Source organism: Arthrobacter sp. LAR12-1-1.1, from assembly GCF_040676555.1.
In the GTDB taxonomy this organism is placed as follows: Bacteria; Actinomycetota; Actinomycetes; order Actinomycetales; family Micrococcaceae; genus Arthrobacter.
The window spans coordinates 226,897-284,567 of record NZ_JBEGIG010000045.1 but is presented as its reverse complement, the minus strand read 5'-3'; the positions used below and the strand labels follow the sequence as shown (position 1 = coordinate 284,567).

Annotated in this window: 43 protein-coding genes and 2 pseudogenes (2 of these 45 only partly in view); 26 read left to right on the top strand and 19 right to left on the bottom strand. The window is 61.8% G+C overall.

Annotation, left to right across the window (positions count from 1 at the left end):
* Together MRBLAR12_RS19840 and MRBLAR12_RS19835 are read left to right on the top strand one after the other, a co-directional pair.
* Positions 1-913, top strand: the 3' end of a protein-coding gene (locus MRBLAR12_RS19840; RefSeq protein ID WP_364747874.1) for an ATP-binding protein. 2,495 nt of this gene lie to the left of the window's left edge; 913 of the gene's 3,408 nt are visible here — the last part of the coding sequence; its start codon lies beyond the left edge, outside the window; the stop codon is at positions 911-913.
* Between the two features lie 82 nt (positions 914-995).
* Positions 996-2,234, top strand: coding sequence for a Wadjet anti-phage system protein JetD domain-containing protein (locus MRBLAR12_RS19835; RefSeq protein WP_364747871.1), 1,239 nt, complete (start codon positions 996-998; stop codon positions 2,232-2,234).
* Between the two features lie 5 nt (positions 2,235-2,239).
* On the opposite strand, the gene MRBLAR12_RS19830 is transcribed toward MRBLAR12_RS19835, so the two are convergent.
* Positions 2,240-2,566 carry a type II toxin-antitoxin system PemK/MazF family toxin gene (locus MRBLAR12_RS19830; protein WP_364747869.1) on the bottom strand — a complete coding sequence of 109 codons (327 nt, stop codon included), beginning with the start codon at positions 2,564-2,566 and terminating at the stop codon, positions 2,240-2,242.
* Positions 2,563-2,766 carry an antitoxin MazE family protein gene (locus MRBLAR12_RS19825; RefSeq protein WP_091564276.1) on the bottom strand — a complete coding sequence of 68 codons (204 nt, stop codon included), beginning with the start codon at positions 2,764-2,766 and terminating at the stop codon, positions 2,563-2,565. Before MRBLAR12_RS19825 ends, MRBLAR12_RS19830 begins: the two co-directional genes overlap by 4 nt.
* Positions 2,767-3,044: 278 nt before the next feature.
* On the opposite strand from MRBLAR12_RS19825, the gene MRBLAR12_RS19820 reads away from it, so the two are divergent.
* Entirely contained in the window at positions 3,045-4,310 is a 1,266-nt protein-coding gene (locus tag MRBLAR12_RS19820; RefSeq protein WP_364747866.1) for a flavin-containing monooxygenase, read from the top strand.
* A gap of 22 nt (positions 4,311-4,332) precedes the next feature.
* On the opposite strand, the gene MRBLAR12_RS19815 is transcribed toward MRBLAR12_RS19820, so the two are convergent.
* Positions 4,333-4,464: a hypothetical protein gene (locus MRBLAR12_RS19815; protein ID WP_364747864.1), complete on the bottom strand. Its 132-nt coding sequence runs from the start codon at positions 4,462-4,464 to the stop codon at positions 4,333-4,335.
* A gap of 887 nt (positions 4,465-5,351) precedes the next feature.
* Here MRBLAR12_RS19815 and MRBLAR12_RS19810 point away from each other — a divergent pair.
* Positions 5,352-6,140, top strand: coding sequence for a GntR family transcriptional regulator (locus MRBLAR12_RS19810; protein WP_364747861.1), 789 nt, complete (start codon positions 5,352-5,354; stop codon positions 6,138-6,140).
* Positions 6,141-6,173: 33 nt separating this feature from the next.
* Here the strand turns inward: MRBLAR12_RS19810 and MRBLAR12_RS19805 are convergent, their stop codons facing one another.
* From MRBLAR12_RS19805 to MRBLAR12_RS19795, 3 genes are all read right to left on the bottom strand, one after another.
* Positions 6,174-7,436, bottom strand: coding sequence for a S8 family serine peptidase (locus MRBLAR12_RS19805; protein WP_364747859.1), 1,263 nt, complete (start codon positions 7,434-7,436; stop codon positions 6,174-6,176).
* Between the two features lie 161 nt (positions 7,437-7,597).
* Positions 7,598-8,563, bottom strand: coding sequence for a nucleoside hydrolase (locus MRBLAR12_RS19800; protein ID WP_364747857.1), 966 nt, complete (start codon positions 8,561-8,563; stop codon positions 7,598-7,600).
* Between the two features lie 46 nt (positions 8,564-8,609).
* A complete protein-coding gene (locus tag MRBLAR12_RS19795) occupies positions 8,610-10,046 on the bottom strand; it encodes an MFS transporter (RefSeq protein WP_364747855.1) in 1,437 nt (478 codons plus the stop codon).
* 139 nt (positions 10,047-10,185) lie between these two features.
* Between MRBLAR12_RS19795 and MRBLAR12_RS19790 the strand changes: the two genes are divergently transcribed.
* From MRBLAR12_RS19790 to MRBLAR12_RS19780, 3 genes are all read left to right on the top strand, one after another.
* Positions 10,186-11,058 (top strand): ribokinase, encoded by an 873-nt coding sequence (locus tag MRBLAR12_RS19790; RefSeq protein ID WP_364747853.1) that lies wholly within the window; start codon positions 10,186-10,188, stop codon positions 11,056-11,058.
* 104 nt (positions 11,059-11,162) lie between these two features.
* Entirely contained in the window at positions 11,163-11,549 is a 387-nt protein-coding gene (locus MRBLAR12_RS19785; RefSeq protein WP_364747851.1) for a GNAT family N-acetyltransferase, read from the top strand.
* Between the two features lie 49 nt (positions 11,550-11,598).
* A complete protein-coding gene (locus MRBLAR12_RS19780) occupies positions 11,599-12,633 on the top strand; it encodes an NAD(P)-binding domain-containing protein (protein ID WP_364747849.1) in 1,035 nt (344 codons plus the stop codon).
* Between the two features lie 21 nt (positions 12,634-12,654).
* On the opposite strand, the gene MRBLAR12_RS19775 is transcribed toward MRBLAR12_RS19780, so the two are convergent.
* Positions 12,655-13,422, bottom strand: a complete 768-nt coding sequence (locus tag MRBLAR12_RS19775) for a hypothetical protein (protein WP_364747847.1) — start codon at positions 13,420-13,422, stop codon at positions 12,655-12,657.
* 124 nt (positions 13,423-13,546) lie between these two features.
* On the opposite strand from MRBLAR12_RS19775, the pseudogene MRBLAR12_RS19770 reads away from it, so the two are divergent.
* The 6 genes and pseudogenes from MRBLAR12_RS19770 to MRBLAR12_RS19745 all read left to right on the top strand — a co-directional run.
* Positions 13,547-14,008: pseudogene (locus MRBLAR12_RS19770) on the top strand (alkaline phosphatase D family protein); the annotation flags it as partial.
* 779 nt (positions 14,009-14,787) lie between these two features.
* On the top strand, positions 14,788-17,478 hold the full coding sequence (locus MRBLAR12_RS19765) for a DNA methyltransferase (protein ID WP_364747845.1): 2,691 nt from the start codon (positions 14,788-14,790) through the stop codon (positions 17,476-17,478).
* A gap of 8 nt (positions 17,479-17,486) precedes the next feature.
* The gene (locus tag MRBLAR12_RS19760; RefSeq protein ID WP_364747843.1) at positions 17,487-19,451 is read left to right on the top strand and encodes a DEAD/DEAH box helicase; all 1,965 of its coding nucleotides are present in this window, start codon (positions 17,487-17,489) and stop codon (positions 19,449-19,451) included.
* Positions 19,448-20,641, top strand: a complete 1,194-nt coding sequence (locus tag MRBLAR12_RS19755; RefSeq protein WP_364747841.1) for a GIY-YIG nuclease family protein — start codon at positions 19,448-19,450, stop codon at positions 20,639-20,641. Before MRBLAR12_RS19760 ends, MRBLAR12_RS19755 begins: the two co-directional genes overlap by 4 nt.
* A gap of 586 nt (positions 20,642-21,227) precedes the next feature.
* Entirely contained in the window at positions 21,228-21,557 is a 330-nt protein-coding gene (locus MRBLAR12_RS19750; protein WP_364747839.1) for a hypothetical protein, read from the top strand.
* Positions 21,558-21,662: 105 nt separating this feature from the next.
* Positions 21,663-21,941 carry a hypothetical protein gene (locus MRBLAR12_RS19745; RefSeq protein WP_364747837.1) on the top strand — a complete coding sequence of 93 codons (279 nt, stop codon included), beginning with the start codon at positions 21,663-21,665 and terminating at the stop codon, positions 21,939-21,941.
* Positions 21,942-22,052: 111 nt separating this feature from the next.
* Here the strand turns inward: MRBLAR12_RS19745 and MRBLAR12_RS19740 are convergent, their stop codons facing one another.
* Together MRBLAR12_RS19740 and MRBLAR12_RS19735 are read right to left on the bottom strand one after the other, a co-directional pair.
* Positions 22,053-22,574 (bottom strand): hypothetical protein, encoded by a 522-nt coding sequence (locus MRBLAR12_RS19740; RefSeq protein ID WP_364747835.1) that lies wholly within the window; start codon positions 22,572-22,574, stop codon positions 22,053-22,055.
* The gene (locus tag MRBLAR12_RS19735) at positions 22,571-22,780 is read right to left on the bottom strand and encodes a hypothetical protein (RefSeq protein ID WP_364747833.1); all 210 of its coding nucleotides are present in this window, start codon (positions 22,778-22,780) and stop codon (positions 22,571-22,573) included. The genes MRBLAR12_RS19740 and MRBLAR12_RS19735 overlap by 4 nt, the downstream gene beginning before the upstream one ends.
* A 768-nt stretch (positions 22,781-23,548) precedes the next feature.
* Between MRBLAR12_RS19735 and MRBLAR12_RS19730 the strand changes: the two are divergent.
* A pseudogene (locus MRBLAR12_RS19730) lies at positions 23,549-23,677 on the top strand (rhomboid family intramembrane serine protease); the annotation flags it as partial.
* Positions 23,678-23,818: 141 nt separating this feature from the next.
* Here the strand turns inward: MRBLAR12_RS19730 and greA are convergent.
* Complete coding sequence (gene greA, locus MRBLAR12_RS19725) at positions 23,819-24,313, bottom strand: transcription elongation factor GreA (protein ID WP_091250802.1); 495 nt, start codon at positions 24,311-24,313, stop codon at positions 23,819-23,821.
* 642 nt (positions 24,314-24,955) lie between these two features.
* Between greA and MRBLAR12_RS19720 the strand changes: the two genes are divergently transcribed.
* The 4 genes from MRBLAR12_RS19720 to MRBLAR12_RS19705 all read left to right on the top strand — a co-directional run bounded on the left by MRBLAR12_RS19720 (position 24,956) and on the right by MRBLAR12_RS19705 (position 32,157).
* Positions 24,956-25,606, top strand: a complete 651-nt coding sequence (locus tag MRBLAR12_RS19720; protein WP_364747831.1) for a helicase associated domain-containing protein — start codon at positions 24,956-24,958, stop codon at positions 25,604-25,606.
* Between the two features lie 327 nt (positions 25,607-25,933).
* Entirely contained in the window at positions 25,934-27,142 is a 1,209-nt protein-coding gene (locus MRBLAR12_RS19715) for a DUF6361 family protein (RefSeq protein ID WP_364747829.1), read from the top strand.
* The gene (locus MRBLAR12_RS19710) at positions 27,135-29,015 is read left to right on the top strand and encodes a phospholipase D family protein (protein ID WP_364747827.1); all 1,881 of its coding nucleotides are present in this window, start codon (positions 27,135-27,137) and stop codon (positions 29,013-29,015) included. Before MRBLAR12_RS19715 ends, MRBLAR12_RS19710 begins: the two co-directional genes overlap by 8 nt.
* Positions 29,005-32,157: a helicase C-terminal domain-containing protein gene (locus MRBLAR12_RS19705; RefSeq protein ID WP_364747826.1), complete on the top strand. Its 3,153-nt coding sequence runs from the start codon at positions 29,005-29,007 to the stop codon at positions 32,155-32,157. Before MRBLAR12_RS19710 ends, MRBLAR12_RS19705 begins: the two co-directional genes overlap by 11 nt.
* A 657-nt stretch (positions 32,158-32,814) precedes the next feature.
* Here MRBLAR12_RS19705 and MRBLAR12_RS19700 read toward each other — a convergent pair.
* Positions 32,815-33,732, bottom strand: coding sequence for a DUF3427 domain-containing protein (locus MRBLAR12_RS19700; RefSeq protein WP_364747824.1), 918 nt, complete (start codon positions 33,730-33,732; stop codon positions 32,815-32,817).
* The gene (locus MRBLAR12_RS19695; RefSeq protein ID WP_364747822.1) at positions 33,729-34,655 is read right to left on the bottom strand and encodes a DEAD/DEAH box helicase; all 927 of its coding nucleotides are present in this window, start codon (positions 34,653-34,655) and stop codon (positions 33,729-33,731) included. Before MRBLAR12_RS19695 ends, MRBLAR12_RS19700 begins: the two co-directional genes overlap by 4 nt.
* A 521-nt stretch (positions 34,656-35,176) precedes the next feature.
* Here MRBLAR12_RS19695 and MRBLAR12_RS19690 point away from each other — a divergent pair.
* From MRBLAR12_RS19690 to MRBLAR12_RS19675, 4 genes are read left to right on the top strand one after another with little or no spacing between them, the layout of a single operon-like run.
* Positions 35,177-36,895, top strand: coding sequence for a hypothetical protein (locus tag MRBLAR12_RS19690; protein ID WP_364747820.1), 1,719 nt, complete (start codon positions 35,177-35,179; stop codon positions 36,893-36,895).
* Entirely contained in the window at positions 36,892-37,761 is an 870-nt protein-coding gene (locus MRBLAR12_RS19685; protein ID WP_364747818.1) for a hypothetical protein, read from the top strand. Before MRBLAR12_RS19690 ends, MRBLAR12_RS19685 begins: the two co-directional genes overlap by 4 nt.
* Complete coding sequence (locus MRBLAR12_RS19680; protein WP_364747816.1) at positions 37,758-38,522, top strand: DUF6339 family protein; 765 nt, start codon at positions 37,758-37,760, stop codon at positions 38,520-38,522. The genes MRBLAR12_RS19685 and MRBLAR12_RS19680 overlap by 4 nt, the downstream gene beginning before the upstream one ends.
* The gene (locus MRBLAR12_RS19675; protein WP_364747815.1) at positions 38,512-40,065 is read left to right on the top strand and encodes a DNA cytosine methyltransferase; all 1,554 of its coding nucleotides are present in this window, start codon (positions 38,512-38,514) and stop codon (positions 40,063-40,065) included. The genes MRBLAR12_RS19680 and MRBLAR12_RS19675 overlap by 11 nt, the downstream gene beginning before the upstream one ends.
* Here the strand turns inward: MRBLAR12_RS19675 and MRBLAR12_RS19670 are convergent.
* The 4 genes from MRBLAR12_RS19670 to MRBLAR12_RS19655 are packed head-to-tail and all read right to left on the bottom strand — an operon-like array spanning position 40,055 to position 47,457.
* Positions 40,055-42,133: an AIPR family protein gene (locus tag MRBLAR12_RS19670; RefSeq protein WP_364747813.1), complete on the bottom strand. Its 2,079-nt coding sequence runs from the start codon at positions 42,131-42,133 to the stop codon at positions 40,055-40,057. The two genes, MRBLAR12_RS19675 and MRBLAR12_RS19670, sit on opposite strands and share 11 nt — an antisense overlap.
* 1 nt (position 42,134) lies before the next feature.
* Complete coding sequence (locus tag MRBLAR12_RS19665; RefSeq protein WP_364747811.1) at positions 42,135-43,118, bottom strand: PD-(D/E)XK motif protein; 984 nt, start codon at positions 43,116-43,118, stop codon at positions 42,135-42,137.
* Entirely contained in the window at positions 43,115-46,000 is a 2,886-nt protein-coding gene (locus MRBLAR12_RS19660; protein ID WP_364747809.1) for a Z1 domain-containing protein, read from the bottom strand. Before MRBLAR12_RS19660 ends, MRBLAR12_RS19665 begins: the two co-directional genes overlap by 4 nt.
* Complete coding sequence (locus MRBLAR12_RS19655; protein ID WP_364747807.1) at positions 46,000-47,457, bottom strand: ATP-binding protein; 1,458 nt, start codon at positions 47,455-47,457, stop codon at positions 46,000-46,002. Before MRBLAR12_RS19655 ends, MRBLAR12_RS19660 begins: the two co-directional genes overlap by 1 nt.
* A gap of 223 nt (positions 47,458-47,680) precedes the next feature.
* On the opposite strand from MRBLAR12_RS19655, the gene MRBLAR12_RS19650 reads away from it, so the two are divergent.
* Entirely contained in the window at positions 47,681-49,255 is a 1,575-nt protein-coding gene (locus MRBLAR12_RS19650; protein ID WP_364747805.1) for an SIR2 family protein, read from the top strand.
* 538 nt (positions 49,256-49,793) lie between these two features.
* Here the strand turns inward: MRBLAR12_RS19650 and MRBLAR12_RS19645 are convergent.
* From MRBLAR12_RS19645 to MRBLAR12_RS19635, 3 genes are all read right to left on the bottom strand, one after another.
* Positions 49,794-51,065: a PD-(D/E)XK nuclease family protein gene (locus MRBLAR12_RS19645; RefSeq protein WP_364747803.1), complete on the bottom strand. Its 1,272-nt coding sequence runs from the start codon at positions 51,063-51,065 to the stop codon at positions 49,794-49,796.
* 89 nt (positions 51,066-51,154) lie between these two features.
* On the bottom strand, positions 51,155-51,823 hold the full coding sequence (locus tag MRBLAR12_RS19640) for a hypothetical protein (RefSeq protein ID WP_414645542.1): 669 nt from the start codon (positions 51,821-51,823) through the stop codon (positions 51,155-51,157).
* A gap of 94 nt (positions 51,824-51,917) precedes the next feature.
* A complete protein-coding gene (locus MRBLAR12_RS19635; protein WP_364747800.1) occupies positions 51,918-52,589 on the bottom strand; it encodes an NUDIX hydrolase in 672 nt (223 codons plus the stop codon).
* A gap of 93 nt (positions 52,590-52,682) precedes the next feature.
* Here MRBLAR12_RS19635 and MRBLAR12_RS19630 point away from each other — a divergent pair, with 93 nt between their 5' ends.
* The 3 genes in view from MRBLAR12_RS19630 to MRBLAR12_RS19620 are tightly spaced (at most 40 nt apart) and all read left to right on the top strand, a layout consistent with a single transcriptional unit that may run on beyond the window.
* Positions 52,683-53,645, top strand: a complete 963-nt coding sequence (locus MRBLAR12_RS19630; RefSeq protein ID WP_364747799.1) for an ARPP-1 family domain-containing protein — start codon at positions 52,683-52,685, stop codon at positions 53,643-53,645.
* The gene (locus tag MRBLAR12_RS19625) at positions 53,642-55,162 is read left to right on the top strand and encodes an ADP-ribosylglycohydrolase family protein (RefSeq protein WP_364747797.1); all 1,521 of its coding nucleotides are present in this window, start codon (positions 53,642-53,644) and stop codon (positions 55,160-55,162) included. Before MRBLAR12_RS19630 ends, MRBLAR12_RS19625 begins: the two co-directional genes overlap by 4 nt.
* 40 nt (positions 55,163-55,202) lie before the next feature.
* Positions 55,203-57,671 carry the 5' portion of a sigma-70 family RNA polymerase sigma factor gene (locus tag MRBLAR12_RS19620; protein ID WP_364747795.1) on the top strand. Its footprint extends 66 nt past the window's final position, so the window shows 2,469 of its 2,535 coding nt (coding positions 1-2,469); the start codon lies at positions 55,203-55,205; the stop codon falls past the right edge of the window.

The window sequence follows — 57,671 nt, the reverse complement described above, 5'->3', positions numbered from 1 at the left end:
CCCCAACGAGACCACGGACATCGACGCCGCGCTCGAGGCCGCCGCGGACTTCAACCGGCTGCTGGAGCAACTGGTCAGCAATGACCTCCCCCGGTTCGAGGCGCACTTCAAGGAATCGCTGAACCTGAACACCATCCACGAGGTGGTGGCGTTCAACGCATTCCTGGACAGCCGGCGGCAGGACATTGTGAACCGGATCGGCGAGATCAACCAGTCGCTGGCCGGGATCGAATACAACTCGGGCCGACACATCCAGCTGGAGCATCAGAACACGTCCGACCAGGATGTGCGCGAGTTTGGAGTTGACCTGCGGAACTGCTCGGAGGGGACCATCGGCGACGAGGACCAGTACTCGGAGCAGAAGTATCTGCAGGTGGAGCGGCTGATCGAGCGCTTCCGGGGCCGCGAGGGCCTGACGAATTTGGATGAACGGTGGACCGCGAAGGTCACGGACGTCCGGAACTGGTTCACCTTCTCCGCGTCCGAAAAGTGGACCGAGAACGGCGAGGAGTTTGAGCACTTCACGGATTCCGGCGGCAAGTCCGGCGGCCAGAAGGAGAAGCTGGCCTACACGATCCTCGCCGCGGCCCTGGCGTTCCAGTTCGGGCTGGCTTCCGGCACGGGGAACGGGGCTGGGGGCGCGTCCAAGGATGTGGGCAGCGGCCGCAGTTTCCGGTTTGTGGTGATCGACGAGGCGTTCGGGCGCGGGTCGGATGAGTCCGCGCGGTACGGCCTGCAGCTGTTCCAGCGCATGAAGCTGCAGCTGCTGATCGTCACCCCGTTGCAGAAGATCCACGTCATCGAGCCCTTTGTCTCGCACGTGGGGTTCGTGGCGAACACCACCGGCGATGACTCGCAGCTGCGCAACATGACCATCCAGGAATACCGGGACGAACGGGACCGGCGTGCCTAAGCGGCGTCCCGAGGGCCCCGAACCGAGCTTGCGGGGTTTGGGAAGGGACCTCCGCGCTGATGGGCCGAAGAAGTGGACCAGCGTGGCTGACCTGAGCGGGCTGTCACTGAAGGCGTGGAACACCGGCGCACTGTTGCGCGAACTGCTCGAACCCACCGGAGTCTACCCGCGCCGTCGTTCGCTGAAACGCCCGACGGCGGGAGAGTTGCTCAGCGACTACGCTGCGGCCCGAAGCTGGGCGGCTGAGCTGTCCAACACAGCGGGCGCCTACCGTCTGGAAACGGTCGACGTCGGCCGGAACACTATCGGTTCCAACCGGCTTCCGGCGGCGGCGGTTTTCGATACGGCCGAGGATGAGATCGCCTTTGCCGGCAAGACACGCGATGCGGCCCGGTTTCGCGAACTTGTGGCCGGGCTGTCGGAGCTGGACCCATCAGCCGGAGCGGCATTGCGGAGCTGGGCACTGAAACGCCCGCTGCAGCTTCTGGACCTGCGCGAGTCGGCGCTGACCGCCGCGCGAGTGGCGCTGTGGCTGCGGGACAATGCGTCGCCGGGGATTTATCTGAGGCAGCTGGGCCTGCCCGGGGTGCATACGAAGTTCATCGAGGCGCACCGAAGGGTCATCGACGAGATGGCCACCCTGCTGCGGGCGGGGTCCGCGGATCCGCAGCCGGACCCGGTAAACGTTGAGCCGTTGGTGGCGGAGGCGGCTGACGTCGCGGATACTGCCTTGGTCGGTTCCATGGCTCGCACACCGGCCGCGCGCTTCGCAATGCGCCATGGCTTCCTGCATCCGCCGGAGCTCGTCCGGTTCCGCCTTCTTGATCCCGCAATGAAAGTTCTGGGCGGCGCCCGGGACATCACGGTGACGGCCGAGGCATTCAGCACACTGCAATTGCCGGTGCACACCGTGATCGCAACAGAGAACCAGGTCAATTTCCTCGCGCTGCCCGATCGGCCGGGTACGCTGGCCCTCTACGGTGGCGGGTACGGCTTTTCGTCCCTGCGTGATGCGGCCTGGCTGCGGGACTGTGAGGTCCTGTATTGGGGCGACCTGGATACGCATGGTTTCCGGATCCTGGACCAGTTGCGCGCAGTGCATCCCCACGTGGCCAGCGTGCTGATGGACAAGGAGACGTTGCTGGCCCACCGGGATGCCTGGGGCAGGGAGCCGTCGCCGTCGCGGGCAGCCCTGACCCGGCTGACCGCTGAAGAAGCCGTGCTCTATGAGGCGCTTGGGAATGACAGCTACGGACCAGGCGTCCGCCTCGAACAGGAGCTCATCCGCTGGGACTGGGCGCTCGAACGCCTCTATGGCTGAACCAGTCAACGCCCCAGCCCAAGGAAGACCGCAAGGGACTGCTCAACGGCAACCATGGTCTTGGAATCTATTCGGCCTATCCGCTGCCCGAGGTTGGCACGCCGCACTGTTGTGGGCTTGTCCACCATGATCTGGCTGAGTTGCTTCAAGCCGGTGAGCTGTCCGGGGTCAACGGCGAGCCTCAGCAGCGGAGCATCCGTCAGGTGAGTCGTTAGCGGCAAAAGGGTGACCGACTCCGAGGCTGCAAACAGGTCATCCTGGATTATGAGTGCTGGCCTGGGTTTCTGCGCATATGTTCCCCCCGAAACCGTCCACAGTTCACCGCGATTCACTCCGGCCAGTCTTCCGCAATCTGTTCGATGAAGTCTTGGTCGTCGCTGGCATGGTCGGAGGCCGCGACCGCCAGCGCTTGGCGCCGGGCCTCACGCCTAAACTCCTCTGTCCGCGTATCCGGAACCCACATCTGAATCTGCCGGAAGCCTCGCTCCCGCATGGCGGCTCGGTGCCGTGCTACACGATCCCTGACGCTCATACGTCAATGTTACATGTAACACTCCCAGGGGGCTTGATGCCGTCGGTGGCGGCGCATGTTGGCGACGGTTGCCGCCGGCGGTGCGGGCCGACGCCGTCAGCCGGGACCTGTACGCGGCGACGCTGCGGGCATATCCTGCCAACAAACCCAGCCCTGCACCTTTACTACGGGAGTAGAACCATGGAGACCCCGACGGCGACCGACGAGGAGAGCGCGTCCGCCCACGTCGCAAGCGTGCCGCCGAAGACGCCCAGGGCCATAGCCCCCAGGAAGTAGCCATGCCCGCCGCCCTCGAAGGGCCAGACAACATGGTCGACACGTTAGTGATCGGGGCCGGGCAGGCCGGGCTGGCCACCAGCTACTGGCTCACCCAATTCGGCGTGGAGCACCAGGTCCTGGAGCGGCGGGATGCCCTGGGTGGCGCATGGCAAGACTGGTGGGACTCGTTCTACCTGAACACGCCCAACTTCTCGTTCGTGCTGCCCGGGCTGACGTACGACGGTCCCGATCCGGATGCCTTCCTCGCCCGCGACGCCGTCATTGACCTGTTCCGCGACTACGCTCAGCGGATCGCCGCGCCCGTGCTGCTGGGCACGGAGGCCACCCGGATCGCCAGGGCAGGCGGTCACTTCAGCGTAGAGACCGCCAGCGGGCGCTTCACGGCACAGAACGTGGTCCTGGCGAACGGTGCCTTCCAGCACCCGCGCATCCCAGCCGCGTCCGCCGGAATCCCGGGGCATGTGCACCAGCTCCACAGCCACGACTACCGCAACCCGCAGCAGCTGCCCGATGGTGCCGTGCTGGTGGTGGGCACCGGGCAGTCCGGCGGCCAGATCACCGAGGACCTGCTGGCCGCCGGCCGTGAAGTTCATTTGTCAGTCTCCTCATGCCCGGAGGCGCCGCGCAGGTACCGCGGCCAGGACACCTTTTACTGGATCCTGCAGATCAACCTGCACGGCCCCACCTACGGCATTAACGGACTCCAGGTGGAGCAGCTCCCCTCCCCCGCCGCCCGCTTCATGTGCAACCCGCTGATCTCCGGCAACGATGGCGGCCACAGCATCCATCTGCGGGAACTGGGCCGCCGCGGCGTGCGGCTGCAGGGCCGCTTTGAGACAGCGGACGACGGCGTACTCGTCTTCAGCGACGACCTCCCCGGACGTCTGGCGATGGTGGAGGCCGGGTTCGGCCAGCGCCTGAAACTGATGGCGGACGCCTACATCGAGGCGGCAGGCATCGACGCGCCGGCTGCCGAAGTGCCCCAGGACGATCTCTGGCTTCCCGCGGAGTCCGGCGCGCGGCTGGACCTGGACGCGGAGAACGTCATGTCCATCATCTGGGCCACCGGTTACGGCCTGGACTTCAGCTTCCTGGACATCCCGGTGCTGGACCAGTGGAACTATCCCCGGCATTCCCGCGGCGTCACTGAGGTTGCCGGACTGTACGCCGTCGGGCTGCCGTGGCTGACCCGACATGCGTCGGCCACGCTGGCCCTGGTGGGTGACGACGCCCGGTACGTGGCCGAGCACATCGCCGCCCGGTGAAGGCGACGTTCCAGACGGGCGCCTACCCCGTGCAAGGCCCGTCGAAGTCCACCGGCGCGGCGAGGCCGGCCGAGCTGAACCATTCCCTGGCCCATGCCTGGACCGAGGGCATCGCGAGTTGCTCGGCAACGAGCTCCGGCGGCCCGTCGAACACGGACTTCCCTCCTCCAGGAGGTCCCCGGTGCCGCTGCCGGCGAGGAGACCGAAGAGGGCAGGCTGGTCGAGGAAGGGAAGCTTCCCGCCGTCGCCATCGGTCAGCACGCCCCAGCGCGAGGTGAACAGCGAAAACTCCTCCGGACGTCCCCCGTGGTCCGCCACAAGCGGGCAGGCTTCGCCGTCGAGCTGGATCCGCCGGTAGTTGGGCTCCGTTTCGTCGAGGGCCATCAGTTGGACATCGTCCAGCCACGAAAGCCAGACCGCTGTGCACTCTCCCAGCAGCGGATACGGGGCGGCGGCGATGTAGCCGGCCTTGCTCACGTGGGCGGAGTGGCCAACGGCGATGTTGTGGAGCTGCCCCCGGACCAGCGGCAGGACCGCGCTGACAGGCTGATGGTAGCTGGCGAATTTCCGCCGCATCACCTCGGCGCTTGAATTCGAGCCGATGGAGACCACCAGGGAACGGGCCTCCAGCGGCGCCGCGCCGGCTCGCGCGAGGGCTTCATCCAGTCCGGCTGAAAGCTCAAGGGGCCGGAATTCATCGCCGTCCATGACACCCGAGGCCAGGGGCGGGTCCCACGGATACAGCAGCGGATCGAGATGACCGGCGCCGCCGGCCCCGCTCAGTCCCATGGAGGGCTCAGTCCCATGGAGTCAGCCGGATGAAGCCGTCGGCATCCTGCTGGACTAATCAAGGTGGCCCGCTTTCATGGTCGGGACTTCCAGTGTCCCGCACTTTTCGGGGAAACGGACCTTCGGTGATTAAGGAGCCGGCCAGCCCGCGCCGCTTCGGGGCGAGGCCATTCCGGCAAGTGGGCCTTGTCCAACAAACTAGTAGTACTTGTTAGGCTGAGATTCCCGAAAGACCACAAAGCGAGGAATAACGTGCACGAGGACGCCGCCAGGTTCCTGTCCCAGCCGGTGGAGGCCCAGCCCGGCTCGCCGCTCCGGGTTGCCGTGTACTCCCGGATCGCCGAGGCCATCCGCAACAACCTGCTGACGCCCGGCTCGATGCTCCCCACCGAAACGGAGCTCGGCGCGGACATGAAGGTCAGCCGCACCGTGGTCCGCGAAGCGTTGATGCTGCTCGAAGAGGATGGTCTGATCCGGGCCCGCCGCGGCGTCGGCCGATTTGTCGCCGACACCCTCCCCCGCATCGGAATCGAGCGGATCCGCCCGTTCGAGGAAGTCCTCGGCGGCCCCGGGCAGCACATCGAGATCAAACGCATCCAACGGCAGCGGCAGGCCGCGTCCGAGTTCGTGGCCCCGGGCGTGGGCGTGGAGCCCGGCGCCGACTGCTGGTTTTGGGAGTCGGTCCTGATCCGCGACGGTGAAGCCGTCGCCCACCTGCAGGAAAACATCTCGGCGCTGCCGGTAAGCCTGGGCAGCAGTTCCGCTGCCGCCGCGCCGTTCGAGATCGATGACGACGGCGGCAGCACCCTGCTTGCCAGCCTGAACAACCGCTTCGGCCGGGTCCTTGGCCCCGGCGAATGCCAGATCAGCCTGAGCCAGGTGGGGCCCAGCCGGGCCAAGCTGCTGGACTTACGGGCCCCGGATCCGGTCCTCGTGCTGACGCAGTACGTCAGGCACGCGAACCGGCCCTTCTACCTGGCCAAGTGCCTGATCGCGGCACGCGCCGGGCACCTGTCCGTGATGCAGTCCCTCCAGTCCTAGTACTACATTCGCGTCAAAGCCAAGGGCTGTAACCTACCGGACGGCGTTATCCGCGTTCACCCGGCCATGTTCCCAGTAGGTGCCCGTGCCAGGAATCGTGTCGGCGGTTGATTCGACGTTTGCGCGGACTGACGTGTGCGTAGCGCCAGTATGTGAGCTCCAGGCAAGCGCGGCAACGCCGGCGACGATAGGTGAAGCCATTGAGGTACCGCTGCCTACGTCATACCCCTGAGAGCGGCCGTTCTGCGTACCCAGGTAGAAGGGATGGTTCGGGAAGGTCGAATAGACATTGACACCGGGCGCTGCGACATCCACCCACTTGGCGCCGTAGGTTGAGAAGGATGCTTTGGCGTCCGCGTTGTCGGTTGCGGCGACGGCAATAACGTTAGGGTATGCGCCTGGGTAGATCTTGGCCTGAGTACCGGCGTTGCCTGCTGCGGCAACTAGTACCGCACCTGCATTCCATGCGTTATTGACGGCAGTTTCGAGGGTGCGTGAAGAGACTCGCTGTCCAAGGCTCATGTTGATCACCTTGGCACCGTTGCTGACGGCCCAGTTGATACCGTTTGCAATGGCTGATGAAGATCCAGAGCCGCTGTCGTTAAGCACTTTGGCATCCAAGATCGTGCAACCCGGGCACACACCAGCCACACCAATCGTGTTGTTGGCGGTGGCGGCAACAATACCGGCCACGTGCGTGCCGTGGCCGTAATTGTCTTCACCGGTTGCCGTACCACTGAAGTTGGCGCGTGCAACAACCTTTGGTGCGATGTCGGGGTTGTCGCTTGCGACACCTGAATCGACAATGGCGACTCTCGTGCCACTACCTGTCGTGACGTTCCACGCTGCGACGGCGTCGACATCAGCGTCCGCCTTGCCCGCGGCCACAGTTAGCGTGCTGGCGGTGTTGGTAAATGATTGACCATTGTTTTGCAGAGCGTATTGACGAGGGAAATATTCGTCAGCTGTAGCGGCAGTAACGAGCTCGTCCGGCTCGGCGTACTCAACTGCCGGGTTCCGGCTTAGGGCTTCGATGAGTTGAAGTTCTTTGCCAGCCGGTACCTTAATAAGTTGAGCGCCAGTGCTGCCGATACTGGAACCCTCCCTGAGGCCATGCTGGCGTAGTACGCCGGCTGCCGCGCCATTGTCGCGGAATTTAACCATGATTTGCCCCGCGATGTGAGATGACTGGGTCGCCGCGTTGCTCGTGGTCACTGCGTTGCTCGGGGCTGCCAACGTGATTGCGCCACAGCCTATGAATACCGCCGCGAAACTAGCTATAACGATTCTTTTCATAGGGAGTATCCTGCTTCAATCGGCACCGGCTAGATAGTGCCTGTCGGCAAATTACACGTCGGCTCCCCATGAAGGATTGCAATTCCGAGCACCCAGCCAAGCGCGCCGCTGTGCCTGCTCAGGCCAGAGCCGGAACAGGCCCAACAGCCGCCGTCGTACTATCAGGAAAGCGACAGCAGCACCTCCACCAGGTGCGGCGCGAAGTCGCCGTCGAGCTCCAACACCACCCGGCAGCGGGCGCCGGGCTGCTCCGGGTAATCCATGTACCGTCCGCGGAGGTCGCAGATGGTCTGGCCGCGGCCCGGGCCGGAAGTAGTGTCGACGTCGACACTCACCACCGGGGCAACGGCCGCGCTGACGCCGCCCGCCGCGAGGGCCGCGGCCAGGGGGTCGTGCATGGCCGAGCAGGCGCGGCCGAACTGGCTTTCGTAGAAGCGGAAGTAGTAGCCCAGCATGCCGCCGAGTGCCTGCGGGACCGGATGGGCCGCGGCGAGCAGTTCCTGCCGGTGGCTCTCCTCGAGCACATTGGACATGGTGACGTCCAGCGGCACCAGGGTCACGTCCCAGTCGGCGGCGAAAACCTCCGCGGCGGCTTCGGGGTCGTTGGCGATGTTGGCCTCCGCCACGGCGGTGATGTTCCCGGGAGCGAACGCGGCACCGCCCATGATGGTGATGTCCTGCACCAGCGCGGGCAGCTCCGGGTCCAAACGCAACGCTTCGGCAATATTGGTGAGCGGTCCGATGGCAACGATCCGCAGCTGGCCGGGGTGTTCGTGGGCGAGCCGGACCAGCATTTCGGCGGCGGTTCCGGCCGCCAGTTCGGCGTCGGCCGCTTCCAGCGAGACTTCGCCGATCCCGTTGGAGCCGTGGACGTGCGGGGCGCCGCCGTGGAAGGCGCCGGTCTGCGGGTCGTGCGCTCCGAGTGCGACGGGGACGTGGGCGTGCCCGGCGAGCTGGAGCAGGTCCAGGGTGTTCCGGGCGCCGACGGCGGCACTGACGTTGCCGCTGACGGTACCGATCCCCTGGAGGTCCGCGTGCGGCGAGGCGAGCAGGTAGGCCAGGGCGAGGGCATCGTCGATTCCGGTGTCGCAGTCGACGTAGAACGGGTGGCTGGTGGGCGTGGTCATTTTGCTGGGTCTCTCGTTTCGTTGGTAATGAGTGTGAGGCGTTGCGTCAGAGTTTTTCGCCCTTGGGGGCGGCGACGAAGAGGCTGACGATGAAGGCCGCCGTCGTAATGGCCACCGAAATCCAGAGGGCAGTCGCATAGCCGGCGGAGGTGGCCTGGGCGGCGAACGGTGCCACGAGCACCACGCCGAGACTCGCGCCGATGCCGAAGGAGGCGCCGTTGATGCCGGGCAGGGCGGCGGGTGCTTCCTTGGGTGAGAGCAGGACGGAGAGTCCGTTGATGGCGGTGAGGAAGAAGCCGTTGTAGAAGATGCCGAGGGCTGCGATGGCGATCAGGACGGCGACCTGGTTGTCGGAGAAGGCGGCCGCGGCGATGGCGCAGGCCAGGCTCAGCCCGGTCCCGGCCCGGAGGGTTTTGATCCAGCCGCGCCGGTCGGCGAGCCAGCCGGCCAGGGGTGCGGCGAAGACGCCGATCAGCGCGGCGGGGGTCAGGAACAGCAGCGCCGACAGGGAGGCGCTGAGCCCGAAGCCATGCTCGGTATCCTGGCTGAGCAGCACCACCGTGAAGTTGATGATGGCGAAGATGCCAGCAAGGGTCAGGACGGTGGTGGCGATGACGGGCCAGACCTGGCGGGAGCGCAGGTGGTGGACGGCGATGAGCGGGTGGTTCCGCTTCTTCTCGATCATCCAGAAGGCGGCGAAGGAGGCGACGGTTCCGGCGAGCAGGGCCAGTGTGCTGGGGGCGGTCCAGCCGGCGGCCGAGCCGCCGGAGACGAAGTAGGTGACGAAGACTAGGAAGACGGACAGGGATCCCGCGCCCCACCAGTCCATGGCGCCGCGCACTCCCTGGGGACGTCCGCTCGGGACGGTTTTGATGATGCAGGCGGCGGCGATGGCTGTCAGGACGAGGACGACGACGAAGATGGACCGGAAGCCGAGGGTTTCGGCCATGAGGCCGCCGACGTAGCCGTCCGCGCCGCCGACGCCGCCGTTGATGGCGGCGATGATGCCCACGGAGGTGCCGAAGACGCGGGCCTGCAGGTTTTCGCTAAGGACGATGTAGGCGAGGGCGAAGACTGCGCTGGAGACTCCCTGCAGGAACCTGCCGGCGATGAGGAGCGGCAGGTTGGGGGCGGCGATGCAGAGGATGGTTCCCGCGCCCATGATTCCGAGGACCAGGAGCAAGGCGGCGCGGCGGCCGATGAAGTCGCTCCAGCGTCCGATGACGGGCCCGGCGATGGCGCCGGCGAGGAAGAACATGGACTGGACGGGAGCCGCGCTCTCGGGGCCTTGGCCGAAGGAGGCCGCGATCTGCGGCAGCGCCGGGGTGACCATGCTGGCGTTGAGCTGGAAGGACAGCACGCCGAGCAGCAGAGTGGAGATCAGGAGGGCGGCGCGGCGGCCGCCGAGTTTTGTTTGGTCCTCGCCCGTTTGGGTTGCGACGGCGGCTGGCGGCGAAGTGGCAACTGTTGCTGGGGTGTTCACATCAAACTCCTTTGTTCTGCAGGGGGTCCCTGCCCTTGGGATGTGAGTTGTTATACAACCATGTATGACGCACAAGTACAACCATGACGTACACTATTTCCTAATCCAGCCGCCTTGGCTTCACCCGATAGGACTTCCCATGAGCAATCAACTGCCTGCCGTCACCGTCGTCGGCAGCATCAACCTCGACATCATCGCCACCACGGACCGGCTTCCCACCGCCGGCGAGACCCTCGGCGGCGGTGTTCTTCAGCAGCAGCCGGGCGGCAAGGGTGCCAACCAGGCCGTTGCCGCCGCCCGGCTGGGCGGGAGCGCCCGGATGATCGGCGCCGTGGGCGACGACGCCCAGGGCCACCTGATGGTCCAGTCTCTTTCCGGCGCTGGAGTCAATACGGCTGACGTGGCAGTGCTTGACGGCGACGCGACGGGTACGGCGCTGATCGTGGTGGACCGCGACGGCGAAAACCAGATCGTGGTGTGCCCGGGCGCGAATTCCGGGTTTTCGCTGGATGGGGTGGAGTTCTCTGCCGAGGAAACGGTGCTGTGCCAGCTCGAAGTGGGCCTTCCCGTGGTGCTGGAAGCGGCCAGGCGCTCGACTGGATTCTTCGTCCTGAACGCGGCCCCGGCCATGGACCTGCCGGCTGAACTGCTGGAGCGGTGCGACCTGGTGATCGTCAATGAGAGCGAGTACCAACTGATTCCGGCCCTGGCCGACGCGAAGCTTGTCGCCGTGACGTACGGGAAGGACGGGTCGGCGCTGTTGGAGCGCGGGCGGCGGGTTGCGGAGGCGCCGGCCTTGTCGGTACCGGTGGCGAACACAGTCGGTGCCGGAGACGCGTTTTGCGCGGCCCTGGTCCTGGCGATCCGGGCGGGGCATGACTACGCAACGGCGCTGGCGGTGGCGAATGCTGTCGGCGCGGATGCGGTGGGTGATCCCTCTTCCCAGCCTGCGCTGGCTCCGCTGGAGGAGTACATTGCCCGGGCCACTGAAGCCGCGGTTGCTTGCCAGTGAACCTGGATTTCAGGCCAGCACGGCCGGCCGACTATTCAGAGGTCCAGAGAATTACTGGGGAGGCGTACGTCCACGCTGGGCATTTCACCGCCGAGCACCCGTACATGAGCGTGCTGGACAACGTGGAACACCGGGCGGAACATGCCGAGGTGTGGGTGGCCGAAGCCTCGGGCGCGGTGGCCGCGGCGGTGACCCTGACCTTCGCGGGGCAGCCCTACAGCGAGATCGCTCGCGACAACGAGCTGGAGTTCCGGATGCTCGCTGTTGATCCAGCCTTTCAAGGCACTGGGGTCGGACGCGCTGTCGTCCGTCAGGTCATTGCTCATGCGCGGTCATTGCCGGATATCAGCGGGATCAGCATCACGAGTGCGACCTTTATGGAACGGGCCCATGGCCTCTACGAATCCCTGGGCTTCCAGAGGGTTCCGGCCCGCGACTGGTACGTGCCCGGCGAAGATGTGCTCTTGTTTGTGTTCCGGCTGGGGCTGTAGGAAAGCTCGCCACCGCTATCCTGGCGACGGCCCCGCCCCGGAAGCATTCATGCTGCGAGATGACCTCATCGGCCATTTCCGGCACTATGCGGAGCGCATCGACGCTCCCGTCCGAACGGGTGCGGATGTCACGCGTGTCGCGCCCGCGGAGGGCGCCGGCTTCAACGTGGCCACAACCCAGGGCAGCTGGCGGGCCCGGAACGTGGTGCTCGCTACCGGCGGTTACCAGGAGCCGAAAATCCCCGCACTGTCGGCGCAGCTGCCCAGCCACATCCGGCAACTTCACACCGACAGCTACCGCAGCCCGGGCCAACTGCCCGAGGGTGCCGTGCTCATCGTGGGCACCGGCCAGTCCGGCGGCCAGATCGCCGAGGAACTGCTCGCCGTCGGCCGCGAAATCCACCTGGCGGTGTCCACGTGCCCGGAAGCACCGCGCCGGTACCGCGGCCAGGACCTCCTCTATTGGATGATGCAGCTTGCACAATTCGGCCCCGGCTACGGACTGAACGGCCTCACCGTGGGGCAGTTGCCCTCCCCCGCGGCCAGGTTCGCCTGCAACCCTCTGGTGTCCGGCGCCGACGGCGGCCACGACATCCACCTGCGGGACCTCGGCCGGCGCGGTGTCCGGCTGCAGGGCCATTTGGAAGCAGCCGACGACGGCGACGTCGTCTTCAGTGATGACCTTCCGGAACGCCTGGGCCTGGTGGAGGCGGCGTTCTACCAGCGGATGAAGCCGATGTTCGACAGCTATATCGCCGCCACCGGCATGTCGGCACCGGAACCGGAGCCGCCGCGCAAGGACGACTGGCTTCCGTCGGAGCCGGCGCGGCTGAACCTCGAAGCCGCCAACGTCACGTCGGTCCTCTGGGCCACGGGCTACCGGCTGGACTTCAGCATCCTGGACTTCCCGGTGCTGGACGAATGGAACTACCCTCGGCACCACCGCGGCGTCACCGAACACCCGGGCTTGTACGCCGTCGGGCTGCCGTGGCTGACCGGGCACGGCTCGTCCATCGTGGCGGGCGTGGGCCGCGATGCCGAATACATTGCGCAGCACATCGCCGGGAACATCGCGGGCCGGTGAAGGCTACATTCCAGGGGGTGCCTACCCCGCGCAAGGCCCGTCGAAGTCCACGGGAGCGGTGAGGCCGGCCGAGCTGAACCATTCCCTGGCCCATGCCTGGACCGAGGGAATTGCGAGCTGCTCGGCAACAAGCTCCGGCGGCCCGTCGAACACGGACTTCCCCTCCTCCAGGAGGTCCCCGGTGCCACTGCCGGCGAGGAGCCCGAAGAGGGCAGGCTGGTCGAGGAAGGTAAGCTTCCCGCCGTCGCCGTCGGTCAGCACCCCCCAGCGCGAGGTGAACAGCGAAAACTCCTCCGGACGATCCCCAAGGTCCGGCACGAGCGGACAGGCTTCGGCGTCGAGCTGGATCCGCCGGTAGTTGGGCTCCGTGTCGTCGAGGGCCATCAGTTGGACATCGTCCAGCCACGACAGCCAGACCGCTGTGCACTCTCCCAGCAGCGGATACGGGGCGGCGGCGATGTAGCCGGCCTTGCTGACGTGGGCGGAGTGGCCAACGGCGATGTTGTGGAGCTGCCCCCGGACCAGCGGCAGGACCGCGCTGACAGGCTGGTGGTAGTTGGCGAATTTCCGCCGCATCACGTCGGCGCTTGAATTCGAGCCGATGGAGACCACCAGGGAACGGGCTTCCAGCGGTGCCGCACAGGCTTGCGCGAGGGCTTCATCCAGTCCGGCTGAAAGCTCAAGGGGCCGGAATTCGTTTCCGTCCATGACACCCGAGGCCACGGGCGGGTCCCACGGATACAGCAGCGGATCGAGATGGCCGGCGCCGCCGGTCCCGCTCAGTCCCATGGGCTCAGCCGGATGAAGTCGTCGGCATCGTGCTGGGGACTAATCAAGGTGGCCCGCTTTCATGGCTCGGGACTTCCATTGTCCCGCACTTTGGGGGACCGGGGCTTCGGCGATTAGGGAGATCCGGAACCAGGCACCGAAGATCGACGACGTGTCCATGGACGGGTGGGACGGTTACGCCGCGTCGCGCCGCCGCATCACGCAGTGGCTGGGTGGACGCCAACGTCCGCAACGCCGTGGTCCTAACCGGCGATGTGCACTGTACCTGGGCCAACGACGTCAAGGTGGACTACAGGGATCCGGCGTCGCCCGTGGTGGGCTCGGAACTGGTGTGCACGTCCATTACGTCCACGGGCAACGGGCAACGGGCAACGGCTCAGGATGCACGAAGGATCCGGTAATGGCCCGGAACCCGCACCTGAAGTTCTACAACGACAACCGCGGCTACGTGAACACCCGCATCACCAAGGACGCGATGACCGCTGACTTCAGGGTGCTGGACTACGTCACGACGCCGGGTGCGGCCGTCAGCACGAAGGCGTCGTTCGCTATCCGGGACGGGGTGCCGGGGCTGGTCGCAAAGTAGGAACTGTTGGACTTCCGTGGTTGAGGCTGTCGATACCGAGCGTTCCGAACCCGTTGAAACCCCCGGCCGAGTCCGTTCGGCCGGAGGGTTTCGGTGCCTAAAGGGCTCATGGGCCGTTCTCCTTGGGGCTTTCATTCGGAGGAAGCTTTGCCGCGCGGCGTGGCATGCCGTTTATGTAGGCGGGCCGCGCTTACGTACCAAAGCAGGGCGGCTTTCACAGCCGCCCTGCCTTTTGTTTTTGCGACCTTGCGAAATTCGTGGCGGGCTCGTCGCAGCCCGAAGACGCCACGTTTCACGCTCCGTGCGTCTCGCAAACCCAACACGACTCCGGAACTTCCGGGACAACATTCCGAGGCCCGTTCACCGGCGAACTGCCGGTGGACGGGTCTCGTCTCGTCCAGGAGATGTTTGCGAGACACCTTGGTGGGGGTGCGGCTATCGCGCCATGCTTCCCGAAGCGGGCGCATCGCGCGGATATCCTTGGAGCCAGCGGTCCTGCTCGTAGGCAGAAGCCGCAGTGTTCAGAAACCGGCTTCGGGGGCAGGGTTTCCGACTGCCTGCACTCGTTCCGTTCGATGGTGGAATGAGTCAGTGCGGCGGCACAGTCCCGGATAAGATCACGGGGACGTAGTGCGTTCTGCGCTGCCGATGTAAGGAGTAAACGTGCGTGAACCCTGGTCGTCTGCCGACGGTATTTCAGCCTGCCCCAGAGACAAGTGCATAATCGCCAAGAGCCCGGCAGCCCATGATGGGATCACGACCACGAAGGAAACACCTTCATGGTGAAGCTCAACCTGAAAGCCGTGGAGGAACGCGTTGCCCCACTCGGAGGCCGCGAGTCCTACGATCGAGAGTTTATCTTCAGCCTGCTACTGGCCTACGGCAAGCCCCAAGGCAACGTGACCAGGTTGCGCAACGGCTCGCTCAATGTGGCCCCCGATCCGTCCACTGAGGTTGCTCAGAAGAATGTCGTCTACTTCAAGGAGACGACCGGCGACCCCCTAGCCGTCATCGACGAGTTGAAGACTTCACCGATTGTGGTCCGGTACGGCACCCGCTTCGTGATCGTCACCGACTACACGGAACTACTTGCAATCGACACGAAGACTGGCGAGAACCTGATGATTCCGATCCGGGACATCGACCAGCACTTCACCTTCTTCCTCCCCTGGGCGGGCATGGAGAAAGCACAATACGTGGCCGAGGCGCACGCGGACGTCAAGGCTGCCGAGCGGATGGGCAAGCTTTTCGACGAGCTGCTGGCGGCGAACCCCGGAATGCTCGACATTGCGCACGGACGACATGCGCTCAACGTGTTCTTCACGAGGCTCCTGTTTTGCTTCTTCGCCGAAGACACTGGCATCTTCGAGGAAGGTGCCTTCACAAATGCAGTCGGCTCTCACACCCAGCCCGACGGTTCCGACGTCGCCGAATTTCTCATAGACGTTTTCACGGCGCTTGATACCGAGAACCCAGATGTTAAACCCGTGCACCTTGCACGGTTCCCGTACGTCAACGGTCGGCTGTTCACGATGGCACCAGATCATGTGATCCCACAGTTCACGAAAAAGGCCCGCGACTTGCTGATCGAGTCAGGCACGCTAATCTGGCGCGACATCAACCCGGACATTTTCGGCTCGATGTTCCAAGCCATCGTCACCCCGGGCAAGCGCAGCGACCTGGGGCAGCACTACACTTCGGTGCCGAACATCCTCAAAACCATCGAGCCGCTGTTCCTGGATGATTTGAAGGAACAACTCGATGCGGGGTTCGACTCCGTCAAGAAACTTGAAGCACTGCTCCAGAGAATCAGCGCGATCAAGGTCTTCGATCCTGCGTGCGGGTCCGGCAACTTCCTCATCATTGCCTATAAGGAACTGCGTCGTCTGGAACACGCGATCCTGGAGCGGTTGTTTGAGATCGATCCAAAGCACCAGATGCTGTACGCCGAGTCTGAGATTAACATCGAGAACTTCTACGGGTTGGAGATCGACGACTTCGCTGTCGAGGTGGCGATCCTCTCGCTGTGGATCGCCAAGCATCAGATGAACACTGAGTTTAAGGAGAAGTTCAAACTCTCGATCCCGCTGATCCCTCTTAAGGAGGCGGGTCAAGTGTTTGCGGGCAATGCGATCACGACGGACTGGGGGGCGGTCTGCCCGAACGATCGCGTTTCAGAGATTTACGTGCTGGGAAACCCGCCGTATTTGGGCAGTCGCAACCAATCGGCCGAGCAGAAGAAGGATCTTGCGACGGTCACGAAGAACTACAAGAGTCTCGACTACGTAACCGCATGGCTAATCAAGGGTGCCGATTACATCCGTGGCACTGCCACGAAGCTGGCGTTCGTCACGACAAATTCCATCACCCAAGGCGAGCAAGTTGGGATTCTCTGGCCGCAGGTCTTCGGTAATGAGCTTGAGATCGGTTACGCCTACACCTCGTTCAGGTGGTCAAACCACGCCAGAAATGCCGCAGGCGTCACCTGTGTCGTGATCGGACTTCGCAACGTTTCCTCTGAACCCAAGTACATCTTCAGCGACGAGATCCGACTCGATGCCAAACGGATCAACCCTTACCTCGCTGATGGCTCAGACATATGGGTTGGAAGACGCAGCAGCCCGCTATCAGCCTTGCCTAGACTCGGCTTCGGTTCAATGCCGAATGATGGCGGAAACCTGCTCCTCAGCGATGCGGAAAAAGAAGATCTACTTGACGTCGCCCCCCAACTTGCGGCCTTCATTCGTGGATTTAGTGGTTCGGACGAGTTCATCAAAGGAAAAACCAGATGGTGCCTTGTGATCCCCGATAACGCCGTGGAGGAGGCCTCGAAGGTCCCTGCAATCGCACGACGGCTCGATGGCGTCCGAGCGCACCGTGAGAAGAGCACTGAAAAATCCACGAAGGCCATGGCTGCTACGCCAAACCGCTTCTATTTCTGGGCGCATCAGGACGCGGAATCAATCATCGTTCCAGCCACATCGTCAGAGCGACGTGAATACATCCCTATTGGCTACCTAGATTCGGGTACCGTCATCTCGAACTCCGCAAACGCCGCCTTTGGCGTTGAGCCTTGGGTATTTGGTCTGCTGACTTCCAAATCGCATATGGTCTGGATGAAGGCAGTCGGCGGGAAAATGAAAACGGACTATAGATACTCCGGAACGATTATTTACAACAACTTCCCGATCCCACCGCTCACCGATTCAACAAAGGAACAGCTGACCCTTGCGGTACTGCGTGTTCTCGACGTACGTGAGTACCACTGTGAGTGGACGCTTGCGGAGTTGTACGACCCGGACCTTATGCCGGAAGACCTGCGCCAAGCACATACTAAGCTCGACGACTTGGTGGACTCGATTTACTCCAAGCGCGGCTACGAGACTGATGAGCAAAGATTGTCAGACCTCTTCGCGTTGTATGAGGAGATGACAGCAGCAGAATCTGCAAAGGGGAACAAGAAGAAGTGAACAGGCCGATGAACATCGTTGATGTGACCTATGAGCGCACGAAGTCGTCGGTCAACACCGACGACTGGGGCATGCGAGAGATGCAGCAGCGCGTCTTCGCCAAGAGAGATTCCCAGCACCTTCTAGTCAAGGCTCCGCCGGCCTCCGGCAAATCGCGCGCGTTAATGTTTGTGGCGCTCGACAAGCTCTATAACCAGGGCAGGAAGAAGATCATCGTCGCCGTTCCCGAGCGATCAATCGGAGCTTCCTTCTCCTCGACGAAACTCACCGCCAGTGGGTTCTTCGCAGACTGGGAAATCAAAGACGAGCACAACCTTTGTGACCCCGGTTCCTCACAGGGCAAGGTAGGAGCGTTCATCAAGTTCCTTGAAGGCCCCGACGCCACGCTGGTTTGCACGCACGCAACTCTGCGGTTCGCGTTTGAGAAGCTTGCACCGGAAGCGTTCAACGGCGCTGTGCTGGCGATCGATGAGTTCCACCATGTCTCAGCGGACACAGAGTCCAACCGGTTGGGTGCGCTCCTGCGGGACGTCATGAACGGCTCGGACGTGCACATCGTCGCGATGACAGGTTCGTACTTCCGCGGCGACTCAGTGCCGGTGCTGTCTGCGGAGGACGAAGCACAGTTCACGCCGGTCACGTTCAACTACTACGACCAGCTCAACGGCTATGAGCACTTGCACTCGCTCGGTATCGGGCATCACTTCTACCAGGGCCGCTATACCGATGCGATAGGTGAGGTCCTGCACCTGGACAAGAAGACGATCGTTCACATTCCGAACGTCAATTCGGGCGAGTCCACCAAGGACAAGATCGAAGAAGTCGGGTTCATCATCGACGCGATCGGTCACGTCGAGGGCACCGACCCCGATACCGGAATCATCAGCATCCGCCGCGCTGACACTGGTGAGATTCTTCGGGTCGCTGATCTCGTGGACGACACTGATCAAAAGAAGCGTGCCGACACGCTCCACTATCTCTCCCACGTCGCTTCCAAAGAGCGAGATGGAGTGGACATCATCGTCGCCCTGGGCATGGCGAAAGAAGGCTTCGACTGGCCTTTTGCCGAGCACGCCCTGACTGTCGGGTACCGTGCCTCGCTGACCGAGGTCATTCAGATCATCGGCCGCGTCACCCGCGACAGTCCCGGCAAGGAGCATGCCCAGTTCACGAACCTGATCGCTGAGCCCGACGCCACTCAGGGTGAGGTGAAGGTCTCAGTGAACAACATGCTGAAGGCCATTACGGCATCTTTGCTCATGGAGCAGGTACTCGCACAGAACTTCACCTTCAAAACAAAGAAGTTCGACGGTGACGACTCGAAGATCCCCGGTCAGCTCAAGATCAAGGGCTTCAAGGAGCCCTCGACGGAGCGTGTAAAGCAGATCGTCGAGACGGACCTGAATGACCTGAAAGCCACGATCTTGCAAGACGACACCTTCGCACGCGCAGCAGCGGGCTCGATCGACGCAGAAACCGCCAACAAGGTCCTGATCCCGAAGATCATCCGGGAAAAGTACCCGGACCTTACCGATTCGCAGGTCGAGGAGGTGCGGCAGCAGGTCGTCGTGGACTCGGTGGTCAAGAACGGTGAGGTTCGCGAAGTCGGAGACAAACGGTTTATCAAGATGGCCGAGAAGTTCGTCAACATCGACGAGCTCACCATCAACCTCATCGACTCGGTGAACCCCTTCCAGCGCGCCTTCGAGGTCATGTCCAAGTCGGTGACCCCCTCGGTACTCCGGATCATCCAGGACCAGATCACGGCCACCCGCGTCGAGTTCACCGAGGAAGAAGCGCTGGCACTCGTTCCGCGGATCAAGAACTGGGTCAAGGTCAACGGTCGACGACCGGACTCGCGGGCAGAGGACCCGGCCGAGAAACGGTACGCTGACGCGCTGCTGTGGCTCCAGCGGGCCAAGCAGAAGCTCGAAGCCCAAAAGCGCGCGACTGAAATGGTGACGGACGAATGAGCGAGAACGACGACATTTTAGAGGCGGCACCGTCCTCCCTGCAGGACCTCATCGACAACGACCTCGACGGGCTGCTCGACGCGCCAGAGAAACCCAAGAAGATCACCTCGTCCGACCGGCTCGAGCGTGCGTTCCTGGAGATCGTGGAGTTCCGCCGGACGCACGAGCGCCTGCCGAGCTCGGCGACGCGGGAGATCGCAGAGCGGAAGCTCGGGGCCCGTCTCGAGGGCATCCTCGCCAACGACGAGAAGATTGCGGCGCTCAAACACCTCGACACGGAGTACGAGCTACTGGCTGTGGAGGCAGCTCCCGAGTCGCTCGACGATCTTCTCGAGAGCGATGACCTGGACGATCTCCTGGGCGACGAGAGCGGCATCCTCGACGTGTCGGATCTGCCCGTGATCAAGCGTCCTGAGTCTCCGGACTCGGTCGCTCAGCGGGTGAAGGCCGAGGACTTCGACATGTTCGAGCCGCTGTTCAAGGCGAAGCACGCCGAGCTGGCCGAGGGCACGTACAAGCTCATGCCCTTCACTGGCATGGATCTCATCCGGGAGGGCGGGTTCTTTGTGCTGAGCGGCGTCATGTGCTTCGTGGCTGAGGTCGGTGAGGACGTGGATTTGGTCGTCGGTGGCAAGCCGAGGCAGAAGCAGCGCCTGCGCGTCGTCTTCGAGAACGGCACGGAGTCGGCGATGTACAAACAGAGCCTCATGACCCGCATGTACGAGGCGCAGGGCCAGGTCCTGGCGCGGACAGGCCACGATGCCACCGAAGTCCTCGACGCCGACGTGGAGAGCGGTCACATCTACGTACTGCAGTCGCTCACCGAAGATCCTGTAGTCGCGGGGATGAAGGACCTCCACAAGATCGGCTTCTCCACTACCAACGTCGAGACCCGCATCAAAAACGCGGCGAATTCGCCGACCTACCTGATGGCACCCGTGAAGGTCCTGGCGGACTACCGGCTCTACAACGTGCGTGCGTCGTGGCTGGAGCACCTCTTGCATCGCGTGTTCGCTGAGGTGCGTCTGGACTTGACGCAGGTCGACCGGAAGGGCCGCGACTACGACCCCTCGGAGTGGTTTGTGGTGCCGCTGGAGACCATCAACAAGGCCGTCGCAATGATCATGTCCGGCGAAATCACCGACTATGTCTACGACAAGGCGCTGCAGCGACTGGTCCAGCGTGCCTGAGCCGGGAGTCAGTGGGTCAACGAAATCCGGGTCAGTCCCGACCGGCTCTACTCGTGGATAGGCGCCGGAGGGACCAAAAGGTCACCGCCCGGGGCCAAGCGCTACTTGTCGGAAAAGTCGCCTTGATTGCTGACCACCAAACCAACAATGGCCGCGACCGCCCAGACAATAACCAGAACAGTTGATGTTGTGGTCGCGGAGCTGAGGACGCCAGGCTTACAGAGTCCGGGGAACCAAGCTGATCCGCAACTGTAGTCTCCCAACGTGACTGGCGTGAGACCGACTATTGCCCCTACGACGAAGACGACGACACCAACAATGAGGACCTTCGGGGCAGAGCCACTTGTCATGTTAATTTGCTGACTGTTAGCTGGATTTCACCTGACACCCTAAAAGCCAGCCTTATCGCAGACAGTCCCATAAGTCTCCTAACATCACCGCGGCCAAACTCAGCGGCACCTACAGCGAAACTCCACCAGACGTCGCTACGGCTAAGCCGGTAGAGCCCGGGATCCCATCGCGGGCCGCGACGTATGGTTCCCCGCTAAGGTACAGATGGAAGAGGCAACCAAACAAAGGAATCGGCATGAGCGCAACATCGACCTGCAAGTCATGGTGCACCGACCATCAAGAACCCAATGAGTGCTACACCGAATACGTAATTTACGACAACGGCGTGGATGAGAGGCGGACACCGCCTGCTCCGGGAAGCATGGCGGCTCTGTTTGACTACCCCAAAGACATCGGCTGGATCAAGTTTTGCGCAGGACAAGATGAAGAAGATGAGCAACCCGTAATGGACCTCCATTTCTTCGAGCCCGGCGACGTCGAGCCGATTGTCAGGCTGCCGCTGGACACGAACGTGATCAAGGGACTCCACTCAGAGCTGGGCGCCCTGCTCATAAACTTCTCTTAGTCGGGACTGCCCCGAATTCCCTCGACTCGGTGACTTTGCCGCTGAAGACTTAGACTCGAGAGCAGCGACGCTGCAGACTGCACAAACTTTAAAAACTGCACACACTTGGCTGCTCTCTCAACTGCAGGAGAGTATTCCCTTTACAAGGAGATCGGGGCATACGTGATGGCGATCTACAGGACCAAAGAATGGAACGGGTACGGAAAGCAGAACTACTACTGGAACGAGTACAGGCTCGAAGGTGACAATGTCGTAAAGTACAAATGCCACAGACAGAAGTTCTTCGACGGCAATGAAAACACTTGGCAGGAAGACGAGCAAGTAGTGGACACGTGGGCAATTGGTGATCCGAAAATGCCTGACTGGCTTAAGCAGCAGCTCTGAGCACAACCTCAGCCGGATGCACCAATCTGAGGCAATAAATGGCGCACTGATAAATCAGGCATGCTGACTTGCACTAACAATCGGGTCGTATCAGAAGTGTTTCCCATACGCCTAGCCTTGTTCCGCGACTGCCTGCCACCGACTGACGGCATCGACCAGGAACCTTCCGCCGGCTGTTAGACGCAGTACCTCGTCATACGTCAAGCGCCCGATGTTCAGTGCGGCCGCGGCGATCCGCTCGATATCCTCCCAAGAGGACGTGACAGTAGCCAATGCCACCGGCAACGCCGCCTCCGCGTAAGGTCCGGCGTTGATGTAGTCGTCCGGTTCGTCGCAGGGTTCTGCTTCAGCAAACTCCCGCCGCTGGTGGAGCTGATCGACGATCCATCCAAAGATTTCCGCGTCACCGCCGCGGCCGGAATGGTACGTAATCGACTCAACAGCTGGGCCCGCCATAGCGGTTACAGCTCGGTCCCAGGCGTCTATTGCCTGCCCTTTCCCGACAAGCTGCCATTCAGCGGCAGACACATATTCGAACTCGCGCCCGATGCTGAGATAGGCGACAGCATGACCAGCCTCATGCAGAGCCGTGGGCACTCGGTAATCGTCGCGGGCGGCGTCCAGGAGAGTCACGCGTATGCCAGCCCGGCCTTGTCAGCCAGAGCAGCGGCAATTTTCCCTGTCAGCCGCCGTTCACTGACTCGATCACCAAGGAGCCTGTGTGCCAGCGGAGAGGTAATCTGCCGCAGCGCGTCCGTGTAGTTCGTGCCGGTGAAATCTGCCCAAGCGCGCGCATCCTGCTGAAGTTCACGGTTCTGTTCGTGGTTTGTGGAAGTCATCTCAATCTCTGTTCCGGGCTACGCACCCCATCGCTGCAAGCCCTGTGACATGAGAGAGATCTCGGTCCAACAGGTATTGATTCTCTGGATCGGCAACCGTTGTCCTCTGCGTCTTTGTCGCGTGGGGACTCAGACTCGGAGATGGGCAGCCCAGACAGCGCACGTAGAGCGAAGCTGGGGAGAACTCGTCATGTCCAAGCATCTGCAATAGATCAGACAACCTAGGTGGATTCGGGCGTATGAGTTCATTTCAAGCGGCGTCCGGCCCCGTTGATCAGCTAGGGGCCAATTGCTCCGAGGCGACGCCGGAAGCTTAGTCCAGTTCTGGAAGCTCCAACTGGGCTAGCCTCGTCACGGCTTCGGGAGTCACCCGGCCCCGTTCCTTGTCCAAGGCGACCCGCAGCTGAGCGGCCAGAATATTCCGGCGCACATGCAGAGCCAATTCTCTCCGAGCCTCCGGATCCCTCCGGAGCTTCCCATCCGGGGTTCTCAAAGTATCGAATGGAGAGGGCAGCTTCGGGGGCGTTCGCTGCGCCAGCCGCACCACCGCCTCCGGCATCTCCCGCCTACGTATCTCGTCCAAGGCGACCCGAAGTTGGGCCGCGCGGATTCCGCTCCGTATCCGGAGAATGGTTTGGTCCCTGGAGGTCCGGGTTTCCTCATCAACATCGGACATTAGCTCGCCCCTCTCAGTCCGCTGCATTCATCATCTCCGAGAGGTCCACAACAGCCAAGGGCTTCGCGTCACCGAGGCGGACCATGGACCATTTCGGAGTCCTGCCCACCGTGGCAAGTTTCGTCTCGTGGCAGGCGCACTTGGGTGGGGCGATTGGCGGCGTCACAGCCGCGCTGCTGCTGAGCACCCGGCGCCCGCGGGCGCTGCCCGCCGCACGCTGACCACAGGGGAGACCCTCCAGGCCAACCCGCCCGGCTGCCACGGCTAACAGGCGGAAAACACGACGCCGGCCTCCCCGCGAAGGGGAGGCCGGCGTCGCTAAATTTCGTCATGGCGTCCCGTGCGGGAACGAATGTGCGGTGTCAGCCGGCGTACGGCTTGGCGGACATGATCTCCACCGTGATGTCCTTGCCGTTCGGGGCGGTGTAGCTGAGCTTGTCGCCCTCCTTGTGGCCGACGATTGCCGCGCCGAGGGGGGACTTCTCGCTGAAGACATCCAGGTCCGAGTCGCCGGCGATCTCGCGGGAGCCGAGGAGGAAGGTTTCCTCGTCGCCTGCGATCTTGGCCACGACGATCATGCCGGGCTCGACGATGCCGTCGTCGGCCGGTGCCTCGCCGACGTGGGCGTCCCGGAGAAGGGCCGTGAGCTGGCGGATGCGGGCTTCGATCTTGCCCTGCTCCTCCTTGGCAGCGTGGTAGCCGCCGTTCTCCTTGAGGTCGCCCTCCTGGCGCGCAGCTTCGATCTTCTGGACGATTTCTGCCCGGCCGGGGCCGGAAAGGTGGTCCAGCTCTGCCTTCAGGCGGTCAAAAGCTTCCTGGGTAAGCCAAGCCGCAGTTGCGCTGTTGGTGGTAGACACGGACTTCTCCTTTGGTGGTCATACAAGAAAAGACCCCGCCACGGTGGCCACTTTTATGACGCAGTAACCAGCTCAGCGGGGGAAAGGTATTGATCCATTGTAGTCAATCCTGTGGATAAACCAAAGAGGACTGCGACGTGGATCACACCGTGCAGCGGGTGCCGCAAATCAGCATCTACTCGCGGCCATTCGCGTACTCATTGGAAGGCGATTCGGCGTCCCGGATGATCTACAGTAGCCCGACAGTAGGTGTCCTTCGGATCTAGTGTCGCGTTCCCGGGTCTTGGTCCGGACGAAGGGGTGGCATCGGTCGTTCCAGCCGTCACACGGGTTCTGAATCAAACTGCCATTTTCACCTCGCCCGGTCCATGGGGGTTCCGCCGGTTTCAACCCCGCAGTTCTACGGACTTCTAGCGGGTTCTAGGGAAAACCGTAGAACCCCCTAGAAGTTCCTATAAGTTGGACAGGCAGTGCCTCAGCGCGGCGCCGGTTTCGCTGACGATGACGGGTTTGGGCGGCCCCGTCGGACGGGGTGGACGTTGAACAACCTGATTAATGTCAGGGTCACGACCCGACGGCATCAGAAAATCGCCCCAACGAGGGGCCGTTCCGAGCCGGTGCCGTGGCAGGATATCCTCCATCATGGACAGGCAGTTGCGGCGCGCCCCTGACGCGGAATGGGTGTTGATGTACCGGCTCGGGCTGAGCCGGAAACGCATCGCTGAGCTGGTGCGCGCTGAGCCGGCCACCGTCGGTTACCACCTCGTCATCGCACGCCGCCAGGACCCGGGACTCGAGGCTGCTCACTTGGCCGCCACCGACACCGGAACCAGTCCCTCCCCTGCGGCCCTTGCCCGCATGGAACAGATCATCGTCTGGATTACGGCCGAGCACCGGTTCCCCCGCGACCGCTCCGAGAACAAAGAGGAACGATCAATGGCCCGGTGGCTCTCTGACCGCCGGCGCGAGGCCGCCGACGGTACCCTTCACGCGGCCTACGGCGATGGCCTTTCCCGAGTCCCCGGCTGGGAGTGGAACCACAGGGCAGCGGCCGAGGAAACCAGATGGCACCGACGGCTAGCCCAGCTCGTGGAATTCCGCGAGGAAGGCAACGATTGGCCCCGCCACAAGAAGTGCGATTCTGAGCGGGAACACACTCTCGGCGTGTGGGTGCATGCCCAGCGGCAAAAGCACCGCCGCGGCGACCTCGAAGCTGAAAAGGTCAAACTTCTGGACGCCGCCATCCCCGGTTGGCAGGCCGGAAGGACCAGGGGCCGCCCGGCCCGCCGGTGAACCCGCCACGCTCCGGCAGCGGGACAGCGTTATGCGACCGAGGTCGCCGCGATGCAGTGGAGTCCGCCATCGACGTTGCACTAACGCCGCCGGCCACCTAGGCCGAGGTTTGTGCAGGGCGAAACTGCTCGTTCACGACCGCAAGGTCTTCTGCCCAACGGACAGTCGGTCGTCGTGTGCGCGGGATGACAGATTGCTCAATAATGTCTGTGGTCCACGGCAAGATCGTCACGATGCCTTATTGTGCACACTGGGGAGAACTCGCAGCCACGAAGACACCTCAAAGACGAGATCCTCCCGGCAAGCGAAGCGAGTGCACACACCGATATGACCTCCCTCATCTCCTGGCTCGATGCGTCCACTGAAGAAAACTCGAGGATGCGCGAGCTCGTGAAGCTCTTTGGCACGCCGGAAACCACCGATGACCTCGGCATGGGCCAGCTGCGCGACGCCATCAGCAACAGCCTGTTCCCGGGCACATCTGTACTGCACCTGGGCGCGCGGTACATGCTCCTCGTCCCGTGGGCCTACCAATCCGCCCACAAGGGCACCAGGAACCCGGACGAACTCCGGAAGCGGTCCGAGGAATCTGAGCGGCAGCTGATCGGCCGGTTCAAGGAGCTCGAAGTGGAGAGCTACATCGGTCGGGATGCGGGCCGGAATGTCCGGCAGCTACCCTCGGCCGCGTACTGGTCCGCTCTGCGCCGCTACGGGATCGTTGACCCAGCCGCTGACCGCTACGCCGTCGCCCAGCTCATGTGCGCTGACGCCCCTTCCACCGAGGAAGGCGAAAGTAGCTACTCCGTCTGGAACCAGACTCTCCCCCAGCCTCCAGCTGGTTTCCCGCGAAGGGAGGACCGCGGCCTCACGCTCTCCCCCGAAGAAGCCCGCTGGCTGCAGGAACGCATCCTTACCACCTGCCCCGACACCATGCTGGCTCACGTCGTCGGCTCCGACACCAGCCCCACCCCTGGGCTCTGGGCACCGTGGCTGGACCCGGCATGCCGGAGCGCGGAAGGTGACCCTGCGCAGTGGCTCAAGGACGGCGAGGCATTCTCCTTCATCCACAACGGCGCCACCATCCTCTACCAGCACCTGCTCGCCGAGCTCTCCATGAACACATTCAACTCCGACGAGGACACTGTGGAGCCAACGCAGAAGCTCCTCACAGCGTGGGAGGACCAGCGGGACAGCAAGCGCGAGCTCCTCGCCGGTTGGGACGTTGACGGATTCATTGGCCGCGCCAAGGCGCTGAACAGCGGCATCAACAGCAACACCGCCGACTTCGCCCGCCAGATGGCCAACGCGGCGATGAGCCCCGGAAGACAGATCGACAATGCAAACTTCCGGGCCGCCGTCGAAACCCGAGAGAAGCTCATGAAGAAGTCCAACTCGCGGTTCCGCAATGAACGCAGGCTCCGCGCCTGGCATCCGCCCACCCAAGTCGCATCTCTGTCGTTCCGCTGGGCGCAAGTACGCCGGAACGTCCTGGATATCCACGCAGGACTCGCACTGGAAGGGCATTCGAATGCTTGAGGCGGCAAACAGGCAGGCACTCACCCAGCAGTTGCGCCCGCCGGCAGGATTCAGGCTCTCCCACGCTGTGGGCACCACCTTCACACTGGACATGACCAGCGCCCTGTCCGTACCGCTGAGCTTCGTCGCGGGCTCCGGAGAGGAGTTCACCAATCCGGTGGCGGTACTCAGCGCCCTGCGCAAAGTCTCTAACCGTGTGGATATCTTTTGCCAGGCAGGCCACATCAAGGCCCCCTCGGACGCTTCGGACCTGCTCGCCCTACTGGAGCCGATGGTCCACCAGGTCAGCGTCAGGCGCGGGCTCTTCCATCCCAAGGTCTGGCTTCTCGAATTCGAAAACGACACTGAGCGCCGCTACCGCTTCCTCTGCAGCAGCCGTAACCTCACCACCGACGCCAGCTGGGACCTCCTCGTCCGGCTGGACGGCGAACCGGTCCAGGACACCCAAGATGCCGGCCCGGACAGCGGGCCCTTGGCGCGCTTCATCGCCGGGCTCCCCGACCTCTGCACCGTGACGCCCGACGCCGGGCGGTTCGCCAGGGTGCGCGGCCTCGCCTCCCGCCTGGCGGACGTCCGTTGGGACCTTCCTGAGGACATCCACCGACTGGCATTCCGGCCGATGGGTATGGGCGATGACTTCGAACAGGGCTCAATCGTGGCGCACCTCCGCGACCCGGAGAACTTCATCGCCCTCAATAACAAAACTGGGAACGCCGCCTTCCTGGGCTACGACAAACTGGTCATCTCTCCGTTCCTCGATGACAAGCTCATCGGCCGGCTGCAGGACAAATGGACGCAAAACCTTTACGTCTACTCACGCGGGGACCAGCTGGATCTCCTCAACGAGAAAACGGTGGGTGATACCCGAACGTCGTTCAAGGCTTTTGACGAACTCGGCATCCCCGAATCGTCGGGGTCAGGACAAAGCGATGTGGACGAGTCCGGGATCCAGGGGGTGGCGGACGATCTGACCGGTCTGCACGCCAAGGCCTACTTCTGCGACTTCGACCACTACACGTACGCGCTTCTCGGGTCGGCCAACGCCACCGAGGCGGGCTTCACCCGTAACGTGGAGTTCCTGTTGGAAATGCGGGGAGCCAAGAAACGCCTGGGGGTGCAGCACATCCGGGAGAGTCTCAAGGACGTGCCCTTCGCCGATTATCTGGGCACCGGCGGCGCGGCCCGCTCGGAAGTAGACGTGGCAGCCTTCCGGCTGGAGAACGCCCTGCGGGACGCTGCGGCGCAACGGTTCCTCCTCGACGCCGTCCCCGACGGGGAGGCCAAGAACACGTTCACGGTGACCGTCTCGCACGACTGGTCCCCCTTGCGGGAATTCACCGCGAAACTTCATCTCCTTTCGCTCCCCCAACCGAGTGCCGTCGTCGAGCCGTCCGGCGGTCAGCACGAACACGTATTCCACGCCATACCGCTGGCTGACGTGACGCCGTATCTGGTGTTGACGCTGGAGGACCCAGCGGCCGGGCTGTCCAAGAGCACCGTGATCCAGGGCAGCCTGCGCACCGATCCCAACGGAAGGCTGGACGAGATCATTGCCCGCCAGCTCGACGATCCGCAGAAGCTCCGGCAGTTCCTGCTGTTGTTCCTCACCCCGGAGGATGCCCTTCCCGGGTCCGGGACCGGCACGGGATGGTTCGCCGGTTCAGGGTTCGGAGACGGCACCACCGCCGGACTCTTCGAGGCGATGGTGGGCGCGATGGCGGGTCCGGACGCCGGCTCCGTCTTCCCGGATTTGAAGGTAGTGATGGACCGCTTGTTCGCCCTTCGCGGCGATGATCCGGAGATTCAGCAGCTGCATGCACTGTGGACGGCAGCCACGGAGGCACTAGACATGGGGGAACTTCATGGGGTTTGATGCAACGCCCGCGCTGGACGGCCTCCGGGGCTTTCAGCGCCGGACCGTGGAACACGTCTTCAAGCGCCTCTATCTGGATGACCAGCCGGCGGACCGCTTCCTCGTCGCGGACGAGACCGGGCTGGGCAAGAGCATGGTCGCCCGCGGCGTCGTCGCGAAGGCGATCGAGCGGCTCGACCGGCCGGATTCCGGCGTAGACCGCATCGACGTCGTCTACGTCTGTTCCAATGCTAACCTGGCCAAGCAAAACATCAGCCGGCTGAATGTTACCGGGCAGAAGGACATCATCGAGTCGGGCCGGCTGACGCTTCTGCCTGCCGAGCTGACCAAGCTCAATGCTCCGGCGGCGCCGGGAACACGGAAGCGGGTTAACTTCATCTCGCTGACGCCGGGCACGTCGTTCAACGTCGGCGGGGCAACCGGCCAGGCCAGGGAGCGTGCCGTGCTGTTTCGAATCCTCGAACAGCTCGGAGTGATTACAGCCGAACGCCGGGATGACGCGGTCGAGCTGTTGAGGTCGGGCGCTGGCGTTCCCGGATTCAGTTGGGAAATCAAGCGCCTCACCGAACTGCATCCAGAGGGCTTCGTCACCTCGGTGTGTGAGAAATTCCGACAGCTCGCCACGAAGAGCGGAAATCTTGCTGCCTTTGAAACGGCGATGCGCGACGCCTTGACCGACGGAACTGACGACGTCCGGCCCCGCATGAGCGCCGTCATTGGCGGTCTCCGGGGAGACCTGGCCCAAGCCGGGCTGGATTGTCTTGAACCGGACTTGATCATTCTGGACGAGTTCCAGCGCTTCCGCGATTTGCTGTACTCCCCCGGCACCGCGCCCGACGACGAGGATCCCGCTGCGGAGCTCGCGCGCCAGTTCCTGAACTACGACGGCGCCAAGCTGATCCTGCTCTCGGCCACGCCGTACAAGGCGCACACCGGTGCGAACGAAGCGGACGGTGACGACCACGCCGCCGACTTCCGGCAGCTGTTGCGTTTCCTCAGCAGCGAACGGCCAGGGTACATGGAAGGCCTAGAGGCTGATCTGGATGACCGGCGGACCCAGCTGCTCAAGCAGGTCCCGGACGATGCGCTGACGCATCGTATCGAGGAGGGCCTGAAGCTCTTTATGAGCCGCACAGAGCGGCCCCAGCTCGGAAAAGACGACATGCTGTCCGTGATCGAGATGGCACCGACGGATGTCCGGGCCGGGGACCTCAGGAGCTACAAGTCCCTGTTCGCTTTGTTCCGGGCTGCGCGCACCGGCAATCCGATGGAATACTGGAAATCCGTGCCGATGTTTGCGCACTTCCTCACCGACTATAAGGTGGGCAGGATGCTGGACGGCAGGATTCACTGCGACCGCGAAGCCGTTGACCCGGTGCTGCCGGCCCTGGCAACCATCGACCCCGACGCCTATCGCCGATACGGGGCCGTGGAGACCGACAACGCAAAGTTCAGGGCCGTGCGCGATCACACTGTCGGTCAAGGCTGGTGGAAGCTGCTGTGGATGCCGCCGTCGCTCCCCTATGTGAAGCCTTCCGGTGCTTTTGCTGAGGTGGGTACTGACGTCACCAAGCAGCTGGTCTTCTCGGCCTGGAACGCCGCCCCGACGGCGATCACCACGATGCTCTCCTACGAGGCCGAGCGGCGGATCCTCGAGGAGTCTCGGCTTCACGGGGAAAATACGGCCGAGGCCCGCAAGCGCTTCCGTGGGCGTCTGCGGTTCCGTGTCCGCGACGGCGAGCCCCAGGCCATGTCCACTCTGGCCCTGTTCATCCCCCATGCTGCTCTGGCACTGGCTGGTGACCCGCTGGAGAGTGCCTCCTTGAGTGGGTCCCCGGTCCCCGGAGATGTGGTGCGGGCTGCCGCGGCAGAGGCCGGCTCCGCGATAGTGGACGGCGCCGTCGTCGACCCCGCCAGCCGCCTCGGCACCTGGGCGTCCTACTTCTCCGTGCCGGGCGCCCTGTCGGCAGAGTGGTACGACGATGCGAAGCTGGCGGTGCGGGAGCTACGGGAGCTGGACGAACGCACCCAGCCGCAGGGAAAGGCTTCCGACGACGGCGGCGACGAGCAAGCGGGTGTTTCTGAGGCGGGGCTCTACCTGGCACACGTTGATCGGATGCTAGCGGCAGCGGCCGGTGAGCCAGCGGGTTGGGAGGACGGGATTGCAGATCTGGCCGTCAATTCACCCGCCAACTGCCTCTACCGCGCCTTGAAGCGCGTCGTGCCTAACGACTTTGACGGCACCGAGATGTGGAAGGCGGCAGTCCTCGCTGCGACCGGCCTGCGTACGCTGTTCAATCGCCTCGACGTCTCCGAACTGCTCGAGAAGCTGTATCCCGAAGGTCGATATTGGCAGAAGGTTCTTCGCTACTGCGAAGCCGGAAACCTCCAGGCGGTGCTCGACGAGTACGTCTTCCAGCTACGCAGCCAGCAGGCTCCCGGGGAGATCACCACCGAGCAGCTGTGGTCTCTGGCCGATGACATCCGGCGCTCCTTGTCCCTCAAACCGGCGCAGATGCTCGCGAAGTATCCAGATGGCTCCCACGAGGACCTCCGGATGGGCGTCCGCTTCGCCGTCCGGTACAGCAACGCCAAGACGGACGACGGCGACAGCAACCGCATGCCCGATGTCCGCCGGGCATTCAATAGCCCCTTCTGGCCGTTCGTGCTGGCCTCGACGTCTGTGGGCCAGGAAGGCATCGACTTCCACTGGTGGGCGCACTCGGTCATCCACTGGAACGTGCCCGGCAACCCCGTTGACTTCGAACAGCGCGAGGGGCGGGTGCATAGGTATCTGGGACATGCGGTGCGCAAGAATGTCGCTGAAGCCCACGGCCCCGAGGTGTTGAAGCCTGGGGTGACTGACCCGTGGGAGACACTGTTCTCCGTGGCTACAGCTGACGTTGCCGCGCACCCGGAAGATTCCAGCACCGAGTTCGCTCCCCACTGGATCTACCCTGGAGATCACAAGATCCAGCGAAGGCTCCTGGACCACCCGTTGAGCCGTGACGTACCTCGGACCAAGCAGATGCTCTCGGGATTGGCTAATTATCGGCTGACGCTGGGCCAGGCTCGGCAGGATGATTTGCTGGGGCTAATCAAGGAAGGGACTGAGATTAAGCCGCTGGATTTCCGGCCCTAGCGCACTTGAGAGCGGGCGTTAGCGCCGTTTCCCCGTCCCTTGAGATGTTCCTAACCTGACACGGCGCCACCCAGCATCGGTCTCCAGATCTTGGCGGGGGGTGTCCTGAAAGAACGACCAGTGATCTCCACCCTTCATGCGACTCTTGGGATCTGGATATACTCCAGTTGCTTTTTTGGTAGGCAGCATTTCGGGGCGTTCTCGCTTTGCAGTTACTGACTTTTGGGTTTGAGATCGGGAATTAGACTTCGATGTATCCGTTGAAACCGCATGGTTTCCTCGGGCTGCCTGTGATTTTCTCGGCTTCCGTCGTGAAGCGGAGGTAGCGGCAGCTTTTCCGGACCCCGGGCACAAGCTGCCATTACTAGCTGCGTGCACGATAACCTTTCCCGCCACAGGCTTTGCGGTTAAAGATTTGCTACATACTTGGCATCGCCATCCGAATTCTTTCGAGCGATCTGTCCTTGCCACTTTTCCTCCGAAAAAATCTTGATGGATGTAACCTACAGCAACTGGCCGCCAAAAGCCGGCATCTTTTGCTGCTCGAATCGTGGATTGATGAATGACACAATCGACCGCTAGCACGCAGCCTTAGACCACGGAGGACCTTAGACTGCCTAATTTCGGCTGCAACTAATAGGCCTCACCGCAGGGATCCTATTGAGCCACCGCAGCCGCCGTGGCGTAGACACCCGCCGGCATCGGTCGGTGCAGCTTCCAGGTGATCGCAATCGGTTTCTCCCCGGAGTGCTGCACATAGTCCACCTGGCCGAGGCACGTGTACGGTACGGTCAGCCCGGTCTCGTCCTCTGACGTGTCCCGCGTGAAGATCAGGATCTTAGTGCCGTGCGCGGCCCGGTCCAGGTACCGCCTGCCCGTCGGGCTTCCGGGCGAGGTGGCGTTCTGCGATTCCCAGTGGAACAGCTCCGGGCTGATGGCGTAGTCCCGGTACATGGTCGTAGCCGAATGCTTCTTGTCGTCTTTGTTGAGCGTGACGAAGAAGGCGTCGGTAGACGTCGCCGGGCACCAGGCCACGCCTTCGCGGTGCTGCACGTTCTTGCCGAGCTCCAGCGACCCGTATTGCAGGGCCGCCAGGATCTCCTCTCGCCGGTAGGTGGCGTGAGAGAGCAGCGGAACGTGCTGCAGTCCCGCTCCCAAACCCTTGGCGGCATGCTTGGATGCGGCCACGCCGAGCTTTACGAGCTGGCGGATCTCGCTGCAGACGAACTGGTAGCCGCGCAGATAGTCGAGGCCGGCGTCGTACGACTGGAAGTCCCCGCCGTCGTCCCAGAGCGTGTAGTACAGCATGCGGGCGAAGGTCGGTTCTCGCACTCCCAGCTCCGCGTAGCGGGGCGCACCAGGTTCGACCAGCATCGAGTTAGCCTCCGCCCGTTCCGGATCGCCCACATGAATCAGGGCGGCCATGCGGCCGAGGAGCTTCTTCTCGCCGGCGTCGGAGAGCTCCTGAATCCTGCCGCTGAGGACTGCCTCCACCGGCGAGAACCCGTCGATCAAGCCGGCCTGGCGGAGGTAGCCGATCCACGAATCCCTGGTGGACCGATAGATCGATTTCACGTCGTTTCCGGACCGCTCCAGGTAGGCCTCCAGTTCCGTCTCCGCGTACGGGCGATGTCCTTGACCAGCTGGCCGCGGTTGAACCGCAGCTGGGCCTTGATATTGTCCAGCACGACTTTCTGCGCCACCCGGTCCAGCACAATCTGGGAGCCCGACGGCAGGTACGGGAACTCGCCCTCGACGGCCTTTTCCAGCTCCTTGCGCCCGTAGCCGGTGAGCGCACGGTAGCGCAGATCGAAGCGGAACTCGCGACGTTGCTGGCCGATGAAGTCCATGACGGTCAGCACCGCCTTGCCCTCGGCACGGCGCAGCCCGCGTCCCAGCTGCTGGAGGAAGATCGTGGCGCTCTGCGTGGGGCGGAGCAGCAGGATGGTGTCCACCTGCGGCAGGTCCAGGCCTTCGTTGAAGAGGTCGACGGCGAAGATGCAGTTGATCTCCCGGGTGCGGAGCCGCTCCAGCGCCGCCGCGCGGTCGGCGTCGTCGGTGCTCCCGTCGAAGGCAATGGAGGCGATGCCGGCGCGGTTGAACACCAACGCCATGTAGTGGGCGTGCTGGACCGAGACGCAGAAGCCGATGGCCCGCATCTGGTCCGTGCTGGTGACCTTATCGCGCAGTTCACGGATCACCTTGGCCGCGCGGGCGTCGTTGCCGGTGTAGAGGTTGCTCAGCTGCGCGGCGTCGTAGTTGCCGCGCTTCCACTCCAGCTGGCTGAGGTCGACGTCGTCCGAGACGCCGAAGTAGTGGAACGGCACGAGCAGATCGGCGTCCAGGGCGTCCCACAGCCGCAGTTCGCTGGCCGTGCGGCCGTCGAAGAACTGCTTGGCGACGTCGACGCCGTCGCCGCGTTCCGGCGTCGCGGTGAGCCCGAGGAGTTGCTGCGGCCGCAGGTGGTCCAGCAATGCCGGACGGTCAGAAGCTGACATGGAAAATCTCCGCACGCCATGCTGTCGGTTCCACATGTCCTAACGTCCCGCCGGTGGAAGAAAATGCTTGACTTACTACATTTCGGATATATAGTCGATATATGTTCGACAAATTGCCAGGAAATGATGTCTAGCGAATCGCGCAACGAAAGGTTCAGGCGCCTCGGGGCGACACGGGGCGACAGACTGATTCGCGAAATTTCCTTGTTAGGGAACTTAGCGAACCGAAAGAACTACGAGTACACCCCCGAAGAGGTGGACGCACTTTTTCGCCCCATCGAGGCCGAACTCAAAGAGGTGAGGGCGCTCTTCGATCCGGCCAGTCCCTCCAGTAGAAAGGTGTCGTTTGAATGAATAATGCAAATTTTGGATTCTACTTTGAGAGGTCCGGAAGAAGCGCATCGCAGGGCGCAGTCTCCCCTGCCGAGCAGTTCTTCGAAGGTTCCCTCGCGGAGTCCTCGCTCGTGCGGGAGACAGCGCAGAACTCAATCGATGCCCGCGTCGGTCTAGGTCCCGTCACTATGGTGTTCGAGCTGGCGGAGATGGCGACTGAGCTCATTCCGGGGATAACCCGACTGCGTACGCACCTGGAGCAGGTTGAGCGTCAGACAAGGGGGACCCAGGGCCACGAGGCCATGGCCACGGCGCTCCGGACCTCACAGCAGGAGATGATTTCAGTATTAAGGATCAGCGACTACGGAACCAAGGGGTTGACGGGCTCCGAATCAATGCACGATCCGACTTCACCCCTGAGCGCCCTGACGAGGGGGGCGGGAATCTCCGCGGACGACGGCTCCCGTGGCGGGTCCTTCGGTATCGGATCCGCCGTCGGCCCAATGGCCTCGAACATGAGCACCGTCCTTTACACGTCGTTGCCGATAGACGAAAAAGAGACGGTTCTCGCCGGCTACAGCTGCCTTGCCAGCCACCGCGACGCGAACGATGTATGGCGTGGCGGAGATGGCTTTTACACCGACCTCACCGATGAGAAGGATTTCCGCTACCTGCGCAACCCGGAAGCCCTGGGACCTTTCCCCATGCGCACCGAGCCGGGCACGGACGTCTTCATCCTCGGATACCGGAAATCGGGAGCGGACCCCGATCTGCAGCACATCAAGGTCGCGTTCATGCGTAACTTTCTGATGGCGATTGACCGCGGAGGACTGATCGTCAAGGGCATCACGCCCACGCATACCTGGGAGCTGGATCAGGTCAGCTTGGAAAAGCACGTTGTCGAGGACGCGGAGGCTCAGGCCTTCTACCGCGCCATTAGGGACCCCGAACCGATCCGGCATACGAGCAAGCGGCTCGGCAAGTTGGCTCTCTACATCAACATCGACGACGACAGCCTTGAAAAGACCCTGCACACCATAACCGTGCGGAAACCGTTGATGAGAATCGACGTCTTTCGCCACACCTCCATTCCGGTCAAGTATGCGGCCGTCTTGGAGTGCTCGGATGACCACGGAAACAAGCTGCTGCGCACCTTGGAGCCTCCGCAGCATCACAAGTGGGATCCCGGCCGAGCTGCTTACGGCGAGTCGTTGCTGCGTGAACTCAAGAACTTCGTCCGAGACGGTCTCAAGAGCAGAGTCAAACAGCAAATCGGCGACCAGGTCGTCATCAAGGGTCTGGCGCGGTATTTGCCCACTGAGTTGTTCGAGGAAAAGTCCGGGACTCTGCGCAGCGCCGGAACACCGGAGGACGGTCCCGGCACTGACCAAGAGTCAAGCACCGTGCAGGGCTCGGACGGCGAACTGACACAGGTCGCGACGCGAGAGCGTCCGACAGTCCGCGTCGGTGTACGGACTTCGGCCGGCGCCGAAGGCACCTCCCCCACGGATAAGGGCAAGGATCAGGGCGGTGAAGGCACCCGGAATAAGAAAGGCGGCACTCTGCCTGGGGACGGCGAGCAGGGAAAAGGCGCCGGAAGGATCACGGCGGGAGAGGTGCGCTTCCGCAGCTGGTCAGATGCCACGACCGGCGACTTGTGCTTGGCTATAACCCCTCTGGAGGACGTCTCCGGCGATCTCGAACTTGTGCCCCTTGGGCCTGGAGGCAGCATGGAGGACGACTACATGCTGCCCATTTCCGAAGGCGTGCTGACCGTTGGAGGCGCCAGCGAGCCCTTGAAGCATCAGGGCAACGTCCTATCGCAGCTGCAGCTGAAGGCAGGCATTACTTCTCACGTCCGGCTCAAGCTCTCATCAAATCACCGTTACCGTCTGGGGGTTAAGTGAATACATTCACGAAGAGGGGTTCCTACCCGCATCCGGTGCTCGACGCATCGGACGACGTGGGTTCCTCCATTGAAGTTGTCAATGTCACCATCGCGCCGAGCGTGGATGACGTGGAGATCAAGTTTCAAGTTCGGATGAGCGATCCGGACATCCAGTCGCTCATGGATGACGGCACTGCCCGGTATAGTTTCCGCTGGACCTGCAGCTCCACCATCGCCAGCGGTGAGGTCAGCGCCTCGGTCCACCAGCAGCATGTCGACGGCAGCACATACATCGGATGGATTGATCAACAGGACATCCGCGGCACAGTCAAGGTTGAAATCAGGATCATTGCGACCAGCCCAGTCGATCCATACAGCCTCCAAAACCAACACAGTGACTATGCGGGCGCATCCTTCAGCATCCTCCCGGGAGATGTTCTCGCCGACGGTGGCTTTTTCGAATTCGAGCCGGAGAAGCGCTACGATCCGCTCTCGCCACCAGTAGGGTCATGCTTCCGATTTATCGCGGACCCGAAGCTCAAGAAGGGCCTGAAGGTTAAATTCTTTGACGACGAACATGTGCTCGTGGCCTTCCCCGAAAAGACGCTTCCCGGGTTTGGCCTGCTACAGGAGCGGCCGGACCTGCAGATCAGTCTCGTAGTCCTGCCTGCGCTCATGCAGACGATTTCCTTCATCAAGGAGAACTTAGCGGCTGAGAGCGAGGGGGAAGACCTCTCCGGCAAGAAATGGTACACGGCGGTGAACCGGCTTGTGCAAGAGTCAGGATCCTATGAGGACCATTCTTTTGAACTGGCACAAAAAATTCTGGGCCATCCGCTGGATGCCTCACTGATGAAACCATTCGACGGCTTGGGGGACGAATGATGGAAAACAATCACGCCCGCGCACTGACCAACCAGGCGGTGTTCGAGCTCAAGTCCGCTCTCGACGTCGCTCAGACGCCGGACGATTTTCTGGCTGATGCTGACATCATCATCGGCCGGCCAGAGAACCAGCTGGAACTTCACCTGAACCTGGGAGTTCCGGACTCTTTAGATGCCGGATCGAAAGGAAGCACCGGACGTGATGTTGAAAACGCCCCTGTAGTTTACGACTACCTTGGCGTCCTCGATCGGGCCAACGCATCCGACCGGCGGCTCTGGACGTATCTTGCGTTCGCCACATACCGAGACTATATGGAGAAACGATGGCCCCTTGCCGAGGTGAGGAACTGGAAGGGCCGCGTTCAAGACCGCTGGCTGATGCTGAATTCCTCTCGTGACCCGCTCGTCCGGCATGGCATTTCCCGTCTGTGGTGGGTGGCGGCCATGACATATGACCCAAAACTGCAATATCCCCTCTCCAAAGCCACCGGGGATCGCTTCGCCTACACGCGAGAGGCCTTTCGGAACGAGGATCGCATCAATTCCCTGTTCCACAGAGAAGCCGGGGCCTTTTCAGACGTGGTCAGATGCGTTCTCGAACATGCCTCTCAAGGCGGCGGTTACGCGACGGACAAACACGTCGCCGCGCTGATGATGGAGCTGACGCTGGTCTACGGGTACCGTGACCTTGGTTTCTTGGACCGCAGCGCCCTCAGCGCTCTCGTCATCGAATCAGCTCCCGCTGTGAAGGATGCAGGATGAAATAGCCGTCGTGCGCCTCCACTCCGAGCTGATGAGCAAATTGTCAGCCGGGCCTGGTATCCTGGAGTTCGGATATCAAGGGGTGCATGTGTTTCCAGTTATTGATCTCTTCGCCGGGCCCGGAGGCCTGAATGAAGGATTTTCAAGCGTCAGAGACGAGCAGGGCGGCTTCGTCTTCAATACGTTGGCATCTTTTGAGATGGATACCCTTGCGTGCCAAACGCTCAGGTTACGAGCGGCGTACAGGGAGCTCGTCCGATCCGGCGGAGATCTGCAACCGTACTTCGACTACATCCAGGGCAAGAAGTCGTGGCACTCCGTTCTCACAGGTGATTTTAGAGAGGCGTATCTAGCTGCGAAGGCTCACGTCTACCAGGTGGAGCTTGGAGAGGTCAACCGCCCCGAGGTGGACAGCTTCATAGAAAAGCAGCTCGGTCCGGAGAATGAGCGAGGACATTGGGCACTCATCGGCGGGCCCCCGTGCCAGGCGTATTCCCTCGCCGGGCGGTCCCGCAGGACTGGAGACGAGTCGTTCGCCTCAGACCACAAGCACTTTCTCTACCGTGAGTATCTCCACATCCTGGGCAAGTTCAAGCCGACGATTTTTGTCATGGAGAATGTCAAGGGGCTTCTCTCGTCGAAAAATGGCGACAGCAGCATGTTCCAAACGATCTTGGGTGACCTTAAACGTCTCCCCAGCGGTGTGAGCTACGAAATCCGTTCACTAGTAGTGGACGCTGAACCACGCGACTTGAACCCGTCCGACTTCATCATCCGCTCAGAAGAATACGGCGTGCCACAGAAGAGGCACCGCGTGATTCTGCTCGGGGTTCGAAGTGATGTCGCCGCCAATATTCCTCGTCGGATTATCGAGAAGGCTGACGGGGCAGTCACGGTCCGAGCAGCTGTCCAGACGATGCCCAGCATCCGAGCCCAGACCTCCGGCAGGAAGCCGAAGATCGATCAAGACTGGGTCTCGGTCCAAGCTGAGGCACTAAGCCAGATACGCGCCATAGACGTAATGTCGAAGCCGGAACCGGTAAAGGCCGGCGTGCTGGCAGTAGATGCGTACGAATCCTGGGTGCTGGATGACAGGCTAACGATACCGGTACAGCACGAGCCCCGCGCACACATGGTTTCGGATCTTGCGCGGTATCGCGTGATGGCGGAGCTGGCAGAACGCCTGGGAAAGAGCCCGAAGTACACCGACCTGCCGGCGGCTCTCCATCCCGAACACAGGAACGTCGGCAAAGCGGGGACTCCTTTCACGGACCGCTTTAGAGTTCAGGTTTGGGACGCACCTGCCACGACGGTGGTTTCACACATTTCCAAAGACGGGCACTACTACATTCACCCGGATCCTGAGCAGACGCGCAGTTTCACGGTACGCGAAGCCGCACGCCTTCAGTCCTTCCCCGACAATTACTTCTTCGAAGGTGCCAGGACGCAGCAATTTCACCAAGTGGGGAACGCCGTTCCGCCACTGCTTTCTAAGCAGATCGGCGACGTTGTCGCCGACATGCTGGCAGCTCTCAGGGACTAAACGTTCGGAATCCCTTTGCATTTGCGGAGGAGACAAGGTTGAGCAGCCTGGCGGACTGCCGCTCGGTCGGCAGTCCTGACTTCCTGCCCGTCACTAGGTCGAGAATACTTAGGTCCGTGGGGCTGGCGACGCCGTTTCCCAACGAGAATTCGCGCAACTCCAGCCAGTGCTCCTTGGGTATTTCAAAGACACGAGTCTGTTGGTTGATTCCGTTGTCGATCTTCTGCGTTTCCTTCCCAGTCCGGCCCCTTTGCGCCACAGTGGCGGGGTCAGCAAGCCTAGCGAGGAAAGCCTCAGGAAGCCGGATCGGTACCGCGCGGACCAGGTCCCAGCAGGCTGCCTTTTTGGCCCATTCAGTAACGTTTTGTGTCGGCCGATGTTCACTCGTCAGTGCTGCCTGCACGGACTGAGCAATTTCAACCGCCACGTCCAAGACGTTTTGTGGAGCCGCTTGAGAACGCCAAATTAGGTCGAAGTCCATCAAACGGCCACGCCCTTGAGTCTCAACAAGGCTTGCCATTTTTGCCACCGTGTAGGTGACGATATTGGCAAGGTAGGCGCGGTCCCGCTGATACCACTCGGTATTCCTCACGGCCGAGTGGATACTCGAAAACAGGATTGCCTTGCCAATAGCGTCCTTGAAATAGATCTCGTTGATCGAGGATTCATCCTTATCCCATGCTCTTGCCACCATTTCCGCAAAGGCTACAAAGTTCTTCTGGGCACCTGCGCTGACGATGTGAGGACGCTGCTCCCACGACATTATGAATTTGGCCAAAGCCGGTTTGTCGAACTTCTGGTGCTTTGGATAGAGCTTGTCGAATCGTGAAGCCTCAGCTCTAGGCAGCTTATTCTTCTCATTCTCGTACTGGCCGCGTGTTCGCTCGTAGTACCACTTTGTGTTGTACGTGGCGCCCGCGACCGCCGGCGCGAGCACCCGTCGTGACAGCTCTTCGATGCGGACGTGATAAGGGCTGTTCGAAAAGAAGTCCGCTGCGCTTACGGCGTTTTGGCTGTTGGCGAACCTTGAGATGCTGGGCACGAGTTCGCTGGCCACGGCGGGCGCTACCACAACCAGTTTCATGGGGACGAAGACGTTCTGCAGTACGGCCTTATCTTTGGCCTCCTTGTCAACGAAGAACAACGACGCCGTCGTCTGGCCGCCGTTGACGATTTGGAGGTCCTCAATAGTCAGGATGGTTGACTTCTCACCATCCGTTTGCACCGAGGTGGCCGTCGCGGTGACTCCGTTGTTGAACGCCATAAAATTTTGGGGAGCAGAGTAGATAGTCTCGCGGATTCCCTTATTGACCTTGCCCCTGTTGGTCAAATAAGAGCGCACGTTGCTCTCCAGGAGCCGGCTGCCGTAGCGTCCGTAGAGTCCCGCTAGGACGTTTCCAGGCACGGACGCAAGGTAGGTCGCAAACTCCGGAGTTGACTCAACCTTTAGCGCAGGGAGGCCCTCTTCCTGCCACTCTCGTAGGTCAATTCGCAGCGCTTCCCGGCCGCTCTGCGATTCATGGAGTTGATGCAGGCGGTCAACGTCCCAGAGCTGGTAATCGACGGGAATTCCGTTCAATGCTTCGCTCGGAAGCTCACGCAGCCGGTTGCTCAGTTGCCCATCCGTCAGCAGGTAAAGACGGTACCGTGAGACGTTGCCCCCGCGGTTGCGGAGGTCGTAAGCAAGCTGGTAAGCCGGCGAGCTTTCCTCCCGGCCCTCCAAGAAGCTTCCATCGAGCGAATCGGCTAGAAAGTACTGAAGCGCTTTCAGAGCGGCTTTGGCGTCTGTGGAGGAAACGACTTGAATTTCAGGCGAGCCGACATAGATCGTCGCCACTAGCGCAACACTGTTGTCGGCGTTGTCGAGGTCGTAGCCGTTTACCTTCAGCCTGCGCCGCCGCGTCCCCGTCCCGTCAAAGTCAAGGGTGACGACATCGTCAAACTCTCCTGCTTCTGTAAGCAACTCCGCGCAATGTCGCGCGAACGCCGTAGCCGTAAACTCACCGTCGGCGTCGGCCAAGGACCCGACCGAAGCTAGCAAGTTCTCGTGGTAGCTCTGAACGTTCACTTTAGATGACCCCGTAATTCTTCATTCGGTTGAGTGCCATATCTGCATCGATTGCGAATTGATCGAGCGCTGTTAGCTCCAGGCGGTACTTCACCCCGGCCACTCCTGTCGCTAGGTCTCGAGGAGTGATGCGGGGGAAATCGTCGGAAACGATGTAGTAGTCATAACTGCGGCTGCTGAAGTACATCCGGCCGTATATCTCATCGTTTGGGTCAAACCCCAGCTCATCCAGTGCACTGTCAAACGCTTCAAGATCTCCGTCGTCAAGAGCGACGGAGTCCTTCGCGAGGACGACCTTGTCCGCGAGCGACGTGAACCCAGGAAAAGGCATCGCGCTATCGGCAACCTCAACCGTCACAAGAACAATATTGTCGCCGTCGAGCTGATATTCAGAAGCGATCCTCAACGCGTGAGTGCTGGCATGCCGACTCTTCACTTCATAGTGAACATCAACGAACTGGAAGTCTTGGTCGGATCCATAAGGTCCCTGCCAGCCTTCGACGACCACAGAGGAGCCAACACTTGGTCCAAGGACGTAGAATCCAAATTCCAACTCTGCATACAGGCCCCTGCACTCCTCCATACTCAGCACTCGTTTTTTCGAGGCTTGGAAGAGCTGACGCCACTCTGCAAAGCACTCCATGGCCGTGGAAAGCCCGGCGCTTTCAGTTACGGCCTCGGAAACCTTTTCGTGCACATGACCACACAGCTGCATGAAGACTTCGCTGAACTTGGGGTCCTCCAACGTGAGTAGAAGTATCCACGTCCCGTCGTGCTCCCGCTCCGCCCGAACGATAGATACCGCATCAGAAAGTTGGGGAAGGCCTGGCGGTTGGCGGGTGATCAGGCCGAAGCTCAATCGACCGACTTCGTCCGCGCCATAAACCATCCGCGTAGCCAGCATTGGGTCGAGCTCACGGAGAGTGACCAGCCCGCTGCGGACTTCGTCGTTCCAGCGTTCCGGAGTCCACGAGTCAGCAGTCATGACAGCTCCTCATAGTCAGCCATCCAGTACTTCTGCGCCACTTTGTTCAGAACGTACTTAACCCTGCCGTTCTTGCTGTTGTAATCGGAATCAGACGTCGGCAGAGCAATCTTAAGAGCGATAAAGGCAGCTTCGGGATGCTTTGCAGCCGCGGTAAGTTCGCCCTTGAGCGCGGCAGTCTCCGGTGAGGCGGTTGCGCCATCTTCGTGCTCGACACCTTCTTCATGGCTGGGCTCGACGGCATAAATCATCAACTGGGGGCGAGGCAGATGCCGATACAGTGCGCGTTCGGGAACGTGGCTACTAGAAGCGGAATCAGTTCCCTCGGCAGTCTCCGCCTTCTTGTCCTTTTGATATGCCGCAATGGCCTCTGCTTCAACGTGCGGATCCAGGACCCTACGCAAATCGTCACTTCCCGCGAGCCGCGTCTTTTTTCCACTCACCCAGAGCGATGATCCGGTGAGCGTGCCGTCCTTGGCAGTCAGGTGTCGGAGCATCAAAGCACGCGAAACCTTAAACACCGGGTTCTCAGGCACGAGGTTAGGCAGGCCTGTCAGCTCCGCGTCTTCCTTTTTCTTGGGGCCGTTCATGAAGGTCACGTCCCATGTTTGGAACTGCTCCCCAGGGCTAGCCCGAACCATCCTTTCGAGCCCGCTTCCAGTGAAGAAGATGTCGTCGTCAGCTGCCTTGTAGCTGTGCAGCAAGTCCGCGACGAGCCCCTTCGGGACGTCTCTGAACCGTGTATAGCCGCGGACGGTTTCGTCGGTTGAGCAGCCGGCAGCCAGTGCAGCTTTTGCCAGATCCTGAGCGGCCGCGAAGTTCACCGCTTGGACTGTCAGGTCTGCCGACAGTTTTCGAGTCTCCAAGTTCCGGCCGAGAAGGTTGACCTCCTTCTCGTACTGAACGGTGTGCTTCATTTTGTTCCTGGCCGTGATGAGCAGTGACTCCGGGTGTTGCTGAACTGCCAGGCCAAAATCGCGCGGTGTCATGTTGTTCCGGTGCATGTGTGCGAGGTCGTCCCGAAGTTCTTGGATCGCTCCACCCACGAACCGATAGTCCGCGGCAGACTTTTCGCTGATCCACAACCTACATACATCTTGGAAACCGTCACGGTAGCCAAACCATCGCGCCATCTGCATCATGGTGTCAGCAGCGCCCACGCTGCGGTGGAAGTAGCTGACGAGCAGGCCGTCCAGCGTAAGTCCTCGACTGAGCAAGTCACCGCCGACGGCGATCTGCCTCGTCGGAACCTCCTCGCGATAGTCCTCGTCCTCCGCCTTGTCCACACTTGAGTTGTAGACCTTCACTCGGACGTCGGCGACGGACTTGTGAAGCTCGGCAAGAATCGCGGTCCAAGCCGGACCCGTTGAAACGAACTGCTTCTCGAACGTGGATTTCAGCTCGTCGAGAGCAGCGTTACTTTTCCCGCCAGCGTAGGGGATCGCATGTAGTTCGATAGCTGATTTGTATCGGTACAGCTCCTCGGTCAATAGGTCTCCGACAACGTCCTGAACATTAGTAAAACGAGATACGTTGACTAGCATTGACCGCTTGGATGGTGCCTTAACTCGAAGATCCAAGATTGCGTTCGCAAGGAGGTAGCTCCTGATTGCTTCCTTCAGGCTCTCCGGGAGGGCACCAACCGGTTGGGTTTTTCGGTGTTTCACCGGGATCCATTGCTGAGCGTCAGTGAGGTACTGTACCGACTGCGGACGGTCCTCTTCGTCGGTACCAAATGTTGCCCGTATTCCGACGTAGTTGTTCGGGGCCTCTAGCGGATAGATGTAGTCCTCAGGGAAGAGATCGTCCACGGCTTCACCGTCGACTTCGACGCTTCCGGACGCTTCGTAATCAATGAAGATGTTGGCGAAAGGCGTCGCCGTAATTGCTACGTAGGATGACCGTGTAAAGCTGGACAAAATCTTTCGGATTGAACCGTTGATCGCGGTGGGGTCCTCCGCCTCGTTTGTGTTAACGGACGCGTAATCCGATTCATCATCAAGAAGCAGTACAGGAAGGTCTATGGTTCCATGGCTGTCGGCCCTGCCCCGAGCCCAGCCGTTGACCGCGTCCAAGACATACTTGTTCTTCTTTAGAACGAACACAAGTGGTCCTGACGACTGCGAGGGAAGAGGAACGTCAATCCCGTTCTTCGTGGCCTGCAAATAGTCCATGAGGACTGTGGTCAGGCTGGTGGCGTTGGCGACTTCTTGGTCAATCTTCCCAACACCGATGTGTACGTCCTTGAGGACAGCCCCTTTCGGCATACCGACCCGGCGCGTATCCCGGCCAATAAAGCCCTCGTCCACTCGCTCGTGTGTTTGACGCCTGAGGTACTCGGTGTTGCCTGAGAGAATGATAATAAGCCTGTACCCAGCATCCGCCGCCTTATTGATCAGTGCTAGGTAATTCTGCGTCTTGCCGGACTGCACGTCACCGATGATTAGTCCGCGGCGGTTCCAACGGCCTGGTTTTTGCGGGTTGCCTGCGAGGTCCAAAACGTCGTCGGTGAACTTGTCGAGGCGATCGAGGACGCGTCCGGAACGCCCCTGCTTGGACAGCATCTTCCGGTAGGCACGCCACCTACGCCAGTTGATCTCAGATTTGCTGTCTTTGAGCCACGGTTCGTGGTCGTCCTTCGTAACTGGTTTGCCTTCAATCTGAATATCCGCGCTCACTGCGGTCAAGATATATCGGAAGAGCTGGTCCAACTCGTCTTCGCTGGCATCCGTCCGCATGATCGGCGTGCATGCGTCAAATGCTGCTCTGACATCTAGTTCTTGAAGGCCGATTTTCGTTTCACCCGTAGTCTGGTCGGTGAGCAGCCCGAGGACCGCTCCCTCTAGCGCGGACAATGGGAACACCATAGTGGGAATTGTCATCAGTTCTTTACCGCATTCTCAAGAATTCCGCGCGCGCGGGGATGGTTATTGAAGGGCTCTGCGTTGAGCATTGAGTCGACGAACAGTTCTTGGCCGAGTGTCCCGTTTAGGGATTCCCAAAGGGAAACCGCCAGCATGTTCAGTTCGGCGTCCTCCACGGCCTGCGGCGAGTGAACTGCATCCTGGCCAAGTCTGTTGTAGACGTCTTCCACCGGAAATGATTGCTCTAACATTGTGATCAGAGCCCCCAACAGCGCGGAGTCATCTGATTTCAGGCTTCCAGCCAACGCAACGACCGCTGGGTGATTTCGATTTACTTCATAGCGGAACGACGTCCGGTCATCAACTACGTCCCACAAGTGGCTGACCGGTCCCCCGCCCGCTCGCCTTCCCCTGTATTCGTGAATACGACGACTAGGTCCGACAATGTTGTCTGCGACTTGGCGCAGCCTGTTTCTAATGGCAGGCGGAGGAACGGCTTGGGCCTTCTTGATGTCCAAAGCCCACAAGTGATCCAGAGTATTCGGGATGTCCACCCGTACGCGCGCGAGTTTTCCGAGCTCCTGTTTTGGAGCAATCCGGAACCACGTGCCCCAGATAACGAGCCGCTTTTCCCTGTAAATGTAAAACCCTTGGCTGTCCCTCAGGGACCCATCGACCTGGGCCTTCTGCCTGTCTGCGCTGCTAAGTTTGTTCAGATGCGGAAGGGTGAAGGGCCTAAGCTCGATGACTTCCCCCTCGACATATATCTTCTCGACCGGTCCAGGCTGAGTCGCCTTGTGGTTCTGCAGGAGTGGGTCGGCGCCTTCAATCTCGCGATAGTTGATCGCGATATCAAACTTGTTGCCGTGCTCGCCCGCCAAGTACCGGTGGAATACAAGCCCCAGGTGCTTACGAACGCGCACCATGCTCTCGTCGAGCCCACTCCCCAGGTTTCCGGTCGTGGCTTCCAGCTGGTCGAGCTTCCGCCACAGAACCAATGTCCCAGACGGATGCTTTTCCAGTTCCGAGAACTCTGGAAGCGTACGGCATTCGCCTTCTGAAAGCCGGAGCAGGCTCCATGTGCCGGTTTGTATCAAGTAGTCCAGATCCCACCGGTACCCGTGGAGCTCACCGTCTTTTTTTGAAACAACAGTCAAATCGCGGCACTGCGATATGGACGCCGTCTTCAGGCCCAGCCCAAACCGTCCCAGGTCGTTCGTTGCTCTGCCTGACAGCGAACTCTTTCCTGCCAGCCGCATTGCGTTCTGAGCCTCGGACGAAGTCATACCCGCGCCATCGTCAATGATGGCAACGTAGCTGTCCCCTTCGCCATAGAAGAGAAGATCAACGCGAGATGCGCCTGCCGTTATCGAGTTGTCAATCAAATCTGCGATGGCGGTTTCGAGGGTGTAGCCCACGGCCCGCATCGACTCCATGAGGTGCGGATCGGGCACCATGGTTATCGCTTCAGTCAATCTTTCCCCCACACATATCCCATCCACCGGCAAAGAACGCTCGATGGTGAGATAACAATAACCTCAGGGACTGACATTTCTCGGCGGCACAAGGCCAAGTGTCGCCCGGTGCCGTTGTCCGAGGGGCTGGCGCTTTCATCGGCATGCCGGCCCGCGTCCGCTATGCATGCCTCTCTCGGCTCGTGAACCCCACAGCTGGCGAGGCATCTGATAAACAGAGTTCATGACCAACCCGCACGTGTACGTGGCCATGGCCGACATTCTGAATCTCAGATGTGACGCATGGCTCTTGCCAACGGACGCAAGCGTCCGGATCGAGCACCATTGGCTCGTGGCCCATCCTGAGCTCCGGAAGCTCGCTGCCACTTCGGCCTCGGCAGACTTTCGTGATGGCGTTTCCCTCGCTGAAGCGATCCGGCCCTGGGACAATAATGTCCCCCTGCCCATAATGACCGCGGTCCCGGAAGACGCCAATTGGACGCCTGCTGCCGTTACCAAGAGGCTTGAAGCATTCGTACGAAGTGCCATGGCTGCAATTCCGGAGTCAGGCAAGCGTCCACAGCGGCTCCTTGCCTTACCATTTTTCGGCACGGCCGGAGGTGGGGCCGGTAACCACCTCGGCGCTGCGCTGCGGGCGATTCTCGACGCCTGCATTGACCTCGCGTCCCGCTACGGCATCGACCTAGTCCTGGTGCTGCGAGACAAAGCTGCCTTCTCACTTGCGCAGAAGCTACGCCGTGGGGCATCCGACCAATCGTCTTGGCCTTCCCTCGGTTCTCAACTGCATGAAACTGCAAGATCGCTGGGTGGCATAGCCCGAGCCGGACAACTAGTTCCCTTCTTGGGCGCCGGGGTCAGCGTTAGCGCTGGCGCTCCAAGCTGGAGTCAACTACTCGGCAAACTCAAAGAGGGCGTCCAGTTTGAGACAATCGACGACAAATCGTTCGATCGACTAAATCTGCTTGACCAAGCAGGCGTTCTCGAACAGCTGTACGCCGATCAGGGCAAATCACAGAACGCATTTGGCGAGGCCATTGCACAGGCAGTTGATCTGCCGAAATATGGGCTGGCGCCGGCACTCCTCGCAACTCTGCCATCCGCTGGCGCAATCACATTGAACTACGACAGGCTTTTCGAGAAGGCTTGTAGCGATGCTCAAATGCCACGAACTGTACTCCCCGAGAATGTTCCCGCCGTCGGCAACAACTGGCTGCTGAAGTTGCACGGCTCAGTCACTCAACCTGACAGCATTGTGCTCACACGGGATGATTATCTTGGCTACAACAGCAACAGGGACGCCCTCTCTGCCTTGGTCAAAGCGCATCTGCTGACGCACCATCTGCTATTCGTCGGCTTCGGTCTCGCCGACGACCATTTCCACGAAATTGTTCACGACGTCAGGCGTGCACTACCAGGCGACGCCTCCAAGAGTCACAAGATGGGCACAGTCCTGTCCCTCTTTCACGAGCCACTGCAAAATCTTGTCTGGGCGGGGCGACTAGATATCTTGCCCATGTCAGGCGTCGCCCCTGACCTGGACTTCGACAAAGTTGCGACACAGGCCGCTGTTGCGGCCGCGGGAAGGGAACTCGAGATCTTCCTGGACATGATGATGGCCTACGCAACTGACAACCACTCCTATCTGCTGGCTCCCGCATACAACCGCGGGCTCTCCAATCACGAAAGCCAACTCCGACAGCAGCTTCTGGCGCTCGCGGAACATGAGCGGTCAGCAGATACAGCGGAAGTCTGGGGCGTCATAGATACCGCACTACGCGAGCTGGGGTTGAAGACCTGACCTTGGCGTTCGTTGCATGCCAGCGTGTCCGCCATTGGCATTGCCTTCACCGCCGCCCGAGCAATCCAGCACACGCCGGTATGCCAAAATGCCGGCGTACGTTGTTCCAAGCCTCGTTTCGCTCATTTACATTCTTGCGCCAGAGAGCGTGCCTGCCAAGGTGATACGTCGCTACGACTTGGATACCTATGGACTTCAAGTGCCCCGGCTGGCAACACACTTATGATTTGCGCCTCAGTCCCGCCGCGGAGCGGTGCCCGGTGAGGTGGGTATCGGTTCCCCAACTGGCCTTCCCGAAACAAATCGCTGCCCATTCGGCGAACCACCCCAGTTGACCTCAATGACGTTGTGACCGATGGAATGGCGGTCGAGGTGGGTGGCATGTGCGACCGTCAGGTCTAGCAGCTGCTGCACCGACAACCCCGCAATTTTCTTGTACAGGTAGACAAAATCTGGATCAAAGTGGCCGAATGGTCCTTCCTGTTTGGAGCTGGAGGAAAGAGCTGTGCCCGTAGTGCCGAGGATGGCGTCGAGATGATCAAACGAGAAGAGTTCCGGATATCGCCGAGCAAACTCTGCCCGTTTCGACTTCGTCGATTCCTGTGCCATTGAGATGGTCGAGGACCACGGCAAGGCGCAGAACGCCCTCTTGATACTGCCATCCAGCGAAGATTTCCTCGTCACCTGCCATGGTCCGCGTGAACCATGAAACTTGGGGAAGCGAATGGCTCATGCCGCTTTCGACGCCAGATGGATCGAGTCCCGCTTCGGCCAATTTTTCGCTAAGCACGCCGGCAACGTGGGCGGCCCGCGCTTTCATCAACCCTGTCACGGCCTGCTTGGGTAGTGCCCGGGCCAAAGTCAAGGCGTCGAGGAAAGCCTCCTCCTCGGTGCTTGAAATCAGTGCATGCGCCATAAGCGCTGACAAAGCGCGGAGCACAGTGCAGTAGCGACGCACCGTCTCAACCTCGTACGAATCTGGAGTTCCGTCGAATGCCAACTCCAAGGATTCGGCTAACGTCTCGAAGCTAAGGTGATGCCAGACAATCGGGGTGCCGTCTTTGAATTCAAGCCCTGTAGAGTATCCACGTTCTAGGAAGGAGTGTCTGGTCGGGCTCAGCAGGAGGGCGCCGCCAACTGGCAACTTCCATTTCGACATCTTGCTGGCGTATCTATCAAGTTGATCGGGGTGTGGGACGGAAAAGACCTTATTCTCGATCACCAAGGATCCCCGGTCCGGCCAATGCATGACCAGATCGAGGTTCTCCCGCTCGCGCTCTACACGTCGGTCTCCCGAACCCGCAGCCCCGCCAGCGACCAACGATCCGAACACTTCATCGGCATGCGCGGGAAATGTCTCGAAGATCCATGCCAAGACGTTGCTATGAAAGAGCTCACTGTTGCCGAACATGATCCTGCCAAGAGCCTCGGTTTGCAGGAGACCCGAGATATCTTTGGCGTTTTCGTCAACCGGACCGGGCACGCCCTCCAAGAAAAGGCGGACCGGGTTTGCAGCCCCTTTCCCCGGCGCCAGGTTCCGAACGGACGAGCCCAGCCACGACCGCGTCTCGTCGGTCTCGCGCCCTTCGAAGTACCAACGGCTTGACGATCCCGCTGCCTCCCAAGGGGCCGTACCGTCGTCGGCCCTGCCCCACCTGTCAATCTCATAGGCGGCGCGAACCACACCATCTGCAATTCCAAGAGCAATTTCCGCCCGGTTCCGACTTCCCTCACTGATACGCCAGTTGCCGCGTGTCGCGTCATAGAGGCGCATTTGGGACTTATCTTCCCGGTAAGTCTTGCTGATCACGAACATTACCACTGGGCGTTGAATGGCAGGCACGGACCTTATTTCCATGCCGCCTTCGACCGTACTAATTATCAAAATACTTCCTATGGTTAGAAACGGAACGACTTCTGCTTCGGCAAGATGTCGCCGAGAACTTCCAGAATCAGCGAATAGATCCGGCCGTTGAGTGCACGGTACCGAGCATGAAGATCAATCGTTTGGCCACGGGTTTCCAACCAGCCAAAGTTATCTAGCTGGGCAACAGCTTCGCTATCCCTGAACAGAGACCACCGAGTGTCCTCCCACTCTTGCAGCCGGTCGCCGGTCGTCAATGACTCCGGGTCCAGTGGCCCACCGCGGCTTTCTCCTGTTGACCACTGCACTCGGTCGCCCAATGTCAGCTCCAGCATCGACGCCATGACGCGGTAACCCAGGGCCCTGGGCGAGGTCGCAGGCGACTTCTCAGGACGATGGATGCCTCGGGATTCTTCCAACGCAATTGCAATCGCCCGTGGGCCCGTCATTCCAAAGGCCCTATCCCACGGAATCTGGAAGTCACCGCCTGCTCCCGCGGTGAAACCCAAGCCACAACGGCGCGCCTGATATGCCATGCCTCTGACGTCGGCCATCATCAACGCGTCGGCCATAGCGGAGGAGCCGTCACCACCTGTCAACCCTATGTAGACGCTAGGGTCTCGCCGACTTAGTTCGCTCGCTACGCGCCAGGACAAGGCGTTTATGTGCTGGTACCGAAGCGTCCCGTGTTCTGCGTAAATCATTGCGCTCCTTTGTAACCGGTCATGCGCTGACCTGTTCGTCATTGACATCATTCTTCATGCAGAGCACCGCCGCTCGAGCGCCTCGTCGGACGTTTCATGCCGTGCCCCGCACCCACAACCGCGAAGGCCTCCCCCGCGTCCCGTCCGACATCTGCCCGGTTCCCGTCAGCTTCGGCTCCATAAACCGCCGGAACGTGTCCCGCATCAACGGGGCACCAGCCACCGCCTCGTGCAGCTCCCGAAGGTCCTTCAGCGTGAACGGCTCATCCAGCAGCGCACCGGGATCCGGCGCCTCGACATAAGCGGCCCGCAGCCACTCCGCTGCCTTGGCCACAATGTCCGCGTGCCCATACGGCAGCCCGGCGATCAGCTCCGGTTCCCCGGTCACGGAAGCCAGCCTGACGCCGTCGGACTCTAGAGCTTCCCGCAGTGCCGCCAGAGGCACCACGTCAACGTGCGCCACCGACAACACCCAGCCGCGGTCGTCGCGCCCCGGCTCGTCAAACACCTGAAGCTGCTGCGGCACCCGTCCCGAGATCCCGGCCTTCTCCCGCAGGCAGCGCAGCACCGCATCAGCCAGGGTCTCGCGTTCGCGCAGGAACGTCCCCGGCAGGGCCCACTGTCCGTGCTGGTGGTCCTCCGCGCGGCGCACGAGCAGCACGCACACGCTTCCCTCCGCGACAGTCAGCACCGCCGTATCCACGGCCACCGACGGCCGCGGGTAGTCGAGCAGGGACGGGGCAGTGCTGTTCTTGGAATCCTTCACATCATTATTTATCGCAGTATTGCGCTAAAGACGCAAGCGGTGCATACTGAAGTCAATTAGCGCAGATATGCATTAAATCAACCGGAGGTCAGCATGAAAGTCCCACAGCTCCACGTCGGCGCCGGCAGCCGGCTCGGCCCCCTCGGCATCTTCCCCGTCTGGACCTCCGGCTCCGGCAGCCTCGGGATCAGCACCGGCACCCACGCCGACGTCGCCGTCACCGAACTCGCCAGCGGCGCCCAGGTGGCCCGCCTCACCGTCACCAACAACGGCCCGCACCCCGCCCTGCTGCTGGAAGGCGAGCTCCTCGAAGGCGGCCAGCAGGACCGGACCTGCGCCCGCGACGTCGTCCTCGGCCCGGGCGAAACCCGCGACATCGACACCTTCTGCGTCGAAGCCGGCCGCTGGGAAGCCGGCCAGAGCAGCCACCGCCGGCAGGCACGCCGCGCCCCGCTCAACGTCTGGTCCGAGCTGGCAAACGGCCCCGGTGAGCGCGGCGGCAACCGCCAGGGCCGCATCTGGGAGCGAGTCAGCCGCTTCGACAACGTCCGAGGCGCCTCCGCCACCAGCTCCCTCCTCCAGCACATGGACCGGTTCAGGGACGACAAGGAGGAACGGAACCGCTTCAGCGCCGCGGACGCACCGAAGCCGCTGGAAGGCCAGCGCGGCGTGGTGATCGGCCTCGGCCAGCAGCCGCTGCTCCTGGAGGTCTTCGGCACCAACACCCTCTTCCGCCGCCACTACCGGCAGCTGATCGATTCCGCACTGCTGGACCTGGAACTCCTCCCGCCCCAGGCACTGGCGTCCGGCCCCATGCCGGGCCAACGAGCACGCGACTTCGCAGCCCACGTCCAGGCGCTGGACTTCGGAACCTTCGACGACGGCGCCGCGGCCGTCGAGGTCCGGAACCACGGCACCCTCCGGAGCCGCAACGTCTCCCGCGCCGCCGGGAGCGTTTCCGCCGCCGGCATCGCCGTCGAGCTCCCCACACGCCGCCCGCAACTGGCCCACCTGACCGGCTGGAACACCCAGCACCCCCTGATGGAGATGGCATGAAACTGACCCCCTTGCAGAATGACCGCGCGGCCGGCGTCCTCGTCGCCCTGGCCGCCGGCGACGCCCTCGGAGCCGGCTACGAATTCGACGCCCCGCTGCCGGACGGCGCCAAAGTCACCATGAAGGGCGGCGGCCCCTTCGGGTTCGCGCCGGCCGAATGGACCGACGACACGTCCATGGCCATCCCGATCGCCCAGGCCCTGCTGGAGGCAGCGTCCGACGCCGGGTCCTCCTCCCCCGCGGCGCTCACCATGATTGTCCGAGCCTGGACGGCGTGGGCCGCCGAGGCCAAGGACGTGGGCGCCCAGACCAGCTCCGTCATCACGGCCGCCCGCCGGCTCGCTTCCGCGGCCGGCCGGAGCAAGGTCCATGCCGCCGACTTCAGCGCCGCGGCCGCGGACTTCCACGCCCGCACCGGCCGCAGGGCCGGCAACGGCTCGCTGATGCGCACCGCACCGCTGGCTCTGGCATACCTCGACCGGGACCCGGCCGAACTGATGGCCACCGCTGGGGTGATCAGCGCCCTGACCCACGCCGACCCGGACGCTCAGGAAGCCTGCGGCCTCTGGTGCTTGGCCATCCGGGAGGCGATCCTGACCGGGCGGCTCGACGTCCGGGCAGGCCTGCCGCTGCTGTCCGCCGAGCGGGCGGCCCTGTGGCTGGAGCGGATCGAGGCTGCCGAGCGGTCCCGGCCGCGGGACTTCACCCGCAACGGCTGGGTGGTCGAGGCCTTCCAGGGCGCCTGGAGCGCCATCCACTTTGCGGGTTTGTCGGCCTCCGGCCCTGCGCACCTGCGGGCAGCGCTGGAAGAGGCCGTGCGCGGCGGCCGGGACACCGATACTGTCGCCGCCATCGCGGGCGGGCTGTTGGGTGCGGCCTACGGTTACACCGCGGTGCCGTTCGAGTGGCGGCGGCGTCTGCACGGCTGGCCCGGGCTGCGGGCCCGTGACCTGATGATGCTTGGCATGGAACTCGGCCGCGGCGAGGGCCGCCGGCCCGCATCCTGGCCCCGCGCCGAGCATCAGGACTTCAGCATGTGGAGCCGCACCGATGCGCTGGTCCAGCACCCGCACGACGACGGCGTCTGGCTGGGCGGCGTCGGTTCGCTCGGACTGGTGGCTGAGCTGGGGATCGACGCCGTGGTGTCGCTGTGCCGGCTGGGGACCTCCGATCTGCCCGGGGTGGTGGCGGCGGAAGACCACGCCGCGTTCTGGGTTGTCGACTCGCCTTTTGGGGAGGACAACGCGCACGCAGCGTTTGTGCTGCGCGACGCGGCGGCCGCCGTCGAACGCTTCCGCACCGAGGGCAAGACAGTGCTGCTGCACTGCGTTCGGGCCGAGTCTCGGACTCCTACCGTGGCTGCGTTGTACGGGGCGCGGGTGGCTGGTGTTTCTCCGATTGAAGCGCTGGAGGATGTGCGGCGGGTGCTGCCTGGCACGAATCCGAACCCACTGTTTCTCAGGTTGCTCGGCGCGGTGCCGACGAACCGAGTGAATAGTGTCACACCGGCCACGTAGTCTGCTCTCACGAGCTTGAACAGTCCAAATGGGGGATGAAATGACTGACCTGATCCAAGAGGTAATGCATGGGGCGGACTCCGAGCCTGCCGCAGCTGCCTCTGTCCCAACGGCCTATGACTATGCGTTCCTGTACTCGTGGCAACAGGAAGCGCTGAAGGCTTGGCATTCAAATGCCAGGCGTGGCGTCGTGGAGGCTGTCACCGGATCAGGTAAGACCCGGGTTGGCATCGCGGCCGCATTTGAAGCCGTCCGCCAGGGAATCAAAGTATTGATCCTTGTCCCCACTGCCGAGCTCCAACGCCAATGGCTGTCCTCCATCCAGCGCGACCTCCCAAAGGTTCGCCGGGGTGCACTCGGCGATGGCCGCACAGATTCTCTCGATCAGGTGGACATCCTGGTGGCGATAGTCCATTCGGCGTCCAACCGCGAGACGCTGCGAAGCCACAAGGCCGGGCTGATCATCGCGGACGAATGCCACCGCTACGCCGCTCCCATGTTCACGGGGGCCCTTCAAGAGGGATTCGCCTGGCGACTCGGACTGACCGCCACCTACGAGCGGTCGGACGGAGAGCACGAGACAGTCTTGTCGCCATATTTCGGCGGAGTTGTCTACAAGCTTTGGTACGACCGCGCGCTAAAAGACGATGTCATTGCGTCGTTCGACATTGCCCTCGTCGGTGTTGAACTCACGCCGACGGAGAGAGTCAACTACGACGATCTCTCCAACACCATGCTGGAAGCGGCGCGCAACCTGGAGACCTACGCCGGAATCCCCCGGCGGCCATTCCACCAGTTCATTGCGGCAGTCGCCTCGCTCGCTGGGTCAGATTCAATCACTCGGGAATCGACGATTGCACGGAAGTACATGCGGGCGATGGCGTCCAGGCTCACGTTGCTGGCAGAAGCCCGGACCAAATACCACGCCCTGGCAGCCCTCAAGGAGACTGTTGACGCGTCTCGCGGCACGCTGGTGTTTACGCAAACTCAAGAATCTGCGAGGCGGGCCCAAGAGCTGTACACGGCAATGGGCTCCAAGGCTTCTGCAATCTTCAGCGGCATGGCCAAAGATGAACGTCGGCAGGGTATGGAGGAATTCCGCAACGGCACTTCGCAGATCCTCGCAGCGCCAAGGCTGCTCGATGAAGGCATCGACGTGCCGGAAGCTGACCTCGGCATCATCGTCGCGGCCAATCGCAGCCAGCGACAGATGGTCCAGCGCCTGGGACGCGTCATCCGCAAGAAGGCCGACGGTCGAGTCGGGCGTCTCGTTGTCCTGTACTCGAAGGACACTGTCGAGGACCCCAATGTCCAAGGCGAAGAGTTTCTGGGCCGGGTGCTTCCGTTCGCCCGCAAGGTCGAGTTCTTTGACATCAAGACAGACTTGGACCGGCTGCAGGGCTTTCTTCACCAAGTCGTGGCCGAGCCCAAACCTGAGCTTCCGCCGGTCAATGAGGCAGGTCCGATCGCAGCTGTGGAGCAGCCGCAGGAGTCGCCCGAGCCGTCCCCTGAAGAACCCCGAGACGATGCCGAGCCTGTGGGCTTCGATTTGGATGATGACGAGTGGCCTGAACAGCTTGCCGGCAGCGAGAGCGTCACCGACGACGCCGTCGCGGACTACCTTCGGCGGCTGGGCCGCCACGAATTGCTGACGGCTGAGCAGGAGGTGGAGCTGTCCCAGGAGATCGAGGCCGGACTTTTTGCGGAGCATCTCCTTGACGATAAGGGTTCGACGCGCCCGCGACGGGAAATTCGTGAACTTGAGTTTCTTGTTCTGCTGGGAAAACGAGCGGCCGACACTCTGCTAAATGCGAATCTTCGGTTGGTTGTGTCGATAGCAAAGAACAACACCAATCGCGGGCTCGACTTTCTTGATCTGATCCAGGAAGGAAATCTGGGACTACACCGAGCCGTCTGCAAGTTCGATTTCACCTTGGGTTTCAAATTCTCGACGTATGCGACGTGGTGGATTCGCCAAGCCATCACCCGGGCTTTGGCCGATCGAGCCCGTCTTATCCGGTTGCCGGTTCACATGGTCGAGCAGATTCAGAAGCTTCAGTCGGCGCAACGAACTGCTGCAGTGAATGGATCGTCATGCACCAATGAAGATCTTGCCCGGCTCACGGACAATTCAATCGAGAAGGTCGAATACCTTCTGAATTTGGATAAGGCGATCCACTCGCTGGATATGCAAGTTCCCGATGGCCGAGGCGGAACCGAAGCGCTCGCCGAGCGGCTGGCCGATCCGTTTGTTCTGGATGTGACAGATTCGCTCTTTCAGCAACTTATGAAGGAGCAGGTGCATGCTGTCCTGGACACACTGGAGGAACGGGAGGCCGGCATCATCGCGATGCGCTTCGGCATCGCGGATGGCGAAGAGAAAACCTTGGACGCGATCGGGAAGACGTACAGACTGACCCGGGAACGCATTCGCCAAATTGAGTCCAAGACCCTCTCGAAACTTCGCCATCCGTCCCGGTCACGAGTCCTGCGTCAGTACATGTTCGAT

Bases quoted from the DNA above. Each gene is read 5' to 3' on its own strand.
- MRBLAR12_RS19675 (WP_364747815.1), top strand. From the start codon at position 38,512: ATGCAGGATGAAATAGCCGTCGTGCGCCTCCACTCCGAGCTGATGAGC.
- MRBLAR12_RS19720 (WP_364747831.1), top strand. From the start codon at position 24,956: ATGGACAGGCAGTTGCGGCGCGCCCCTGACGCGGAATGGGTGTTGATG.
- MRBLAR12_RS19820 (WP_364747866.1), top strand. From the start codon at position 3,045: ATGCCCGCCGCCCTCGAAGGGCCAGACAACATGGTCGACACGTTAGTG.
- MRBLAR12_RS19690 (WP_364747820.1), top strand. From the start codon at position 35,177: ATGGTGTTCGAGCTGGCGGAGATGGCGACTGAGCTCATTCCGGGGATA.
- MRBLAR12_RS19825 (WP_091564276.1), bottom strand. From the start codon at position 2,766: ATGAGCGTCAGGGATCGTGTAGCACGGCACCGAGCCGCCATGCGGGAG.
- MRBLAR12_RS19785 (WP_364747851.1), top strand. From the start codon at position 11,163: ATGAGCGTGCTGGACAACGTGGAACACCGGGCGGAACATGCCGAGGTG.
- MRBLAR12_RS19680 (WP_364747816.1), top strand. From the start codon at position 37,758: ATGATGGAAAACAATCACGCCCGCGCACTGACCAACCAGGCGGTGTTC.
- MRBLAR12_RS19630 (WP_364747799.1), top strand. From the start codon at position 52,683: ATGAAAGTCCCACAGCTCCACGTCGGCGCCGGCAGCCGGCTCGGCCCC.
- MRBLAR12_RS19775 (WP_364747847.1), bottom strand. From the start codon at position 13,422: ATGGGACTGAGCGGGACCGGCGGCGCCGGCCATCTCGATCCGCTGCTG.
- MRBLAR12_RS19650 (WP_364747805.1), top strand. From the start codon at position 47,681: ATGACCAACCCGCACGTGTACGTGGCCATGGCCGACATTCTGAATCTC.
- MRBLAR12_RS19805 (WP_364747859.1), bottom strand. From the start codon at position 7,436: ATGAAAAGAATCGTTATAGCTAGTTTCGCGGCGGTATTCATAGGCTGT.
- MRBLAR12_RS19665 (WP_364747811.1), bottom strand. From the start codon at position 43,118: ATGACTGCTGACTCGTGGACTCCGGAACGCTGGAACGACGAAGTCCGC.
- MRBLAR12_RS19750 (WP_364747839.1), top strand. From the start codon at position 21,228: ATGAGCGCAACATCGACCTGCAAGTCATGGTGCACCGACCATCAAGAA.
- MRBLAR12_RS19715 (WP_364747829.1), top strand. From the start codon at position 25,934: ATGACCTCCCTCATCTCCTGGCTCGATGCGTCCACTGAAGAAAACTCG.
- MRBLAR12_RS19735 (WP_364747833.1), bottom strand. From the start codon at position 22,780: ATGACTTCCACAAACCACGAACAGAACCGTGAACTTCAGCAGGATGCG.
- MRBLAR12_RS19765 (WP_364747845.1), top strand. From the start codon at position 14,788: ATGGTGAAGCTCAACCTGAAAGCCGTGGAGGAACGCGTTGCCCCACTC.
- MRBLAR12_RS19800 (WP_364747857.1), bottom strand. From the start codon at position 8,563: ATGACCACGCCCACCAGCCACCCGTTCTACGTCGACTGCGACACCGGA.
- MRBLAR12_RS19660 (WP_364747809.1), bottom strand. From the start codon at position 46,000: ATGACAATTCCCACTATGGTGTTCCCATTGTCCGCGCTAGAGGGAGCG.
- MRBLAR12_RS19640 (WP_414645542.1), bottom strand. From the start codon at position 51,823: ATGATTTACGCAGAACACGGGACGCTTCGGTACCAGCACATAAACGCC.
- MRBLAR12_RS19695 (WP_364747822.1), bottom strand. From the start codon at position 34,655: ATGTCAGCTTCTGACCGTCCGGCATTGCTGGACCACCTGCGGCCGCAG.
- MRBLAR12_RS19705 (WP_364747826.1), top strand. From the start codon at position 29,005: ATGGGGTTTGATGCAACGCCCGCGCTGGACGGCCTCCGGGGCTTTCAG.
- MRBLAR12_RS19710 (WP_364747827.1), top strand. From the start codon at position 27,135: ATGCTTGAGGCGGCAAACAGGCAGGCACTCACCCAGCAGTTGCGCCCG.
- MRBLAR12_RS19755 (WP_364747841.1), top strand. From the start codon at position 19,448: ATGAGCGAGAACGACGACATTTTAGAGGCGGCACCGTCCTCCCTGCAG.
- MRBLAR12_RS19625 (WP_364747797.1), top strand. From the start codon at position 53,642: ATGAAACTGACCCCCTTGCAGAATGACCGCGCGGCCGGCGTCCTCGTC.
- MRBLAR12_RS19790 (WP_364747853.1), top strand. From the start codon at position 10,186: ATGAGCAATCAACTGCCTGCCGTCACCGTCGTCGGCAGCATCAACCTC.
- MRBLAR12_RS19760 (WP_364747843.1), top strand. From the start codon at position 17,487: ATGAACATCGTTGATGTGACCTATGAGCGCACGAAGTCGTCGGTCAAC.
- MRBLAR12_RS19780 (WP_364747849.1), top strand. From the start codon at position 11,599: ATGCTGCGAGATGACCTCATCGGCCATTTCCGGCACTATGCGGAGCGC.